This is a genomic window from Nitrospirota bacterium (assembly GCA_040754395.1).
GTDB lineage: Bacteria > Nitrospirota > Thermodesulfovibrionia > Thermodesulfovibrionales > SM23-35 > JBFMCL01.
On sequence record JBFMCL010000020.1, the window covers coordinates 1 to 57,671 of the forward strand.

Annotated in this window: 47 protein-coding genes (1 of these 47 running past the window's edge); 18 read left to right on the forward strand and 29 right to left on the reverse strand. The window is 46.8% G+C overall.

Translation table 11 applies throughout. The features are described 5' to 3' along the window. Nucleotides 1–197: 197 nt before the first annotated feature. The 6 genes from rplU to AB1552_10520 all read left to right on the forward strand — a co-directional run bounded on the left by rplU (nt 198) and on the right by AB1552_10520 (nt 5,726). On the forward strand, nt 198–515 hold the full coding sequence (rplU, locus tag AB1552_10495; protein MEW6054196.1) for a 50S ribosomal protein L21: 318 nt from the start codon (nt 198–200) through the stop codon (nt 513–515). Between the two features lie 2 nt (nt 516–517). After that, a complete protein-coding gene (gene rpmA, locus AB1552_10500; protein ID MEW6054197.1) occupies nt 518–778 on the forward strand; it encodes a 50S ribosomal protein L27 in 261 nt (86 codons plus the stop codon). A gap of 258 nt (nt 779–1,036) precedes the next feature. Further along, nucleotides 1,037–2,065 carry a GTPase ObgE gene (obgE, locus tag AB1552_10505; GenBank protein ID MEW6054198.1) on the forward strand — a complete coding sequence of 343 codons (1,029 nt, stop codon included), beginning with the start codon at nt 1,037–1,039 and terminating at the stop codon, nt 2,063–2,065. Between the two features lie 61 nt (nt 2,066–2,126). Further along, nucleotides 2,127–4,274, forward strand: coding sequence for a HEAT repeat domain-containing protein (locus AB1552_10510; protein MEW6054199.1), 2,148 nt, complete (start codon nt 2,127–2,129; stop codon nt 4,272–4,274). Between the two features lie 2 nt (nt 4,275–4,276). After that, the gene (locus AB1552_10515; GenBank protein ID MEW6054200.1) at nt 4,277–5,383 is read left to right on the forward strand and encodes an HD domain-containing phosphohydrolase; all 1,107 of its coding nucleotides are present in this window, start codon (nt 4,277–4,279) and stop codon (nt 5,381–5,383) included. A gap of 4 nt (nt 5,384–5,387) precedes the next feature. Then, complete coding sequence (locus tag AB1552_10520; protein ID MEW6054201.1) at nt 5,388–5,726, forward strand: transcriptional regulator; 339 nt, start codon at nt 5,388–5,390, stop codon at nt 5,724–5,726. Between the two features lie 44 nt (nt 5,727–5,770). Here the strand turns inward: AB1552_10520 and AB1552_10525 are convergent, their stop codons facing one another. The 3 genes from AB1552_10525 to AB1552_10535 form a co-directional block, all read right to left on the reverse strand. Next, nucleotides 5,771–7,405: a phosphomannomutase gene (locus AB1552_10525; protein ID MEW6054202.1), complete on the reverse strand. Its 1,635-nt coding sequence runs from the start codon at nt 7,403–7,405 to the stop codon at nt 5,771–5,773. A gap of 66 nt (nt 7,406–7,471) precedes the next feature. Further along, a complete protein-coding gene (locus tag AB1552_10530; protein ID MEW6054203.1) occupies nt 7,472–8,689 on the reverse strand; it encodes a class I tRNA ligase family protein in 1,218 nt (405 codons plus the stop codon). 19 nt (nt 8,690–8,708) lie between these two features. Beyond that, the gene (locus AB1552_10535) at nt 8,709–10,028 is read right to left on the reverse strand and encodes an MATE family efflux transporter (GenBank protein MEW6054204.1); all 1,320 of its coding nucleotides are present in this window, start codon (nt 10,026–10,028) and stop codon (nt 8,709–8,711) included. Between the two features lie 278 nt (nt 10,029–10,306). Between AB1552_10535 and trxC the strand changes: the two genes are divergently transcribed. After that, nucleotides 10,307–10,753: a thioredoxin TrxC gene (trxC, locus tag AB1552_10540; protein ID MEW6054205.1), complete on the forward strand. Its 447-nt coding sequence runs from the start codon at nt 10,307–10,309 to the stop codon at nt 10,751–10,753. Between the two features lie 14 nt (nt 10,754–10,767). On the opposite strand, the gene AB1552_10545 is transcribed toward trxC, so the two are convergent. Together AB1552_10545 and ribD are read right to left on the reverse strand one after the other, a co-directional pair. Further along, on the reverse strand, nt 10,768–12,141 hold the full coding sequence (locus AB1552_10545; protein ID MEW6054206.1) for a response regulator: 1,374 nt from the start codon (nt 12,139–12,141) through the stop codon (nt 10,768–10,770). A gap of 137 nt (nt 12,142–12,278) precedes the next feature. Then, a complete protein-coding gene (gene ribD, locus AB1552_10550; protein MEW6054207.1) occupies nt 12,279–13,349 on the reverse strand; it encodes a bifunctional diaminohydroxyphosphoribosylaminopyrimidine deaminase/5-amino-6-(5-phosphoribosylamino)uracil reductase RibD in 1,071 nt (356 codons plus the stop codon). A 422-nt stretch (nt 13,350–13,771) separates the two neighbouring features. Between ribD and AB1552_10555 the strand changes: the two genes are divergently transcribed. From AB1552_10555 to AB1552_10605, 11 genes are all read left to right on the forward strand, one after another. Continuing rightward, complete coding sequence (locus AB1552_10555; GenBank protein ID MEW6054208.1) at nt 13,772–14,164, forward strand: DUF948 domain-containing protein; 393 nt, start codon at nt 13,772–13,774, stop codon at nt 14,162–14,164. After that, the gene (locus AB1552_10560) at nt 14,164–14,484 is read left to right on the forward strand and encodes a YtxH domain-containing protein (GenBank protein ID MEW6054209.1); all 321 of its coding nucleotides are present in this window, start codon (nt 14,164–14,166) and stop codon (nt 14,482–14,484) included. Before AB1552_10555 ends, AB1552_10560 begins: the two co-directional genes overlap by 1 nt. Next, a complete protein-coding gene (gene hypA / locus AB1552_10565) occupies nt 14,477–14,821 on the forward strand; it encodes a hydrogenase maturation nickel metallochaperone HypA (GenBank protein MEW6054210.1) in 345 nt (114 codons plus the stop codon). The genes AB1552_10560 and hypA overlap by 8 nt, the downstream gene beginning before the upstream one ends. Continuing rightward, nucleotides 14,821–15,465: a hydrogenase nickel incorporation protein HypB gene (gene hypB, locus AB1552_10570; protein MEW6054211.1), complete on the forward strand. Its 645-nt coding sequence runs from the start codon at nt 14,821–14,823 to the stop codon at nt 15,463–15,465. Before hypA ends, hypB begins: the two co-directional genes overlap by 1 nt. 199 nt (nt 15,466–15,664) lie before the next feature. Continuing rightward, a complete protein-coding gene (locus tag AB1552_10575) occupies nt 15,665–18,091 on the forward strand; it encodes a carbamoyltransferase HypF (protein MEW6054212.1) in 2,427 nt (808 codons plus the stop codon). Nucleotides 18,092–18,317: 226 nt separating this feature from the next. Beyond that, complete coding sequence (gene hypD, locus AB1552_10580; protein MEW6054213.1) at nt 18,318–19,385, forward strand: hydrogenase formation protein HypD; 1,068 nt, start codon at nt 18,318–18,320, stop codon at nt 19,383–19,385. A 67-nt stretch (nt 19,386–19,452) separates the two neighbouring features. Continuing rightward, nucleotides 19,453–20,010 (forward strand): (Fe-S)-binding protein, encoded by a 558-nt coding sequence (locus AB1552_10585; protein MEW6054214.1) that lies wholly within the window; start codon nt 19,453–19,455, stop codon nt 20,008–20,010. Between the two features lie 113 nt (nt 20,011–20,123). Further along, nucleotides 20,124–21,122 carry a hydrogenase expression/formation protein HypE gene (gene hypE / locus AB1552_10590; protein MEW6054215.1) on the forward strand — a complete coding sequence of 333 codons (999 nt, stop codon included), beginning with the start codon at nt 20,124–20,126 and terminating at the stop codon, nt 21,120–21,122. A gap of 9 nt (nt 21,123–21,131) precedes the next feature. Then, nucleotides 21,132–21,857, forward strand: a complete 726-nt coding sequence (locus tag AB1552_10595; GenBank protein ID MEW6054216.1) for a pyridoxine 5'-phosphate synthase — start codon at nt 21,132–21,134, stop codon at nt 21,855–21,857. A gap of 1 nt (nt 21,858) precedes the next feature. After that, nucleotides 21,859–22,314 (forward strand): hydrogenase maturation protease, encoded by a 456-nt coding sequence (locus AB1552_10600; protein MEW6054217.1) that lies wholly within the window; start codon nt 21,859–21,861, stop codon nt 22,312–22,314. Nucleotides 22,315–22,757: 443 nt separating this feature from the next. Then, nucleotides 22,758–23,861 (forward strand): tetratricopeptide repeat protein, encoded by a 1,104-nt coding sequence (locus tag AB1552_10605; GenBank protein MEW6054218.1) that lies wholly within the window; start codon nt 22,758–22,760, stop codon nt 23,859–23,861. Between the two features lie 162 nt (nt 23,862–24,023). Here the strand turns inward: AB1552_10605 and AB1552_10610 are convergent, their stop codons facing one another. From AB1552_10610 to AB1552_10725, 24 genes are all read right to left on the reverse strand, one after another. Then, on the reverse strand, nt 24,024–24,392 hold the full coding sequence (locus AB1552_10610; protein ID MEW6054219.1) for a hypothetical protein: 369 nt from the start codon (nt 24,390–24,392) through the stop codon (nt 24,024–24,026). A gap of 32 nt (nt 24,393–24,424) precedes the next feature. Continuing rightward, entirely contained in the window at nt 24,425–25,522 is a 1,098-nt protein-coding gene (locus tag AB1552_10615) for a cytochrome c3 family protein (GenBank protein ID MEW6054220.1), read from the reverse strand. A gap of 69 nt (nt 25,523–25,591) precedes the next feature. Next, a complete protein-coding gene (locus tag AB1552_10620; GenBank protein ID MEW6054221.1) occupies nt 25,592–26,011 on the reverse strand; it encodes a cytochrome c3 family protein in 420 nt (139 codons plus the stop codon). A gap of 355 nt (nt 26,012–26,366) precedes the next feature. Continuing rightward, entirely contained in the window at nt 26,367–27,257 is an 891-nt protein-coding gene (locus tag AB1552_10625; GenBank protein ID MEW6054222.1) for a 6-bladed beta-propeller, read from the reverse strand. A gap of 317 nt (nt 27,258–27,574) precedes the next feature. Further along, entirely contained in the window at nt 27,575–29,437 is a 1,863-nt protein-coding gene (locus AB1552_10630; GenBank protein ID MEW6054223.1) for a hypothetical protein, read from the reverse strand. A gap of 204 nt (nt 29,438–29,641) precedes the next feature. Then, on the reverse strand, nt 29,642–30,673 hold the full coding sequence (locus tag AB1552_10635) for a 6-bladed beta-propeller (GenBank protein MEW6054224.1): 1,032 nt from the start codon (nt 30,671–30,673) through the stop codon (nt 29,642–29,644). A gap of 28 nt (nt 30,674–30,701) precedes the next feature. Beyond that, nucleotides 30,702–31,631 carry a cytochrome c3 family protein gene (locus AB1552_10640; GenBank protein MEW6054225.1) on the reverse strand — a complete coding sequence of 310 codons (930 nt, stop codon included), beginning with the start codon at nt 31,629–31,631 and terminating at the stop codon, nt 30,702–30,704. Nucleotides 31,632–32,408: 777 nt separating this feature from the next. Then, the gene (locus AB1552_10645) at nt 32,409–33,329 is read right to left on the reverse strand and encodes a cytochrome C (protein ID MEW6054226.1); all 921 of its coding nucleotides are present in this window, start codon (nt 33,327–33,329) and stop codon (nt 32,409–32,411) included. Beyond that, on the reverse strand, nt 33,329–34,165 hold the full coding sequence (locus tag AB1552_10650; protein MEW6054227.1) for a cytochrome C: 837 nt from the start codon (nt 34,163–34,165) through the stop codon (nt 33,329–33,331). The genes AB1552_10645 and AB1552_10650 overlap by 1 nt, the downstream gene beginning before the upstream one ends. Before the next feature lie 853 nt (nt 34,166–35,018). Then, the gene (locus AB1552_10655; GenBank protein MEW6054228.1) at nt 35,019–36,902 is read right to left on the reverse strand and encodes a hypothetical protein; all 1,884 of its coding nucleotides are present in this window, start codon (nt 36,900–36,902) and stop codon (nt 35,019–35,021) included. 840 nt (nt 36,903–37,742) lie between these two features. Continuing rightward, the gene (locus AB1552_10660; GenBank protein MEW6054229.1) at nt 37,743–38,255 is read right to left on the reverse strand and encodes a HyaD/HybD family hydrogenase maturation endopeptidase; all 513 of its coding nucleotides are present in this window, start codon (nt 38,253–38,255) and stop codon (nt 37,743–37,745) included. Between the two features lie 575 nt (nt 38,256–38,830). Further along, nucleotides 38,831–39,118, reverse strand: coding sequence for a GIY-YIG nuclease family protein (locus tag AB1552_10665; protein ID MEW6054230.1), 288 nt, complete (start codon nt 39,116–39,118; stop codon nt 38,831–38,833). Nucleotides 39,119–39,579: 461 nt separating this feature from the next. Further along, entirely contained in the window at nt 39,580–41,085 is a 1,506-nt protein-coding gene (locus AB1552_10670; protein MEW6054231.1) for a nickel-dependent hydrogenase large subunit, read from the reverse strand. 99 nt (nt 41,086–41,184) lie between these two features. Next, nucleotides 41,185–41,364 (reverse strand): hypothetical protein, encoded by a 180-nt coding sequence (locus AB1552_10675; protein MEW6054232.1) that lies wholly within the window; start codon nt 41,362–41,364, stop codon nt 41,185–41,187. A 20-nt stretch (nt 41,365–41,384) separates the two neighbouring features. Continuing rightward, nucleotides 41,385–42,749 (reverse strand): twin-arginine translocation signal domain-containing protein, encoded by a 1,365-nt coding sequence (locus tag AB1552_10680; protein ID MEW6054233.1) that lies wholly within the window; start codon nt 42,747–42,749, stop codon nt 41,385–41,387. Nucleotides 42,750–42,754: 5 nt separating this feature from the next. Further along, the gene (locus AB1552_10685) at nt 42,755–42,970 is read right to left on the reverse strand and encodes a hypothetical protein (protein ID MEW6054234.1); all 216 of its coding nucleotides are present in this window, start codon (nt 42,968–42,970) and stop codon (nt 42,755–42,757) included. 3 nt (nt 42,971–42,973) lie between these two features. Further along, nucleotides 42,974–43,729, reverse strand: coding sequence for a hypothetical protein (locus AB1552_10690; GenBank protein ID MEW6054235.1), 756 nt, complete (start codon nt 43,727–43,729; stop codon nt 42,974–42,976). A gap of 115 nt (nt 43,730–43,844) precedes the next feature. Next, complete coding sequence (locus tag AB1552_10695; protein MEW6054236.1) at nt 43,845–43,991, reverse strand: hypothetical protein; 147 nt, start codon at nt 43,989–43,991, stop codon at nt 43,845–43,847. 198 nt (nt 43,992–44,189) lie between these two features. After that, nucleotides 44,190–44,843 carry a response regulator transcription factor gene (locus tag AB1552_10700; GenBank protein ID MEW6054237.1) on the reverse strand — a complete coding sequence of 218 codons (654 nt, stop codon included), beginning with the start codon at nt 44,841–44,843 and terminating at the stop codon, nt 44,190–44,192. Nucleotides 44,844–45,199: 356 nt separating this feature from the next. Next, complete coding sequence (locus AB1552_10705) at nt 45,200–52,345, reverse strand: glycosyltransferase (GenBank protein ID MEW6054238.1); 7,146 nt, start codon at nt 52,343–52,345, stop codon at nt 45,200–45,202. Nucleotides 52,346–52,685: 340 nt separating this feature from the next. Next, nucleotides 52,686–55,208 carry a glycosyltransferase gene (locus AB1552_10710; protein MEW6054239.1) on the reverse strand — a complete coding sequence of 841 codons (2,523 nt, stop codon included), beginning with the start codon at nt 55,206–55,208 and terminating at the stop codon, nt 52,686–52,688. Nucleotides 55,209–55,227: 19 nt separating this feature from the next. Further along, complete coding sequence (glf, locus tag AB1552_10715) at nt 55,228–56,322, reverse strand: UDP-galactopyranose mutase (protein ID MEW6054240.1); 1,095 nt, start codon at nt 56,320–56,322, stop codon at nt 55,228–55,230. After that, complete coding sequence (locus AB1552_10720) at nt 56,315–57,118, reverse strand: hypothetical protein (GenBank protein ID MEW6054241.1); 804 nt, start codon at nt 57,116–57,118, stop codon at nt 56,315–56,317. Before AB1552_10720 ends, glf begins: the two co-directional genes overlap by 8 nt. Before the next feature lie 361 nt (nt 57,119–57,479). Beyond that, on the reverse strand, nt 57,480–57,671 hold the final stretch of the coding sequence (locus tag AB1552_10725; protein MEW6054242.1) for an alpha-1,2-fucosyltransferase. 624 nt of this gene lie beyond the right edge of the window; 192 of the gene's 816 nt are visible here — the last part of the coding sequence; its start codon lies beyond the right edge, outside the window; it ends in the stop codon at nt 57,480–57,482.

The window sequence follows — 57,671 nt, forward strand, 5'->3', positions numbered from 1 at the left end:
TCCCTTTTGGCGTTTGAACTCATAATGCAGTCCCTTTCTATGCATGTTTTTTCGGTAACATGCATTATGAGTCAACGATGTCTCCCTAGTCTTTACTTCGGTAACATTTTTTGTGATGCAATTCGCGAAGATTTATAAGGTTGTTTTCCTGAAATATTTTATGATAATATACAAATTTTACGGGAGGTAAGAAAGAAATGTATGCGATAGTTGAAAGCGGAGGAAAACAATACAAGGTCTCGCCCGGACAGCTTATCAAAGTCGAAAGCCTCGGGAAAGAGACAGGCGCCGATGTGACGATTGAACGGGTCCTGATGATACACCGGGATGACAAAGGGGTTTATGGGGCCCCGTATATCGACGGTGCGAAGGTGATCGCATCGGTCGAGGGCAATGACAAGGCCCGCAAGGTCATTATCTTCAAGCAGAGACCGAGAAAAGTGTACAGGAAACTGAACGGGCACCGTCAGCAGTTCACCGCACTCAGGATCAAAGAAATAGTTTATGGAGGATAACCATGGCACATAAAAAGGGAGTAGGAAGTTCAAGAAACGGACGTGACAGCGAGTCAAAACGGTTGGGGATTAAACGCTTCGGGGGTCAGTTTGTCCGGGCAGGCAGCATACTCGTCAGACAAAGGGGAACGAAGTTTCATCCCGGAACAAACGTGGGAAAAGGATCAGATGATACGCTCTTTGCAAAAACTGACGGAATCGTCAATTTCGAACGCAAGGACAGAACGCGGCTGCAGATAAGCGTGTATCCGCAGACTCAGTAGAAAAAGCTGATTGCGCAGTAATCACGAGGCGGGCAGGAAAGCCCGCCTTTTTTATTGATATCAGCGTTAACAGGTATAAAAAAGCATAAATACAGTATACAATTGAATGAATAATATCAGGAATGCATATGAGAAATCCCCTGCGCAAGAGGGACGTGCGCCGGGCCGTTGCTTTTTTCGGTGTTTTTCTGTTTCTGCGGTTTTTCGCTCTTCTTGCGGAGAAAGGTGATGCATGAATAATCGTGATGAGGAAATAGCATGCAGTTTGTAGATTATGTAAAGGTGCATGTGAAGGCCGGTGACGGGGGAAAAGGATGTGTAAGCTTCCGGAGGGAAAAATATGTGCCGAGAGGGGGCCCTGACGGCGGCGACGGCGGCAGGGGAGGCCATATCATATTCAGGGCATCCGACGAATTGAACACGCTTCTTGACCAGCGATACCGGCGGGAATACAGGGCAAAAAAAGGTCACCACGGGATGGGAAAAAAAATGCACGGAAAAAATGGCGAGGATCTTGTAATTCCTGTCCCCGTGGGTACGATCGTCAGGGATGCAGAGACTGGGGAGTTGATCATTGACCTTAATGAGCACGGCAAGGAATCGGTTATTGCCACGGGGGGAAGAGGGGGGCTGGGAAACTCACATTTCGCCACTCCTGTGAGACAGGCCCCGAGGTTCGCGCAGCCTGGTGAACCGGGCGATGAGAAATGGCTGGTGCTCGAACTCAAACTCCTTGCTGATACAGGCCTGATTGGGCTCCCCAACGCCGGGAAATCCACTCTCCTGTCCGTAATTTCTTCTGCAAAACCGAAAATTGCCGACTATCCGTTTACGACCCTCACCCCAATGCTCGGTGTCGTGAAGCTCGAAGATTTCAGGAGCTTTGTGGTTGCGGATATCCCGGGACTGATTGAGGGAGCACACAGGGGTATTGGCCTTGGTTTCCAGTTCCTCAGGCATATTGAACGCACTTCCATGCTTCTTCACCTTGTTGATGTATCTGACATGAACCCGGGTGATCCGGTTGAGGACTTTGAAAAGGTGCAGGAAGAAATCGCACTTTACAGCAGCGAACTCCTGAAAAAGCCGATTGCAGCCGTTGGAACAAAACTTGATATCGCGGTGCAGAAAGAAAGGCTTGCGAAATTGGAAAAATACTGTAAAATGAAGAAAATAGAGTTCTTTCCGGTGTCTGCAGTGAACGGTACCGGAATAAAGAAGCTCTTGTACTATATTGCAGAGAAGCTCGAGGCGTCGAGAAAAGCCCGCAGTGCCTCACAGGAGTAATTGCGAGGGGTGAAAAAGAAGGGTGTAATGCTTGGAAAAAAACTCTGAACTGAATTAGCCCATGCAGGAAGAGCAGGAAAAAATTCCGCTGGATGCCCGATTACTCAGCGATGTCATCATCGAATTAAATATCTCACGCCGCAACGTTTCTATTTACCCGAAAGATCACCCTTCCGTAGAGAAATCCTTGCGGCGCGCCTATGAACTCCTTCAGAAACTCTTTGAATTGAGGCCGGAAGTCACACTTGCCGTCGCCAAAGACACGCTTATCATTGATGATTATTACCTTGACAGGAAGAATCCTGTGTACAGAGAGTTTGCCCTCCACCTGAACAAAATGAATATGGCATATGTCACATTCATTATTGGCCTGTCACAGGACGAACTTTATGAATTTCACCGCATCATATCGCAGAACATAAAAGAAATCCTTCCTGAGACATTCCGGGCTATGTTTCATGATCTCAACCTGATCCATATTAAAGCCGGATTTATTGATTATGGTGCATTTGCCTTTGAAGAGGGAAAGACACTGAAAGAGACTTCCGGCACACAGCTCTGGGAGCGCTATGTATATGGTTTGCTGGAGGGTACGCTGCAGAGTGACGATGCGGGGGAGGGACTTAGTGGAATCCCGCCGGAGTTGCTCGCAGGGCTGTTAAACAGGAAAGCAGCGGATGACATCAGGGAAGAGGCATATGACAAAGTAATCAGCTCGTATATCAGAAGGTCTTCAGAATCCACATTTTCAGGCAGGGACCTGAAGAGAATCATGGATTTCATCAACGAACTGAAGCCCGAACTGAAGAAGCAGTTTCTCTCCTCTGCGGTAAGAACTGTCTCCAGAGATATGGACTCCGCGTATAAAGCGCTCGGAGGGATATCGGCAGACGAAATCATTGAATTGCTCGGGACGATCAATGAGCAGAGGCTCGTAATTCCGGAAGCCCTGAAAAATCTCCTTGACAGACTGTCAAAGCTGCCTCATGAAGGTACAGAACAGCTTTCGCTCCACGGGAATCTCATAGTGGATGATATATTTATCTCACCGGATATCGTGAATCTCTTCAGCGGCAATTTTGAATCATTTGTCTCAGCCACCTACAGCAGGGAAATCCAGAAGCTGTTGGATTTCAGTCCCGCACGGATTACTATCACAGAGCCGGGTGGACTGGGGCGGGCGTTCAGCGATGATTATATCGAGAGTGATTTCAACCATACAATCCTTGAACTCATGTCATCCGATATCCTTACTGAAAGGGATGAATACGCATTATTTATGCGAGTCCTGAAAGAACAGACTGAACAGTTTCTCTGGACTGCTAGATACACGCAGGTGCTCAAAACACTGAAAGTGTTACGGGCAAACAGGGAAAACGGCAGATTTGCCGATGTGACCGCAGAGATACTGGAGTTTTATCATTCTGAGGAATTTATCTCAAAGCTTGTTGATTCTCTGAGACTGCTGGGAAGACAGATGCGGGAAGAGGCACAGCTTCTCTGCGAGCATTACGGGGAGGAGATCATCTCACCGCTGATGGACGCATTGACTGTAGAAGCCTCGCAGACGGTCAGGAGGTTCCTTATGGGACTGCTCCGGCAGTTTGGAGACAAGGTGATCCCCGAAACCGTAAAACGGCTGGGTGACAAACGGTGGTTTGTGAAAAGAAATATGCTGTATCTCCTCGGTGAATGTGAAAGCAAGGAAGTGCTTCCGCATGTCAGGCCGTATTGCAGGCATGAAAACCGCAAGGTAGGTTTTGAAGCGATCAAATGCCTGCTGAATGCGGGAGATGAGTATGGCATTTCGGCAGTGAAGGATTATCTTCATTCCGACTCCCGGGAAGATGTTGAACTGGCCATTGCCATGTCCGGCTCATTCAGGATAAAAGAGGTTGTTCCCGATCTTATCCGGATGCTCAGGAAGAGGGGGATAAGCGGAGCAGACTTCTATGACAAGATCCCGGTTGTGAAGGCTCTGGGTGAGATTGGCGACCCCCGCGCGGTCGAGACATTGAAGGATTTGCTTGGGGGAAAGAGCTTCCTTTACAAGGGAGCCTCTGAGAGGCTCAAGGAAGAGCTCTACAAATCACTGAAGAATTACCCCTGCCGGGATATCGAAGAGATCATCAGGGCAGGACTGAAATCCAGAAATGACGTAATAAGGCAGGAATCACGCCGGTTAAAAGAACAGATATCGGATCAATGAACATGATAGTCAGATTTATTTCCACATTAATGTCTGCGGTCTCGAACTGTGCGCTCTACTCGAAAGAGCACTCTTCTGTTGATGATCTTGCAAAAAAGGCTCATGCAGTACTGAGTGAAATTTTTCAGGAATCTGACAGCCTGGAAATCATGATTGTTGATAATGATCTGGTCGTAAATAAAAGCCCGGTCAGGGAGGCCGGCGTGCAGGCGATCAACTTCATGAAGCGCCTTAAAAGAAAAGGTCTTTCCCGGGTCGACTTCCTGAAGGGCATCCCCTTTTCTGAGATGAAACAGTTTGCGGTAGACATGTCTTTGCCTGATAAGGACCCCGGGGTTTACCCGCATATCAGGACCGGCGTGGTTGATGTGAAATCCGGCGGACTGAAACTGGATACGGATCTGAATCTCGATAACCTTTCCGGGTTTACTCTTGATCAGATCGACAAGGTAAAGGAGGTGTACCATACGATATCACCTTACAAAAAACTGAATGTAACCGGGCTTGAGGAAATCGTTGTGAACTTCATCATTACATTCAGGAGAGAGGTGAATATTCTCAGACTGATAAGCCCGGTGAAATCCTACAGTGAATACACCTATACCCATGCCACGAATGTTGCGGTGCTTTCGATGTTGCAGGCAGAGTCTCTGGGGCTGAAGGATGACCTCATGCGCGATATCGGCATAGCAGCCCTTTTGCATGATGTAGGGAAGTTATTCATATCAAATGAAGTGCTTGAAAAGAAAGGTGCGCTTGATGAAAAGGAATGGAGCGAGATAAGAAGTCATCCTTTGTTCGGCGCGAGGTACCTTGCAACGATGGACGGAATTTCCCGCCTTGCACCCGTCGTGGCGATGGAACATCACCTCAGGTTTGACGGTAAGGGGTATCCGAAGCAGGCGGTGGACGGGAAGAAGCAGCATTTTTGCAGCCAGATCGTTGCGATTGCGGATTACTATGACGCGCTGAGGAGCAGAAGGCCGTACCGGAGAGAGCTCGAAATCAGGGAAGTGCTATCGGTCATGAAGAAAGAAGGACCGGGAGTCTTTAACATCACGCTGCTCGATAATTTTTTGCGGATAATGCATACGGCAATGTCGGAGTAGCAATTTGAAAAAAAGATTCAGAGAACCTGCTGTGCCTGTCGAACGCAAGGAGACTGTCCGGCAGCGGATACTGTCCCTGCTTGAGGGGGATACCCTGACTGCAAAGGATTTGTCAGCAGAAATCAGCGTTTCCGAGAGGGAGATATACGGGCATCTCGAGCATATCCAGAAGACGGTCAGCAAGTCCCGCCATAATTTCTCCATTGTCCCTGCAGCATGCAAAAAGTGCGGCTTTGTCTTCAGAAAAAGAGACAGGCTGACAAAACCGGGCAAGTGTCCTGTATGCAGAAGTGAATCGATACAGGAACCGCTGTTTTCGATAAAGAGCAGGGGTGAGGGATAAATCCCCGGAATGCGCTGTCTGCCATTCCTTTCAAAGGGTTGGGCTTATCTTGCATTCCCGAGCGCTTCTCTCGTGATCTTTTCAGCGGTCTCGAACACGGCCTTCTTCCCTTCTTCAGTTCTTGATTCGATATAGAATCTTACCTTGGGTTCTGTGCCGGATGGCCTTATCATCAGCCATGAACCGTCGTCGAACACAAGTTTGATCCCGTCAACGGTGATCACATGTGCGACGGTTCTTTCCGCTCCGTGTATTGTCACGGTGGTGCCTTCCTTGTACTGTTCTCTGATACCCGAGAGTCTTTTCAGCAGCGGCTCGCCGACAAGGTCAGGATCTACGGATATCCCTGAACGGTCCGGATAATAATACCCGTATTCATCCATAACCGAGATGAGGTATTCGCGCAGATTCATGCGCGTAACCGCCATCATTTCTATGGCAAGAAGCAGACCGAAGATGGCGTCCTTTTCGAGCGTGTGATTATAGGCCGAAATGCCGTCAGACTCCTCGAATGCGACTATTGCACGTTCATCGGAATCCTTCAGCATATATGGTCTGAAATTCTTGAACCCGACCATCGTCTCTTTCACAGGGATACCGTGTTGTGCAGCGATGGCATTGACGAGATTGCTCGTGCCAACAGATTTTGCGACCACTCCGGATATCTTCCTGTAGACATGGAGGTAGTGCAATGCCATTGCACCAAAATAGTTCATCGGGATCTGCATATGGCCATCTGTGTGCCTGATCCGGTCTCCGTCAGGGTCCATGATGACCCCAAGCCTGTAGCGGGAGCTGCTCTCCCCCAGGCACTTTTCGACCTGAATCATATTTTTCTCGGAAGGTTCGGGGGCAACACCACCGAAAAGGTAATTGTCCTCTGTTCTCAAGTACCGTATCCTGTCACTTGTTCCCAGGATCCTCTCGAGCCGGCCCCGTGTAGAGCCATGCACGTGGTCGATACAGATGATACAATCCTCCCTGCTGATGAAATCCCTGATTTTCTGAATATCCAGTGTCTTTCTCTCTGCAACGAACTTCATGTACAGGTCTGTCAGATCGATTTTTTCGATCTTTTCGGGTTTTGTCCCGGCAGGGACAGCCCTTTCCTTCATCAGCCTGTTGGCTATCGCTTCGATTCTTGTGGTTATCTCGGTGCCTGCGGGACCTCCGTCAGAAGGATTGAACTTGAACCCGGCGTAGTTGGCGGGATTGTGAGAGGGCGTAAGATTCACCGAACAGGCGGCATTCATCATCTCTATCCCTGCGGAGAACTCGGGTGTCGGCGCTTCGCCTGCATACCATGCCCTGATCCCTGCTTCCTGGAGGAGCCCGATAACCTCCATGGAAAATTCTGGACCGAGAAACCTGTTATCATGTCCGACTATCATGCCTCTTTTCTGTATCTCCTGAAAGTCCGATACGCCGATCGCATCCATGACAGTGCGGTCATTGCTTCTGCACATCTCTATGATCGCTGAAGTGACAATGCGGACATTGTGAAAGGTAAACCCGGTCCCGATTTCTCCCCTCCAGCCTGATGTGCCGAACACGATATCTGACGGTTCTGTATTCTCGCGTGCGAATTTCTCGATTTCTGCAAGGAATTGCCGGTTTTTCGAGACATCCGACAGAATCGCCTTCCAGCAGGCAGAGGCATTCTCAAATTGCTGTGCCATTACGTCCTCCCATGAATATGATGTTGTATAAAATGCCGTGCAAGGTTTGCTGCATAAAAGAACTATTCAAAAGAGGCACTGAAAAACCTCATCCGTTTTCCTGAGTTCCCGAATTATGCCGGACGCCTCGGACGGATTCAGATTGCGGGCATTTGCTGAGGAAAGTATCCTGAACAAACCGTCAAACGCACCCTTCACATCCAGGTCATTATCCATATGTTCAATAAAGGTTTTCTTCAGATCCCGGGAGATTCCGGAGACTTTGCCGGTTCCCCTGTACGCGTTATTCCGGATATTTTTTACGATTCCCCGGAAGCTTTTCAAGTGCTCTGCTGTTTTTTTCATTCGCGCACCGGAGTAATTTAGCTTTAGGCGGTAGTGCCCGTAGATCAGGAAGAAACGGATTTCTGCCATGGCATATCCCTGTTTTTTCAGCATATCCGTATACAGGATGTTTCCCCTGCTTTTTGACATTTTCCTGCCTTTGACATGAAGATGATGGCAGTGGAGCCAGAACTTTGCCATGGGATACGGCCTCACCGATTCAAGAATTGCACAGGTGTAATCATGATGACGGAAAAGGTTGTCAATCCCTCCGCAGTACACCGACAGCGTTTTATCGAAATGCCTGCTGATCATTCCCGGATCCTGGATATTCCATGCGGGCCGTCCTTTTCCGATAACGGTATCCCAGCAATATCTGTCTCCCTTATTGCAGCCGTGCCAGAGGATGAAATCTCCCTTATTCCACCGGGTTCCGGGATAGGTATCCTTGTGGAATCTCCTCTTTTTCGGTGGCCATGCAGATGTGTCAAGACCGTAGATTTTTCCGAACCCGGGGAATTTCAGGGCGTCAAAATAGACGTTTCCTCCGTGACGGTACGCGATTCCGCGATCAAGCAGTACTTCCAGTATTGCCACTGTTTCACTAATGCTCTCTGAAGCCTTCGGAAGGAAATCCGGAGGCTTCATCCTCAGCGCCTTCATCTCCCTTTTGAACTCTTTGATGACCTGCCCGGTGAGTCTGTTTACCGAAATCTTCTTCTTTTCGGCTTCGATGATCGCCTTGTCTTCAATATCGGTGATGTTCATGCCCCTTTTTACCCTGAACCCGGAATATTCCAGATACCGGGCGAGAATATCTTCGAAGAGGAATGTCCTGAAATTGCCGATGTGTGCCCTCTGATAAACGGAAGGGCCGCAGGTGAAAATCGTGACCACATTCCTGTCAGCCGCATGAAAAACTTCCGTTTTTTTTCCGAGTGAATTGAAAAGGCTTAACATGCAATATCCCTCCGGACTGCTATTCCCATTGTAATGTTTTCCAGTGCCCTTTGTGAAATCTCCAGATCATTAGCATCCCCTGCATGTTCATGGAGATTACCATGGCTATCCATGCACCGGTTGCCCCGTAATGCAGGATGATCGAGAAAAAATATGCAAGAGGAAGACGGATAACCCACATCGCGATGATGATGATCCACATCGTGCCCTTGGTGTCGCCTGCTCCCTGAAGGCCACCTGCCAGGATCACACTGAATGCCATAAAAGGCTCCGACAGCATGTTTATCCTGAGATAACGCACTGTTTCCTCATGAACCGCCGGGTCTTTTGTCAGGAACGACGAGAATTCCCGCGCCCAGATAAATATGACAAGCGCTATCAGGCTTATGAGCATGACTCCTGTCAGAGCGATTTTCCATCCGAGCCTTTCCGCCCTGTCAGGGTCCTTTGCCCCAAGGTTCTGGCCGATGAGTACGGACGCAGCCATATTTAGGGCAAAAGCGGGAAGAAATATGATCGCTTCGATTCTAAGGCCGTTTGTGATGGATGCAAGTGCGGTGATGCGTTCCTCCCCGAGCCTTCCGAGAATATTGTACAGCACAATGCTTCCTGCGTTCCATGCGATCTGGAGAAGCACGGAAGGCCATCCGATGCTGAGAATCCTGCGCAGAGTCGATTTCACTATTGTAAAAGGGCCTTCATACATCGGCCTCCATCGGCCGGAGAGAAAAAAAAGGGAGTTCATGACCATTCCTGCGGAAACCGAAATCGCCGTGGAGATGGCTATGCCGATATACCCTAATCCGGGCATGCCGGACATTCCGAACACGAGAATGAAATCGCCCAGGATATTGAGCACGCTGACGACAGCCATGGTCATGAGCGGCTTCCGGACTTCGCCGCTTGCCCGGAAGACCGCATTGGAAACTATCAGAATATAATTGGGACCGAGCGCCAGAGCGAAGACCTTCAGGAATTCTTCCGAGATTTCTTGTATTTCACCGGGGAAGCCGGACAGGGAGAGTATTTCCCTGCTGAACAAAAGCCCTGTAATGGTCAGGACTATTGCCGCCAAAACACTGAATAGCAAAGACTGCCTTGAAACTTCTATAGCTTCCTGGTCTCTTCCTGATCCGCTTGCCCTTGAGACCATGGCCAGGGTGCCGATACTGATTGCATTTGCGATGATAATCACCAGGAAGTATATCTGGCTTATAAAGCCTACGGCTGCCTGGACTTCAGGGCTTATAAAGCCCGCAACATAAATATCGGTCAGGCCGACAAGGAAATTGAATATCATAATAAGCATCATCGGCCATGACATCTGCCATATATTCATCCAGATATTTCCTGATGTCAGGGCTGGCGCCGGGGATTTGTGTGAGACAGACATTGTCTGATAATTCTATCATAAAAAAGAGATCTGTCAGATGATTCTTTCTCTGTCCATAACGGGAATAAAGCATTCCGGCATGGCGTTGCATTTTCAGGGTCTTTTCAGTAGAGTTATTATGAGGAAACCCGAAACGGGTGAACAGTCAGACGTATTGTGACTGGTCATCGCGAGCGACCAGCGGGAGCGCGGCAATCTCATTGTGTACCCCTTAAGAGGTGAATATGTCAGAACATCAGGCGCTGCTGAGATGTCCGGCATGCGGAGCAGTGAACCGTGTGTCTGCTGACAGACTGAGGGATCAACCGAAATGCGGGAAATGCAGTAATCTGCTCGAGGTTACTGGAAAGCCTGTTGATGTCTCTGCCACGGGCTTTGAGCGGGAGGTTCTGCAATGGCCCGGGGCGGTATTGGTGGAATTCTGGGCACAGTGGTGCGGGTATTGCCGGATGATCGCTCCGGCAATTGATGCGCTGGCGCGTGCGAAAGCAGGTCTTGTGAAGGTGGTCAGGGTCAATGTCGATAAAGCTCCTGAACTCGCGCAGAGGTTTGGTATCCGCGCAACTCCGACGTTTCTGCTTTACCGGAATGGCAATAAGGTCAATGAGATTGGGGGCGCCCTTCCAGGGGATCAGCTTGAGATCTGGATAGAATCCTCCTTAAAGAGCTGAAGGCCCTGCGCCGGCTATTGTCCTGAAGCCGGCTGATGATACACGAGTGTCTCTGTCTTCTCTTTTGTACGGATTCTCTCAGCCATCGTGACAGCCTCTTTCCTGTTCGGAAAACTGCCGATCAGCACCCTGAATACCACACTGTTATTTTTTGTCCTGCTTTCATGGATTCGGGGAGCATATCCCTTCGCCTGAAATGCCTTCATGACAGACAACGCGTTCTGCTTATTCCGGAAGACTCCGATCTGTACCGCGTAGCCGGCTTTCTGCGGTGATTCGGCTACCGCAGGTTTTGGTGTGGAGACCGGTCTGGATGCCGGCCTGATTGTCTCAGTTTTCTGCATGGTTGTTTTCCTGATATGCTGCGGTGTTTCTTTTGACTTCTTTTCCGCAGGAACCTGAGGTTTTACCATGGATGGCTGCGGGACAGATGTGGTCTGCACAGGAGGGGCAGGGGGAACCGGCAGCTGGATTTCTGCACCCGGTTTTTCGGATGGCATCGAAGGCTTTTCTGCAATGGGGGGGAGGGGTTTCTGCATCTGCAGGTCATCTTTGAAGAGGAAAAAGCCTGCAGCTCCAAGCATCACGATTGCGACAAGAATAACGGGAAGGTACATTTTTATTTTGCTCTTCGGCTCAGCTATCCCCCGGAATGCAGCAGATTCGCGCTCGTTCCCGTGCATGGCATAGGCCCGGATATCCTCTTCAGCCTGTACGTCAGCAGACGGTTCAGTCTTTTCAGATTCTTTCTCCTGTTCCTGCTCTGCAGGCTTCATGCCTGACCAGTCATCCGTATCCGGACCCGCATCCGGCGATGTCTGCGCATCTTCCTTGCCCATTTGCGCAGGTGCCTTATCCGGCGGTTTTTCCTCTGTCTGAGCAGTTTCTGTCAGCACTTCTCCGAATTGTACTGCGGTGTCTTCCTCAGGAATGTGTGCTGTCACCTGCTCTTCAGGAATATCTGCTTCATGGGGATGCTCCGGGACATTTTCCTGTTCCCTGTCATCAGGCAGGGCCGAACCGGAGAGGATATCCTCTGTTTTCCTGATAAGTTCTTCGCGACTGAAAGAGGTTTTCAGAAAATCAACAATTCCGTAAATTGAGGTATACCGTGATTCGACTCTTCCTCCATGAGGGGTAAGGATGACGATAGGGATATCCCTGAGGGCCTCATCATCATGGATTGTCTTGCTTATGTCCAGTCCGCTTGCGCCGGCCATCCCGATATTAATGAATATCAGTGAGGGATTGACTTTCCTTGCAACATTTATACTGTCGTTCTTGTTTAACGCGCTGAATACAAGATAGTCCGCTGATTCGAGTGTTGAGATCATTTGCTGGATCATCTCCCTGTCGGTATCGATTATGAGTATCGTTTTCCCGCTCATAGCGTTTCTCCTTTAAATAGAATCAATTTACCAGTATATTGTGAAAAATTCAACCGGCATCATCCGGCTTTCCATTGTACAAAGCCCATTCAGCATGCTGACCTCCGGAAGCCTCCGAATGGCACCCGGGGGTGTGTCTACCGAAGATATCCTTCGATCAGGAAATCCTCCCCGAGGCGTTTCATTACAGTGACGGTTATCCTGAAAGCCTCTTCAAGTGTCTGAAAGGATTTTCCGCCTACCGCGGGAAAGGACTCCTTCCCGCCGATAATTTTCGGGGCAATGAAAAAGATCACCTTGTCAACAATCCGGTCCTCCAGAGCATGTGCATTCAATGACGAGCCGCCCTCAATGAGCACTGAAGTGAAGTGCATTTCGCCGAGCTTCCGTATCAGCCAGTTCAGGTCCAGTTTTCCCTCATAATTGAGGATTTGTATGCCCTTTTTTTCAAGAGAGTCCGTCCGTGAATCATTTGCCTGTGTGACAATGACCGTCCCGGGCGGCGTAGTGAGTATTCTTGCGCCAGCGGGAATCTCGAGTTGGGGATCAATAACAATCCGGAGAGGATTTTTCCCTCCCCTGATCCTCGCCGTAAGCCGGGGATCATCCGCCTTTACCGTCCCTATCGCGGTAATTACCGCATCTGCGCTGCTCCTCAGGCGATGCACTGCCTTTCGTGCCTTTTCGCCGGTTATCCATTTCGACTGTCCTTCCGGGGTGGCGATTTTTCCATCAAGAGTCATGGCTATTTTCAGCGTCACAAAGGGTATTCCTGTGGTAATGAATTTTATATACGCCTCATTCAGTCTTTTTGCCTTGTCCTCAAGCACGCCTGATACGACCTCAACCCCGGCCTGCTGGAGTTCGAGAAAGCCCATGCCGGAAACCTTCGGGTTGGGATCCCTCATGCCTGCGACTACTTTTGCAATTCCGGCATCGATAATCGATTTTGTACAGGGAGGGGTTCTTTTCCCGGTATGGCAGCAGGGTTCGAGGTTGACGTAAAGAACCGAGCCCCTTGCCCTATCTCCGGCTTTTCGTATTACGAGTGCCTCAGCGTGGGGTGTGCCCGGTTTTCTGTGGAAATCTTCTGCGAGTATTTCACCGTATTTTACGATAACCGCACCGACCATAGGGTTCGGACTCGTCATACCTCGTGCCTTCTCCGCAAGTCTGATGGTGCGTTTTATAAAAAACCCGTCATCCATTAAACAATTACTATATCATAAGAAATGCCCCAGTGGAATACCGTGGTCCCGTATTTGCACATCCGGCGATAAGGATTGTCATTGCGGAGAGTCCTTTGCGTGTCATTGCGATGCCTCCTTCCCTGTCATTGCGAGGAACAGAGTGACGAAGCAATCTGTCGTTGAATCCCAGCGGCGAGATCGCCACGGACTCATTGCATTCGGCCTCGCGATGACAAAACCTGGAGAGTCATTGCAGGGAGCGAATTGACAAAGCTGTCTTGTCGCTGGCTCCCTTTACCGTCATTGCGAGGAGTGTAACGACGAAGCAATCCCGTCTTTTTCATACGCGTGGGTTGAATTCAGTATGAAAAACCCTGTCTGTGCAGCAAAAAAGCGCTTTTTGTTTTTAACTCGCTGATTAATCTGCTATAATACAGAAAATGGATCAGATCTGGCTCATAATCCTTGCAGTTGCGGTTGCAGTAACAGCCGGGTATGTCATCTCGCTGATTATTGAACTCAAGAAGACTATCCGTACGCTGAATGAACTTATGAAGACGACGGAGGAATCGCTGAAACCCACACTTGCCGAACTCCAGGAAACCCTTAAAAGCCTCAGGAACGTTACGGATGATATTAATGAAGTGACGACCGACGTAAAGACATTGTCCGGATCGGTGAGGGATGTCGGCCTGAATATCCGGCATGTCAGCGAGATGATTGATGAAGTCACGACATCGACCGCGATTAGGGCATCAGGGTTGAAGGCCGGGATCAAAACGGGATTAATGGTTTTATTGAGCAATATTTTTTCAAAAAAGGGAGGAGAATAATGAGAGAAGAAGGCGGATACAGCATGGGAAGCGTGTTCATGTCGTTTTTACTCGGTGGTCTGGTGGGTGCGGGTTTTGCCTTGCTCTTAGCCCCCCAGTCAGGACGTGAAACAAGGCAGAAGATCAGAGAGCTTACCGATGACGTGAAGGAAAAGGCGGTTGAATATGCCGGTGACGTGAAAGAGAGAATAACGAGCGGTATCGATAAAAGCAAGGACGTATATGAGGACAAGAAGAGCATGATCTCGAGCGCCATCGATGCAGGCAAAGCAGCGTATGAACATGAGAAAGAGAGGTTGTCAAAAGAGCCGAATGCATGAGGTGTCGATTGCGCAGGGAATGCTCGATATCGCTATCGACAACTGTAAGAAGCAGGGGTATGGAAGTATTGAATCCATAAAGGTCAAAATAGGAAGGGCATCCGGTGTCGTGCCTGATTCACTCCATTTTGCCTTCGAAGCATTAAAACCCGGAACAATTGCGGAGAAGGCTGTGCTCACCATAATTGAAGTGCCTGTCAGTGGCTTCTGCAAGGGATGCGGAAAACATTTCACTGTCGAAGAAAAATACGTTATTGAGTGTCCCTTGTGCGGAGATCCGTCATTCCAGGTTGAGACCGGCCGGGAGCTGAATATCGATGAGATGGAGGTTGTCTGATGAAAGTGAAGGTTGTCACTAATATTCTTGAGGCGAATGACAGGATTGCCGCGGAAAACAGGAAGCTGTTCAGCGATGCAGGCGTCTTTGTAATGAATATCATGAGCGGGCCGGGTGCAGGAAAGACCTCACTCCTGGAGAGGACGATTCAGGCACTGGCCGGTATACTACGGATCGGCGTCATAGAAGGCGACATCGCCGGATCGGACGATGCGGAGAGGATAGAAAAGCACGGGGTCCCGGTTGTCCAGATAAATACCGGCGGCGGCTGCCATCTTGATGCGAATATGATACGTGAGGTTCTTGATGAATTCCCGCTGAAAGAGCTTGATCTGCTGATCATAGAGAATGTCGGGAATCTTGTGTGCCCGGCTGAATTCAATCTGGGCGAGAACATGAAGGTGATGCTGCTCAGTATTGCGGAAGGACATGACAAGCCGCTCAAATATCCTCTGATGTTTCAGGAGTCCTCTGCACTGGTTTTGAACAAGATCGACCTTGCCCCCTATACTGATGCGGACCTCGGAAAGATCAAAAAGGATTCGCTTTCCCTCAACCCGAACCTGAAGATATTCGAGGTGTCATGCAAGACCGGGGACGGCATCGGTGAATGGACAGCCTGGCTTCAGACTCTGGTGAAGTAATCCTGCATGCAGTCCGGGAACTGATACGCAAACAATGTGATATTGAAAGATGATTCGCTGTTGAGGAGAACTCTCCTCACCCCTTCTCAACATTACCTCGGCGAATCCGCCTGAGGCCGGGAGAGAGGTCTTGCTGCATCCCAATGACATATCAGGTTGCATACACACTGGGATGGAATTACGGGACTTGAGAAACTGAATGGAACCTGTCAGAACAAAGATACTCGTGAAAGGCATAGTCCAGGGAGTCGGTTTCAGGCCATTCGTCTACAACCTCGCGACATCGCTTGACCTCAGGGGCTATGTAATCAATTCTTCACGGGGCGTCACGATCGAGATCGAAGGGGAAAACAGTCCCGTCTTTGTCGACAGGCTTGCCAGGGACGCACCTCCCCTATCGCAGATCATGAGCGTTGACATCATTCCTCTGCCATATCACGGATATGAAGATTTTCAGATCATGGAGAGTGAGGACGAGGGGAGTTTCACCCTCATTTCCGCCGACGTCTCGGTCTGTGAGGACTGCTTCCGGGAACTTCTGGACGCGGGGGACAGGAGATATCTGTATCCGTTTATCAACTGTACCAATTGCGGACCAAGGTACTCGATCACGAAATCAATACCCTATGACAGGCCGAACACCACCATGGCAGTCTTCAGGATGTGCCCTGACTGCGACGGGGAATATCATAATCCGTCGGACAGGAGATTTCATGCCCAGCCAAACGCCTGTCCCGTGTGCGGGCCACAGGTGAGCCTGGTAATGGGCAGAAAGAAAGCTGCAAAAGCGAAAAATCCTGTGCAGGAAGCAATTCGGCTTCTTAAGGAAGGAAAGATCGTCGCCATTAAGGGATTGGGAGGATTCCATATCGCCTGTGACGCTACGAATAAAGCAGCGGTAAAGCGTCTGAGACTGGAAAAAAGGAAAAGCAACAAGCCTTTTGCCCTGATGTCCCCGGACATACAGACAATAAAAAAATACTGCAACGTCTCCGAAGAGGAAGAGAAGATTCTCCTGTCCAACAGAAGGCCTATTGTCCTTTTGCAAAAACTGCCGAATAATCTGCCGGAAGAGGTTTCGCCAAAGAATCCCTGCATTGGATTCATGCTGCCCTATACGCCGTTGCACTACCTGCTGTTCTCTCATCCTGTGAAAGAAAAAAAGCACCTGAAAAACAGACATGCGCTCTCCTCTTCCTCACCGGGTGATGGGGGAGCAGGGGAGAGTAAGCCCAATTTCGAGGCGCTGGTCATGACGAGCGGAAACATTTCAGAGGAGCCGATTGTGGTGGACAATGAAGAAGCGGTCTCGAAGCTCTCGGGGATTGCCGATGCGTTTCTTGTCCATAACCGGGACATCTTCATGAGGGTCGACGATTCGGTCATGAAGGTGTTTAACCGCAGGTCTCTGCTCGGGACTCAGGAAAAGAGTTCTTCGTCGTCCGGTTCCGTGCCTTTCACCTATTTTTTCCGCCGGTCAAGGGGATATGTCCCCGACCCCGTACTGCTGCATGACGAGGGGCCGGAAGTCCTCGGATGCGGAGCGGATATCAAGAATATATTTACCCTGACAAAGGGCAGTTATGCGATTCCGAGTCAGCATATCGGCGATATGGAAAACTACGAAACGCTCCTTTTCTACGAAGAAAGCCTCCGGAATCTGAAGGAGGTATACCGTGTGGATCCCGTGGCGCTCGCATATGACCTGCATCCCATGTATCTGTCGACACAATGGGCCTTGCGGCAGGAGGGAATACACAAAATTGCCGTCCAGCACCACTATGCACACGTCGCATCTGTCATGGCGGAAAAGGGGCTGAAGGACAAGGTAATCGGCGTCTCTTTTGACGGGACCGGCTACGGCACCGACGGGACACTCTGGGGAGGAGAATTCTTAATCGCTGACCTCCAGGGGTTCAGAAGGGCGGGGCATCTGAAATGCATTCCCCTCCCGGGAGGCGAAGGGGCGATAAAGGAACCGTGGAGAATAGCAGTCAGCCACATTAAGGATATCGCGGGGAAAGACACGCTCCCGTATCTCAAATCCATAGGATTTATTGACCGGTATGGAGAGGAAAGGATCGGGGCCATCCTTCAGGTTCTCGATAACAGGCAGTTTGCTCCTCTTTCATCCGGCGCGGGAAGGGTTTTTGATGCGGTCTCAGCCATCATGGGCGTGTGTGATACCAATACCTTTGAAGGAGAAGCGGCGATTGCCCTTGAAGCGATCGCGCTCCCTAACGTGCAGGATGATTACCCGGTGAATATCATATTCAGGGAGAAGATGGAAATAGACTTTGCCCATACAATTTTAGGTATTACCGGAGATCTTGCGAAAGGGGTAGACAGGGGCATTATTTCATCCAGATTCCATAATACCGTTATTACGGCCATTGCAAGGGTAGTGGAGAAACTGTCGTCCCTCCATCTGATCGATGATATCGTCTTATGCGGCGGGGTTTTTCAGAACGTCTATCTCCTGGAACGAACCATCCAGCGGCTCCGGTCTCTTGGTCTGGAGGTCCATATACATGAGAAAGTGCCGACCAATGATGCCGGGATTTCCCTCGGCCAGGCATATATCGTGAGGGAGCGAATGAAATCGGTCAGCGGGTCTCAGACCTGAAATACTTTTGGACAGTGACCAGCCGGGATATTTATACTCAAAACCAGCGATACGCATAGTCATTGCGAGTGTAGCGAAGCAATCTCGTCGTATCAGCTGAGATTGCCACGTCCCGAATTCGTTCGGGACTCGCAATGACTGTTTGCTACACGTTTGAGTTATTTATTGCTGGATCTGGGTTATAATTAGGGAAACAGCACTATTACTCAGGATAAGGAGCCACATAATGAAAAATGTCATTGAAAGAATAAGAAAGCTTATGGACGAGATAGGAAGGCCGATCAAGCTTATGGAGGTGTGCGGCACACATACGGTTGCCATATTCAGGCATGGCATCAGGGATGTTATTCCGAAGGCCATAAGCCTCCTGAGCGGCCCTGGCTGCCCTGTCTGCGTGACGCCGATAAGGGACGTGGATATCGCGATAGCGGTTTCAAGGCTCGACAACTGCATCCTCTCGACCTTCGGCGATATGATGCGGGTGCCGGGACATAAACAGTCGCTCTTTCACGCGCAGGCTGAAGGAGCGCATATCAGCATAGTCTATTCCCCGATGGATGCCCTTAAACTGGCAACCGAGAACAGGGACAAAAATGTGATTTTCTTTGCAACAGGGTTCGAGACCACATCCCCTTCTGTGGCCGGGACACTTTCCGAGGCCGAACGGCTGGGCATAGAGAATTTTTTCATTTACTCCGCGCACAAGATCGTCCCTCCCGCCCTCAGGGCGCTTCTTGATTCTCCTGACCTGAAGATCGACGGGCTTATCCTGCCCGGACATGTCAGCACCATCATCGGCACCGGCCCGTATGAATTCATCGCTTCTGACTACAGAATCCCTTCTGTTGTCACAGGGTTTGAGGCTGACGATATCCTCAGCGCCATTTTGATGCTCCTTGAGCAAACCGCATCCGGAAGGGCCGAGGTCGAGATTCAGTACACGCGCGTCGTGAAAAAAGAAGGCAACCAGAAGGCAATGGCCCTCATCGAAAAGTATTTTGAGCCGTGTGATGCGAACTGGAGGGGCATCGGGGTGATTCCCATGAGCGGATTGAAACTGCGGGATACTGTCAGCAACTGGGATGTCAGCCGCATACTGACCGTTGAAGTTCCGGACGCCCAGGAACCCAAAGGATGCCAGTGCGGCAGCGTGCTCAGGGGCATTAAGATACCGACGGACTGCCGCCTCTTCGGCAAGGGATGCACGCCGGAACACCCTGTCGGTGCCTGCATGGTGAGCACAGAGGGAAGCTGTGCAGCCTATTACAAATATTCCGGGGTGATAAAGACGTAATGTGTCTTCGGCAGATTTATATTTAGACAGAATCGATTTCCGGAGATACCTTTCCCCTGACGAGTGTATGCAATGCGGGTTTCCTTCCTGTGAAGAATTCATTGCTGCGGTCCGAACCGGAACAAAAAACCCCCGGGACTGTTCTTTCATCAGCAGAAACAGGGCCTATGCGTTTGAGGCGGTTCAGAAAATGGGCGAATTGTGGCCCGAGGTGCCGCTTCTGTTCCATCCGAGGCCGGGCTTTACCGGGCTTCTTGCGCTGAATAATCCGGATGATACGTCCATGGTTATCGTTACCGGGAACAATGAATATACCGAACAGGTACTCATGACTGTCTTCAGCACCACCGAATGCCCGTTTTTTCTTCTCTTTATCGATACCGGGGGAAACACGGTGGACATGTCGATGGTGTATCAGACCTTAACTGCCGAGAGGATTTCCAATGGACTGGAACACGCAGGAATAATGAAAAGAAAATCCACGGGAACATTAATCATCCCGGGCCTTGCAGCCTCACTCGGGCCCGATGTCGAAAAACTGACCGGATGGCGCATAAATGTGGGGCCGGTATGCGCTGCTGAACTGCCCCTGTTTCTTTCTGATATCTGGATTCCCCCGTTGTAATCATCGGTTCTGCGTTAATTACAAGGTTAAGACCCGTAATCTGCAATGAACGCTGCCTATCTTATCACAGCAGGCATATGGTAAAATATTCAGGAATAAAGGAGGGTTAGGGCATGGAAAGGATACTTCTCGGTCATGGCAGCGGCGGAAGGCTGATGTATCAGCTGATTAAAGAGCATTTTGTACCGGAGTTCCACCTGAAGGTACTGAACGACTCAGCGGTGCTGGGAGTGGCCAAACAGGGGAAAATCGCCTTTTCGACAGATTCATATGTCGTGTCCCCCATCTTTTTCCCCGGGGGAGATATCGGCGAGCTTGCAGTGTACGGCACAGTGAACGACCTTTCCATGGTGGGAGCAAAACCTCTGTATATGACCGCAGGTCTGATTCTGGAAGAGGGTTTCCCTCTTGATGACCTGAAAAAGATCCTCGGTTCCATGGCGGATGCAGCCAAAAAGGCAGGAATAAAAATTGTCGGCGGAGACACGAAGGTTGTCAATAAAGGCAAGGCAGACGGCATATTTATCAATACCTCGGGGGTCGGGGTGATAGGAAAAGGTGTGAATATCTCACCCCTGAAGGTACGGCCAAAAGATAAGGTCATTGTGAGCGGGCCGATCGGCAATCACGGGATATCTGTTATTGCCAAGAGAAACGGGCTGACATTCAATCCACCCGTTCTCAGCGATACCGCACCCCTCAACGGACTTGTGAGCGAAATGCTCAGAAAGACCAAGAAGATACATGCCATGCGGGACCCTACAAGGGGAGGTCTGGCGACAACACTCAAGGAGATAGCCGTGGATTCAGGGTACTGCATTGTGCTGGAAGAGCGCGCTATCCCTGTTCCGCCGGGAGTGAAAGGCGCTTGCGAACTGCTCGGACTTGATCCGCTCTATGTGGCAAATGAAGGGATACTGATCGCAATCGTAGACCATTCGGTTGCAGATTCCCTCGTCCAGACCATGAAAAAACATCCGGTCGGCAAAGGGACCCGCATCATCGGAGAAGTGCAGAAATCTCCCACGGGCATGGTATTGCTGAAAACTGCAATCGGCGGGACGAGGATTGTCGAGATGCTTTCAGGCGACCAGCTTCCGAGAATCTGCTGATAAGAGATTATTATGATATTGGGCGTGAACGTTGACCATGTGGCAACCCTGAGGCAGGCAAGGGGGGGTATTGAACCTGACCCGGTCATGGCGGTAACCCTCGCAATTCTCGGTGGCGCAGACGGGATTACGGTGCATCTCCGGGAAGACAGGCGTCATATACAGGACAGGGACCTCAGGCTGCTGAAAGAGTTTGTGCCTGTTGAACTGAACCTTGAAATGGCCGCAACAAAGGAGATGATCAACATAGCGGTGAAAACAAAACCCGGGATGGTTACGCTTGTACCTGAAAAAAGACAGGAACTGACCACAGAAGGCGGCCTTGACATGAAGTCGCAGAAAAACCATATCAGGGCAGCGGTCAAAAAGATTCAGGGAGCGGGCATTCCGGTCAGCCTGTTCATCAACCCGGATGCCGGCGATATCGAGCTCTCGAGACAGACAGGCGCTGACATGGTCGAGATTCATACCGGGATGTATGCAAATGCACAAGGGAAAAAGCAGGAAAAGGAACTGGCGCGTGTCATGAATGCGGTTCAGCATGGATTGAACGCCGGTCTTCAGGTCAATGCAGGCCACGGCCTGAATTATTTCAACGTGGGGAATATTGCTGCCATTCACGGACTCAGGGGGCTGTATATCGGGCACAGCATTGTATCACGGGCGATGCTTGTGGGAATGGAGAGCGCGGTAAGAGAAATGAAAGAACTGATAAAGGAGGCTTCAAGGAGCTGATATGACAAAGAAAATTCTTATCCTCTGTTGCGGATATATGTATGGATGCGATAATGCGTTTGGATATCATGTCTTTAAAGTTTTGGAAAAGATGCCCTTGCCTCAGAACGTGGATTTGATGGAAGTCGGTTTGTCAGCATGTATGATCCCGCATGTCATGGTAGAGAAGGATAAACTGGTCATAGTTGATGTCTTTGATCATAGTAAAGAGGCCCCGGGAACCATTATGCGCCTGAAAACGGAAGAGTTGCCGCTGAAATTCGATCTCAAGAAAGATCCCGCGAAGGTACATCTTGTTGAAACTCTGGAACACATGCAGTTAACCGGATACTGTCCCGAGACTGTCTTTATCGGTGTTGTCCCTAAAAATATGCAAATTGAATCTGAACAGTTGACCCATGAAATTCAGAGTAAAATCCCTGAAGTTATCGATTTGATCTTAAAGGAAATCGATTAACATGAACGGCTTTATTATAAGCCAAAGCCAGCGATAAGAATGGTTCGATTCCAGTTGCGAGACAAACTGAAGCAACCCCGTCCTTCTGCCCTATTCCGTCATTGCGAGGAACGCAGTGACGAAGCAATCTTGTCGTTCGGAACAACAATGAGATCGCCACGCTTCGCTCGCGATGACAACCAATGAAAAAAAGCGTCACAGCCTCATTTCCATTCAACGTCGCGATGAAAAAAGGACAGATTGCCGTGCTCCCGCTGGTTGCTCGCAATGACCGGTTTGCCAAACGTGTGAGTTATTTCTTGTTGGATCAAGGTATAAATTAATTCTGGTTAATCTCTGTCTTGGTCCTGGGCGCACACAGACCAAGGTATATCAGAGTGCCCAGGAGAGGATTATATTTAAAACGTTATCCGGGTCAGAACTGACATGATTCTTATAGATACATGGATACTGATAAATTAATACAACTATCATTTCAGTATTATCACGCAGGGAATTTTGAAGAAGCTCAACAGACCTGCCTGGAAATACTGAAAGATCAACCAGACAATGAACAAATAATATATCTTCTTGGAATTATATACGTTCAGCTTGAAGAATATGATTTGGCAGAGCAGTATTTCGAGAAGCTGCTTCAGGTTGATAAAGATAATGCTGACGCCTATCTCGCATTGGGAGCGATTTATCACAAACAAAGGCTTTTTGACAAAGCTGTTAGTTGCTACAGAAAGGTAATCGAGAGTGATGCTGAATGTGCTGAAGTACATGAAAACCTAGGTGATATCTTCAGGGAGACACAGTATTTTGATGAAGCTATCAACTATTACAAGAAAGCTCTTCACCTGAACCCCAACGCTCCTGAAGTATGGTGCAGTCTGGGGGATATTTATAAAGCGAGGAAACAGTTTGATCTCGCGACTTTTCATTACCGGTCTGCGTTAAGATATAAATCTGATTATGCCGAAGTTTATAGCAATCTTGGAAGCATTTTTCATGAGCAAAGACGATTGGATGAAGCGATACGTTATTATCAGAAGGCCCTGGAAATTAATTCAAACCATATTGATGCCGGTATAAATCTCCAAAATGCTTCTCTTGAGAAAAAAGAGCTTGAAGAGACACTGCGATTTTATCAATATTGGTTAGACGTTGCTATGACGCTGGGATTCTTGAAAGTTGAAATGCTGATTAATGCCTTTATCAACAAATTCTATTTCAAGATATTACACGTGCAATACTATCCTGATCTTTTCTGCTATGACAAATCTCCTTTTAGCTTAAAACGCCGAATATTAGAAAGTATCCTCAAAGACAATGAGAAGATTCGTGATGTTGACAATTTATTAGGAGACTTAGATCGGCTCTCCACGATCAGAGAATATCATGAAAAAAACACGGTTACTCTTATATCCCAATACCATAAAAATAGCGCAAACACTAGTTATAGAATATCTCATGCAATAAATGCCTTTGAAAAAATGCACCGTGAATTTATGATAATTGCATCAAGAATTGAAAATGAGCTTGTAAATGCCTTAAATTCTTAGTCGGATTCAAAAGACGAAGTAACACATGAAAAATCTTCCTAAATCCAGCGTCAAGAATGGCCATTGCGCATGTAGTTGCGAGGCAGAGCCGAAGCAACCCCATTCTTCCGAACTACCCCCAGTTGTTGTGCAACGCATAATTAGAGTATTCGACGCCACTGACTATCCCCCGAAAACTATGCCACTTTTAGGTTTAGTGTTTTTCCCTGTTGACCTCCCTATTCCGTCATTGCGAGGAACGCAGTGACGAAGCAATCTTGTCGTTCGGAACAACAATGAGATCGCCACGCTTCGCTCGCGATGACAACCAATGAAAGAAAGCGCCACAGCCTCATTTCCATTCAACCTCGCGATGAAAAAAGACAGATTGCCGCGCTCCCGCTGGTCGCTCGCAGTGACTTCCATCGCGATGACTTCCATGGTTGTCATTGCGAGGTGCGAAGCGACGAAGCAATCCCCTTTATTAAAGCAAAATAACAACGTTTTGTATGCTCCTTGCAGATGCTCGAAACCGACCTGTTTAGCGATCATTTGAGTTCCTTATCGCTGGATTTAGATAATGACTAATCTATTCGAGTTGGTTGCTGACTTGCCGGATAAGATGATGGGTTGTGGTCTCTTCCATGACAGGTAAGATAACACTCGCCAGCCTTGCTGCCCAAATCGATAAATTCGAGCCTGCCCCCGCTTGACTGTGTGATTGAAATATTATCAAAATCCATAAGATGGGTATATACAGTGCTGCCATGAGGTGTATGGCATGTCCTGCAGGAAGTTCCAACTGTTGCAATATGAATATTATGATAAATAAAGCTTTCATTCCCGAGAATGCTCTCCCGTCTGTGGCAACTGTAGCAAAGTTCGTATTGAAAAGGGCCCTCAGTTCCGTCTGAAGTAGTAAAATTTTTGGATAATATCATGCTGTAGATGGAAGCATGAGGACCTTGTGGCCCCAGGGGATCATCATTGTTATGGCATGCTGAACATTTAATCATGTCAGATGTGGTTAAAGGCGGAATCAGGCTTGGCACGTCCATATTTTTCCCCTGGGAGATGACAGGGTGATAGGAGGGATTCGCCACTGAAAATATTTCTGCAAGGTTTCTCTGATTGCCCGGAAGATTCGCACTGTACGAATGGCATTTGAAGCAGAGCTCGTATTCGAACGTAATCTGGTCGATAATGAGCCCTTGAGCATTCACTCCTTTAATCCCTGCAGTTTTATTTTCAGTCTGGACATAATGATGGTGATGACAATCCCCGCATTCTGAATGCCTCTGCGCAGAGGGATCATTTTCGGGCATGATCTCACCGTATTTATGAATGCCTTTATTTTCAACCGGATGACGGTAGGATTTCAGGAATTCCCTCTGGAGATTTGCTGCTTTGGTATTCTGGGCAAGGTCTCCTTCGTTCCTGGTAGCTTCGACATTAGCGCTTTCCCCATGGCAGCGGAAGCAGAACAAATCCCTTTCAACAGAGAGCATAGGAGTATTCAATATGCCGTGTCCTTTATGGCAGCTGTTGCATCCCTTGGGCAGTTTGCTTCTGTCACCATGAGGACTTGTGGTTAAGGATTCTGAACGAAGAAAAGTTGGTACTGTTACCAGAATGAGGCACACAACAATAATTATTCCGAGATATTTTTGAGTCCTTTTCATATCTTATGTATCGAATATCCAGATAAAATATTCAAATTCAAAAAGGAGGTATACAACGGACGCCGGTCATTATGGCATATGACAGACCAGGCATACCTCATCATATGTTGTTTTGCGCCAGAAAGGCGGTGCATCGGGATTGCCCTTTCCTCCGTGAGGATCATGGCATGAAGTGCACTGCACACCGAAATCACCCTGAGTGGGGTACAGCCTGACATCAGGATCTGTGCCGCTGCTTTGATCTCTACCCCTTCTTATCGGCCAGTTCAGATGAAGGAGATCTGTTTCCCTGTTTCGTTCATTTACCAACGCCAGATCATAAACAATTGAAACAGGATGTCCGCCCGACAGATCTGTGCCAAGATAGCCTGCGTCTCCTTCTGTAATAAAATCCGGCGTAGTTTCTATCTGGTCTTCCTTGCTTATGACTGATCCTATGGCAACTGTTCCATCATGGCAGCTGAGGCATAATTTTGAGAACCCATCCACAGGCGGGGCCTCTTCACGTGAAGAATATGATCTCAGGGTCGGACTCCAGTAGTTGATATAATTCTGAACCTCCGTTAATGAATGATTCCACAGGGGCGAAGCAGGACTTGCATTGTGAGGAGTATGACAGAAAATGCATATGCGGGTTTCTGAGCCGGCAGATGCCGGACCGGGCCCTGTGACAGACAGATTATGTTTGGTATTGCTGATACCCGCAGTTGCATGCAGTGGACATAGCAATGTTGTAAAAATTCCCCAGAATATCAGAAAAAGATGAAAGCAATTGTGTTTGATCATACAAACTTTTTAGTGCAATTTCCGCTGTATTTGTGCATATGTTATTATAGCATTCATATCAATTCTTTTCTTTCAGATATTGAAATATCTGCACTCTTCTGTTATAGGAATCCGCGACATAAATCCTGTCCCGAGTGTCGATATACACACCGGCAGGAAGGGACATCTCTCCTTTCCTCCTGCCTGATTTGCCTACCACCAGGAGGAGTCTGCCGGTGCGATCAAAAATCTGCACATTGTCAAAGTGTGCATCAGACACGTAAATATGTCCTTCAGAATCAACCGCGACTCCCTTGGGTTTTGACAGATCACCTGTACCGTCCCCAAGCTTTCCGAACGACGATACAAAAGAGCCATTTCTATCAAAAATCTGAATGCGGAAATTGAGAGAATCGGTGACATAGATGAATCCGTCCCGCCCGGCAAAGATATGTGTTGGATAATGGAACTCACCTTTGGCGGTGCCATTTTTTCCGAACTGGAACAGGAATCTCGCATCTTTCACAGAAAATACGAGAACTTTGTGGCCGTGAGTATCGACTATGTATATTCTCTCGTCATCAATCGCGATGCCGGCAGGTCTTGCGAAATATTCGGGTGACCCTATCTCGTACAGATACTTCCCCTCCCTGTCACAGATTATGACTCTCCTGAGGAGAGAATCGCTGATGTATATATTCCCGGTTTTGTCTGCTGCGATTCCTATCGGAGAGATGAACCTGTCTTTTTGAAATGAGGCAATCTGCATAACCTGTCTGTTCAGTAGGTCAAAAACGTGAACTGAAGAACTCCCGGGGTCGGTTACATACACTCTGTTAAGGTCAGCATAGACACCATGAGGTCTCAGCATCTCCTGTGCATCTTCCTTTCCGAGAAGACTGTCAAGGGCTTTCATGAGCCAGGATTTGCTCGCACCCATATCTCTTGAGCCTGATAAGGTTTTTACCATCTGAATCCGTGGTTGCTGCGGAGGAGATGGCCAGAACAGACTTGAAGCTTGATAGTTTTTATTGATATTTTTAGTACTGTTCTCAGTGCCTGCACAGGAAACGCACAGCAAAAGAGAACAAAGCAGAACATACAGATAGCTTTTCGAACGTAATATTAAACCAGTAACTAAATACCTTGATGTCATTCCCGCAAGTGAAGCCCGTCGGAAACAATTTAGAATACATCTGCGTTTATTCAAGATCCGCAGAAGAATGCCGGACAAGCCGGAATAGCAGTATTGTATATCTTTCATCTATTCTATTTTCTCATGTTGCATCAAATTATTCTTCTAAGCTTCAGAAACAGTCTTCTTTGGTAACTTTCTCTTTTTCCATAATCTGTTTTCATAAGACGGCTCTCAAGGGTAAAGATTAATTTTCCTATCCTGTATTCTGTGTTCAATTCAATTTGATCAGTTCTCTTTGTGGGATTATTCTCAATCTTATCCCATGTTTCCTTAAATTTTATTAAAATAATAAGATTTCTGAAGAGAGGATATTGTATAGTCTCCTCGAAGAAGAATCTCCTGAGGCTTCTGGAATTTGTTTCTCCAGCAAAGAAACCGGAATGTGCTGTGATAGTTGCCCAACCAACAGGATAGGAAATGGTACCGGTAACGCTGTAACGGGTTGTTTCTAATGTTATCTTTTCTTTTTTGGGTAATTCCGGGTCAAATTCATCATCAAAAGCAGATATTCTTCTGTCTCTCTCAATGTCTGCTTTCGAAAATAACAGTTCACCCTCTATAGTCCATTGTGCTCTTGATAATCTTCTTCCTATTCCCCTTCCCCGTATGCCGGTCCTCAGCGAATGGGAAATCCTGTCTATTTTTGTCTCCCTTTTCTCCAAAGTCTCCTCATCACCGAAAAAATCTCCTTCCAGTGACGTAAAATATATTTGTTTCTCGTTAATAAGCAAAAATGAATAATTTGTGTACCATACACCGAATTTCAGTTTTCTTGTAGTTAGAATAAGTTCTACCGCATTTTGCAAGGAGTATCCGCTATCTTCATCGTCTTTATATCGTATATTGTATCTTGGTGAGAAATCGAAACCCCAAAAGGGCCTTCCATAACTCAGACTGGCAGATATCCCGTAAAAATTCGCTTTTCGGTTATTTTCCTTTCTCAGTCCGTAATTCAGTGAAAGACTGCTCCGCAGTCTATTGGTAAATCTGTAGCCCCATGTGCCGTTTACCGTGTGAATATCCTTTTTAATGTCCGTTGCAGTGACACCCTGGAGTTTTAGTCCGGGGAAGTTATATTTATATTGAGTGTAGGAATATGTATAGTACTGATCGAATATTTTTCGTTCTCTAATAAAAAGATTTGATGTGAAAGATAGAAGGCTCAGATAATCAATGTCTGTATAGCTAAAGAAATTATAAAAATCGAACCTTTTAATGATACTGGTTCTCGTATTTATACGGACATATCTTCCTTTGTAACTGGTTGCTGGGCTGGAGAAGTCTGTATACTGTGCAAAGATTTGATAACTAGTATTGAGAAACTCGAGCGAGCCTCTTACGTCAAGTGTATACGTCTCCGATTCTATTTTGCCGGATGCTCTTTCAAATTGCAGCAAATCCTGATAGAGGTGGTTATATTCAAGTCTTATTAATGGGAAATTCCGAAATCGTGAGATCCTTAGACGGGCTCCGTAATTGTACTCTGTCCAGTGAAAATCCCTATCCGCTGTTACTATCACTCCGGCGGGATCAAGGGTGTGATTTAGTTTCCTTCCAAAGATATCCAGCGAGATCGGTCTGTAGGGAAGAAAAGTGAGAGAGAAATCATACCCGATAAAATGGGATTTCCAGGTATCATCACTATAGCCAGCTAATTGGCGAAAATCATTATAAAGAACTGTAGCAGTAAAAACTGCAAGCCTTGGGTGATAAATATATCCTCCGCCATCAAGCCTGTAGTTCTGCTCAAAGTAGGATAAAGTGGATTTGAATTCTTTATCGCCTGTTGTATAAGAAGTAAAAAAATCCTTGTAAGAGAGTTCAATGAGGCCTTTGAGATAGAATCTTTTTGGATAAAGGATTGTCATCTGGGCTGAAGCTTCTGAAGGTAGTAGGAGAGAGAAATAAATACTTGACAAAAAAATAAGTATAAAGAACCTCTGATGGTTCAAAATAATCTTTTCTCCATAAATCTTTTTCCTCAGATTGTTTAAATCCCAATCACGTACTCATATTATAAAATTCGTATATAGCAATAAATAATAATATGTAAGGCAGTATCAGAAAAAAGAAGAAAAAAATTTCTTAACTAGTTCTGTTATGTAACTAGTTCTGTTATGAATACAATATAGTCACTTGATCGATACAATGCATTATTATTGCGGTTGTTTTCCGCTCACATACTGAAAAACCTGCACCCGACGGTTAAATGTATCTGTGATATATATCCTGTCTTTATTATCGATAAACAAGCCTGTGGGTAAATAGAATTCACCTGGCTTCTTGCCCGGGTTCCCCACCCACAAAAGAAGCTTTCCTTCCTCGTCGAATATCTGAAAGTTATTGAATGCGGTATCAACGACGTATATATGCCCCTCGGAATCAATGCCAATTCCCTGGGGTCTTGTAAAATACCCTGATGAATCGCCTAACCTGCCGAATTCTTTTATGTATTTCCCATCGGGATCGAATATCTGTACCCTAAAGTTGAATGAATCGACCACAAAGAGGCGGCCAGATTGGTCAAGTGCCAGATAGCTTGGAAAATTGAATTCACCTTTTTCACTGCCTCTTTCCCCGATTGTAGACATAAGACGACCATCGTTGTTAAAAACCTTTATCATGTGATTCTGTGTGTCAGCTACATAAAGTTTTTCTCTCTGTTCATCATACGCGAGACCCGCCGGATTCTTAAACTCTCCCGGGGAACCGATCGACAGCAAAAGATCCCCTGTTACTTTATTGAATGCAAAAACCTTATCGAGCCGTGAATCTGAAACAAACAGAATATTTCGCTTATTGTCTGTCGCGAGTCCTACAGGTCCGGCAATCGTTCCCATGCCCAGAAATCTGAGAGATGTCTTTTGTACGTCAAAAACAAAAATTGTGCGGATTTCCGGATCGGCTACATAAATGTTTCCTGCATTATCTACAACAACTCCGCTCGGCCTTCTTAATTTTTCGACTCTTTCCTTTCCGATTAGAAACTCCATTACCTGACTCGGTTTGCCAAAATCATACCTGTCAGACCATTGCTTCACCCATTTGATTTTTGGAGATGCGGGAGGCGGGGGCCAGACATACTCTCCGGAAGGTTTTTGTATTGAGTCAGGAACTGGAGCATTGGCAGCACATCCGAAGAGAACGGCTAAAGACAGCAATAGAAAAAAAAGATAGATTTTACGCATTATGCATTCCTCTTCCTTATTAAAGAAATTAATAGTATTTATGGCATCTTGTGCAAATGTTTGGTTGTGTAAAGAGCTTCTTGTTGTCTGAACTGTGGGGATCATGGCAGGTAACGCAGTCAAAATCCTTGCCAGGATTATCGGGGTCTATGATTTCAATTTCTTTCCCTGGATTCTTTGGATCAGGCACGCGTATTATCTTGATGGTTGATGGGTCTTTGCCCTTTACTGGGTGAATTCTTCTGCCGGGAATATTCACGATATGTTTTCCATCTGACTTGCCCACATGGCAGGTCAGACAAAGCTCTTCTATACTGCTGTTTATGAGGAGGGAAGGGTTATTGTTTGCATGCGGAGTATGACAAGAGCTGCAGCCACCTGCAGGAATAATCCCATGAACATTTTTTTTGTTGAATTGAGCCTTCTCATGACAGCTAAAACAGAGATTCGGCTGCGTTGTTTTCAGTATCCTGTCAGATTCTGAGCTATGCGGATTGTGACAGCCTGTGCACATTCCTAAATTTGTATGGCCTGACTTGCCTTTAAATTTCGATTCATCATGGCAGTTGTAACAGAGTCCCGGAACATCTTTCAAAAGAATCTTGGGATAATTTGACTGATGCGCATCATGGCATCCGGTGCACATGCCAGCCGGTATTGGCTGATGTACAGATTTCCCCTTGAATTTCGATTCATCATGGCAGCTGTAACAGAGTCCCGGCATGCTCTGGGTGAGCACGATACTGCCTTTTTGTCCTGGATGCGTCTTGCCTTCTACGGGTTTATGGCATGCTGAACAGCCGAGGGCAATCGCTGCATGCACACTTTTTGCCGGTTTCTGTAATTTTGCATGGCAGGTGATGCATGGGTTGGCCTCTGCAGCATCGGCCTGAGAGGATATGAAAGCAATAGCTGCGCACATCGCCAGATAGCAAAAGATTATCTTTATAAATCTCATCGTTTCCTCTCCATATGTAAGTTTTAACTATAATAGTTTAATCATAATACGAGAAGCTTGTCAACGTTGCTAAAGGTTATAAATGTTTTGCAACTTAAGTTGTAAAATACCGACAGAAAAGGGGAGCGCTCTGCAAAAAAACACGTTTAAAGGATGGATTGCTCTGTCACAGGTTTCTCGCAATAACGGGGATAGGTGGCAGCACAGAGACTTCCTTGGTTGTCATCGCGAAGCCGAATGTAATGAGGCTGTGGCGATCTTGCCGTTGGCATAGAAAGACGAGATTGCTTCGTCACTCCGTTCCTCGCAATGACAGAAATTAAGCCTTTGAGGATAGATTCTTTCGCACCTATGCTCCTCTCAATGATGGGGAGTCCAATGGCGGCAAAGGTTTTTTATTGCATGACCTTGGTGCCTTGTCATTGCGAGCGACCATCGGGAGCGCGGCAATCTGTCTCTATTGGCTGTCATGGCGAACGAAGCGTGGCGATCTCGCTGTTGTCATTGTACAACGAGATTGCTTCGTCGCGCTGCTCCTCGCAATGACTGGAATGGGAGGCATCACAATGGAGTCCAACTGATAGATTACTTCGTTCCTCGCAATGACAAAAGTTAGTCTTCTTGCAATGACCAGGAATAGGAGGTATCGCAATGATACGCAAAGGGGTTTTTCGGACAGGGACGGAAAGTCACATATTAGTCAGCAAAATCGTGAAGTCTTCAGAAAAGCCTTCCCCGGGGGTACGCGTTACCCCCGAGGAAGATTATGGAAAAATCTTATTTCTTAGAGCCTTTTGAAGGCAGGTCATGTACGTCGACATGGCACTGCAGGCAGTTCGGAAATTTCTTGAGGACCACTTCGCCATGCGGCTTTCCGTGGCATTCCTCACACTTTGGAATGTACTTGTGCGAGGTATGGCATTTTGCACATGCGACCTGGCCGTGCTTGCTTGCGGTTGTCTTGATCTTGTCGTTGACCGCGCTGTGGCATCCGCCGCAGACGTTGTTTGCCGTGGTGTCAGGATATTTGATGATCAGAGGTGTATGAACCGGATGGCATACCAGGCAATCCTTTACCTGCTGTTCAGGTGTGTGAGGCTTGTGGCATTCCATGCAGGAAGGGATATAGCCGTGTTTCTGGTGGTGACACTGGGCGCACTGGACTTTTGTGTGCTTGCTCGGATTCTTCTGAAGCTGCTGGCCGACCTTCGCGTGGCAGTCGCCGCACACCTTCGCGAAATCCGCGCTCATTGCCATTTGCGTCTTCGGTGCATGGGGATTGGAATGACATGATGCGCAGGCCGCAAATTTGTCTCCGTGTATCAGGCCGTGGCATGTCTTGCATTTCGGCATAATCTCATCCCAGTTCTGTTTCTTGGGATTATATGCGTGAAACTTCGTGTGACAGCTTACGCAATCGATTTTGTGCTTGCCACCTTCCTTTTTGATCTCGTTGAACACGGATGAATGGCAGCGGGCGCATTCGGCAGGAGTTAACGGCTTGACTTCCATGTCGTAAAAACTTGCCGGTTTTGCCTCTTCCTTTGGCGGGGGAGGGGCAGCTTCGGCCTTCTGCACCGGAGCAGGTTCCGGTTTTTCCGCTACAGGAGCAACTTGCTGTGATGCACATGCCATGATGGCAAACAGCAGCAGTATGCACCCTGTAATGAGTATAGTAGCTCTTTTTTTGCTCTCCATTACTTCTTCGCCTCCTTTCCTAAACTATGTGCACTTATGTGACACATGTTGCATTTCGGAAATTTCTTGATCATGCCCGGCGGATGCGGGGACCCGTGACAGGTTTCGCAGGCAGGGACATTCTTGTGTTTTTCTTTATGGCAGAACACACATGTCAGCTTTGAATGCTTCGTATCGGTGCCGTCCAGTGTGTGGGAGATGCTCTTGTGGCATGCAGCGCAGTTCTTGTTCGGCATATCAGCGCCGTAGGTGATCGTGAGCGGCTGATGCGCAGGATGACAGACCAGGCAGTCCTTGTTGACCATTTCAGGGGCATGGGCCCGGTGGCATTTCAGGCATTCAGGGACATCTCTGTGCCCCTTATGGCAGGTAGTGCAGAAAAGTTTTGAATGCCGTGTCTGATGGTCTTTCATTTCCTTCCCCTGAGTGCCGTGGCAGGAAAGACAGGGTGCGGTAAGGTTTGCAGCCAGTTTCATATCGAGCGGTGCATGGGGATTGGAGTGGCAGGTATTGCAGCCGCCGATCTCATAATGGGGTTTCCCGGCATGGCATTCGGCGCAGGCAGGGATGATTTTTTCCTTTGCGACCATCGGAGGGTGTCCCTTATGGCAGCCCAGGCAGGTGATCGCTGTCTTGTGCTTTGCTCCCTTGCTGTCCACTATCCCCTGCACGCCTGAATGGCATTTCACACAATCAGCATTTGAGAGCTGGGCTTTTTCCTGTGCAAAAACCTGATCCTGGAAGATGCCGGCAAGGCAGATCACGGTGAGCACTGCAAAGAAGAGAAGCAACAGAGAATCAGACCTTTTCTTCGTCAACAACTGCGCTAATCTCATATCTTACCCCCTTGTGTATTTTGACCAATTTGATGGAATTATCCTCTGATTACAATCAGTAACAATATATTACTGTCTAATGTGAAAATATTTAATCAGCATACACTTATATCATCTTTTTGATTTTTCTGTCAAGGGAAAAATGACAGCCAAATCAGACCGAAAGCTATGCGGAGGTGCCTTTATTCGATGCTGATTTCTCATATTCCACAGGCCTGCATGACGGGATTGCTTCGGACTATGCCCTCGCAATGACAAAAGTGCTTGCATGACGAGATTGCTTCGTCACTCCATTCCTCGCAATGACAAAAGTGCTTGCATGACGGGATTGCTTCGGACTATGCCCTCGCAATGACAAAAGTGCTTGAACGACGAGATTGCTTCGTCACTCCATTCCTCGCAATGACCTTTTTGTGTCGTCATCGCGAGCGAAGCGTGGCGATCTCGCTGTTGGCGTTGAACGGCGAGATTGCTTCGGGCTATGCCTTCGCAATGACGGGAATAGGAGGTATCGCAATAATGCGCAACGTGTTTTCCAGCATAGCTTTTTTGTTTGTCATTGCGAGCGACCAGCGGGAGCGCGGCAATCTGTCTTTTTTGGGCTGTCATCGCGAGCTGGAGGCGTGGCGATCCCGTTGTTAGCTTTGGACGATGAGATTGCTTCGTCGCTCTGCTCCTCGCAATGACGGAAGGGCTTGAACGGAGAGATTGCTTCGTCGCTCTGCTCCTCGCAATGACGGAAAGGGTCATTGAAGTGAATTCCATAGTCGTCATCGCGAGCTGGAAGCGTGGCGATCTCGCTGTATCAATAACTATGTTGACAGTGTAAAGTGTAATCGTTGCCTGAGACACATCAATAGCCGTAAGAATGCAGGAGATCCAGTCGTTTCCGGGCAATGTCGTTTCCCGGGTCTATTTCCAGCGCTTTTACAAAAGCCTGTTTTGCATTCGGATAATTGCGGCTTGCCAGCAGCGCCTCGCCCATCGTGAGATGATAATTTACATTCCATCCGTAATCCTGTGCTTTCAGGCCTGCTTCCACAGCCACTTCGTTCCAGAGCCATTCCTTCGGCATGCCGAACCGCTGTATCAGCTCTTCATTTGCAGGCGCCTGTTTTACGAATATCAGGGAGATGTTGTCCATGAATACGAGATGCCATTCCGGATCATTCAGGAGCGCAGGAATAAGGGGGACAAGCCGTCCGGTGAAATTCCCTACAGAGAAGGTCAGAATGAAATCGACATTATACGCATTCAGCATGGCCTTCCATTCCGGGATTCCCTCGAACTTTTTCGGGGATGCCTCCAGAATCCTGACTTCCTGGAAAAACACCTCTCCTATTAATCCCCTTCCGTCCAGAAAGACCCTGTAATCCGGATAGAGTTCCCATATCAGGTATCCTCCCCAGACATACGGGTTGAACATATTCCCCGATATCCTGTGTGCCTTGAGAAATTTTGCCGCCCCTTCCGGGTATTTGTTGGCCCTTATGCCATTCTTGAAGAGGTCGGCATTATTAATCAGGATAACAAGCGCGACCGAAAGGATGATGGTAGCGGGCAGGGCAGCTTTTTCCCCTATAGCCCTCATTTTCACGGATATTTCATTTTGCAGGGGGCGCCTGAGAATGCCCGGCGCATACCGGGCGGTCAGAAGGAGAGCCAGGGGCACAAAAAAGGGGATCAGCCGTGATGCGTACAGGCTCATGAAGGCAAAGCCGGTGAATAGCGCGGCAACAGTGAGGTCAAATTTGTTCAGGTGCAGCAGCAGAAGCAGGAAACCCAGTGCCAGCAGGAAAAAATAGATCATGAACTGAGGTTCATAAAAACCTGCGCGTATCAGGGAAACAGGCGACATTGCTTCGATAATCATGCCTTTATATGCTCCGCTCTCAAGCTCAAAGAGAAACGGGACGACCTTGTACGTATTCGGGTTAATGAGCGAGGCGAGAATAGCGGTTACGCCAGTCACTATAAAAAATTTGTATGCCCGTGCAGGAAGGGAAGGGCCGAGTTTTTTTGAAAACAGCTTGAGACTTTCGGACGAGAGGTATGCCAGCAGGATCACGATCCCAAGGATAAACCCGCCGTGCATATTTGCCCACATGAGCATGATAAAGGGGATGGGGGCGAGATAAAAAAGGACGGAGATGCGGAAGTGCCGGCAGAAAAACGAGACTCGTTGAGACCCGTTGAGATTCAGGGGTTCCCGGGATTGCGCGGGACCGGTTGAGACCGCTGTTACCCTGCGGAAGCCTTCGAGCAGGAATATGAGGAGAAAAGAGAAAAGAAAGGAAAAGAGCTGGGGCCTCTCCCCCATGAACGTACGGAACAGCATCACTGCCGGAACAAGAAAGACAAGGGAGAGCGCAACGCCAATCCCTTCCCTCCTGATGGCCCGGTATATCAGGAACATCAGCAGGGTGAGGATGGCAGCCCTAAGGTAAATGATCCCCTGGAAACTGAAAAGCGCATATGTCTGGGAGAAGAGAATCTGTGCAAGCCAGTACTGGGTGAGAATAAACCTGATCCTTTCCGATTCCGGATTCACAGGGTCCTTCTGCAGCGATGTGTAGGCAAACGGGTCTGTTTCGGGCAGAGCCCCTTTCTGGTAAATATATTCACCTGTTTTCAGATGCCACCAGAAGTCCGGGTCCCGTATCTCGGCAGAGAAAAGACCGAAGATGAGAATGAAGAGGAGGGTAAGAAATATATACCGGGTGATTCTGCGCATCATGCGAATTGCCACTCCCTGGGACTGATTGAGATACATAAAGATACACAGATAGAGAGAGAGACACTTGGAGATACATGGAGACACACGGAATCACATGGAGATTTATGGAAACACACAGAGATGCATGGAGATACACGGAGATTCATAGAGCTTTTCTTAGATTCCTTGTGGAATTAATTACCCAAATCCAGTGATACGTATAATCATTGCGAGTGCAGTTGCAAGGGCACAGCACGACACAATATAGAGCTAATGAGGCGTTTCCTGTCCCTGCGAGGAGCCCCTTTTCTGTCATTGCGATGCCCCCTGTTCTATCATTGCGAGGGCGCAGCCTGAAGCAATCTTGTCGTTCCATGCCAAAAACGAGATCGCCACGCTCCGCTCGCGATGACAGCCCTAAAAAAGCAATTGCGGAAAACACGGTGCGTATCGTTGCGAGTCCCTCTTTTCCTGTCATTGCGAGGAACAGAGTGACGAAGCAATCTCTTCGTTCAAGCCCTTCTGTCATTGCGATGCCCCCTGTTCTATCATTGCGAGGGCACAGCCTGAAGCAATCTCTTCGTTTTGCCCTAATCCGTCATTGCGAGGAACAGAGTAACGAAGCAATCCCGTCCCATGCCAACAGCCAGATTGCCACGCACCTTTTATGTGCTCGCAATGCCCCGTATGCCAAACTCGTGAATTGGTTATCGCTGGATCTGGGAACTATATTTTTCAACTTAACAAACAATTCCTGAATATCCTGAAGCACATTATCTATATTATCACTTCTCTTCATTCTCCATCTATCTCAATAAATCTCAACGTATCTCAAGGCATCTCTATCATCTCTATCAGTTGTCAGGGCTCTTCAGTTGAATCCTTGGCTCCTTTGCCCCTTGAATCCTCGGTTTTTTCCAGTTCTTTCATCACCAGATTGATCAGTACGGGGATATTCTTCTCCATCAGCGGCGAAAGTTCCATGCTGGCGTTAAGGCTTTCCGGCTCAATGCCATAGAAAATGATTTCCGGGGGTTTGGTGCCCAAAAAGGAGGTAATCTGCACCACATCAGTGAAATCAATGCCGTGGGCTGAGCGCATTACCCCCTTTTTCCCGGCAAGGTCTTTATCGGTAAAACGGAACAGGGTTCCCGGTGGCGCATCTGCCTTTACCGCATCTACCACAATGACCTTTTTCCTTCCCTCGATACAGTATACGAGGTCAAGACCGCCAGTGCCACCGTCAATCACTTCGACATCAGGAGGCAGAGACATTTGCTTCATTTTTTCGGCCACACGGACGCCGATTCCTTCATCGGTGAGAAGGATGTTGCCGATGCCGAGGACGAGAATTGGTTTCAAAGGTTGTTCCATAGCATGGTTATACCTTTCTGTCTTTAATATTGAGACAACGGGATTGCTTCGTCATTTCATTCCTCGCAATGACGGAACAGGTGGCATCGCAATGACTCCCATAGTCGTCATCGCGAGCCGGAGGCGTGGCGATCTCGCTGTTGTTCTGAAGTATGAGATTGCTTCGTCACTTTGTTCCTCGCAATGACGGAATAGGTGGCATCGCAATGACTCCCATAGTCGTCATCGCGAGCCGGAGGCGTGGCGATCTCGTTGTTGGCGTTGAACGACGGGATTGCTTCGTCATTTCATTCCTCGCAATGACGGAACAGGTGGCATCGCAATGACTCCCATAGTCGTCATCGCGAGCGAAGCGTGGCGATCTCGCTGTTGTTCTGAAGTATGAGATTGCTTCGTCACTTTGTTCCTCGCAATGACGGAATAGGCGAATGCAAAGATGGCACAAGGTTGTTATTGCATGACCTTGGTGCCTTGTCATTGCGAGCGACCAGCGGGAGCACGGCAATCTGTTTTTTTTAGGGTTGTCATCGCGAGCGGAGCGTGGCGATCTCATCAACAGTGAATGCCTGTAATCCTCATAATTCATCATATAAATCCTTCCATCCAGGATTTACCGAATTCACCAATTCAAATTTCTTCTTTCTCGATCCACCCTTGATTTGCTTTTCGCGCTGAATCGCATTGAGAGAATCCATGAACACTTCATAATACACAAGTTTTGTAACATTGTAGTTTCTTGTAAACCCTTTGATCACCTTTTCCCTGTGCTCGAAGACTCTTTTCTTCAGGTTGTTTGTCATGCCTGTATAAAGGACACTGTTGTTTTTGTTCGACATTATGTACACGTAAAAATAAGTGTCCATATGACATTATGTCATCAATGAGAGACGTGAAGCAACCCAAAACGACGAGATTGCTTCGGGCTATGCCCTCGCAATGACGGTATAGGTGGCATCGCAATGACTCCCATAGTCGTCATCGCGAGCGGAGCGTGGCGATCTCGTTGTTGGCGTTAAAGTATGAGATTGCTTCGTCATTCCATTCCTCGCAATGACGGGTATAGGGGGACTCGCAATGACGGGTATAGGGGGACTCGCAATGACGGGTATAGGGGGACTCGCAGTGACGGGTATAGGGGGACTCGCAGTGCAGGGAAATGGCGTATGTAAACCGTGAAATGGCGAGTGTAATGACAAAATTGCGGTTCTTTTATGTGCTTTCGGTAGTGCATGGGCGTAATGTCCGGTATCCCTTCAATGCACATATCCACTCGCCAAAAAAAAGGGGAGGTCATCCCTCCCCTTTAAAAGGCCTTAGCCTTAGCCTACTCGACTTTTTCGATATTTGCCGGCCTTCCGTCAGGACCGATAGCAAATTTCAGCTTCTCTTTGCCGTCAGGACCCACGACGTGTACTGCGCAGGCGATACAGCAGTCAAACGGATGAACGAGCCTGAGAATATTCAGGACCTTTTCTTCATCAGTTGTGCCGATGTAGGAGCCAACTAGTGACTGTTCCACAGGACCAGAAGTGCCGTTGTTGTCCTTCGGAGAGAAGTTCCATGTGGAAGGAACGACACACTGATATTTCGCGACCTTGCGGCCTTCGATCTTGATCCAGTGGCCCAATGCACCTCTCGGCGCCTCGCAGAGGCCAACGCCTGTGCTGATCATCTTCGAGATCTTCTTGTAGGTGAATGCTTGGCCGTTATCGACGAGCGCGCCGTTCCAGACAGCGCAGGCATCAGCAAGCAGTTTTGCCTCCAATGCCCGTGCAGCGTGCCTTCCGAGAGTGCTGATAAGGTCACTTACTGGTCTGTTTAGACCACCTCCAGTTCCTCCCATAACAGCGTTAATCAGTGTCCGAACGCTGTAAGGACTTCCGCCCGAAATACCGAAGTTTGTCATGAAGGTATTTGTGACCGTTTGTCCAGTATCACTCGAGAGGTAGGATACAAACATGCGGGCCAGTGGACCGACTTCAAGGACCTGTGCGGCTGTACCATATCTCGGAGCCTTGAGCCAGCTGTACTGTGCATCTGCAGAAGACTTCATGTTCGGGACGGTCACACCGTCAAACGGATGGCGTCCATTGGTCTTAAGCACCGCATCCAGCGCGGGATAATCGTACCAGGAATTACCGACATGCTCCACAATATTGGCCTGATCAAACGCACCTACGCTTGTACTTGCTGATGTCGCAATGCCTCTCTTGATGAGCAGGACATTACCAGTAGCGTTCATCGGGAAATCGCCATAGGAGAGGAAATTCCCGCAACCAAACCCCTGAGTCCAGAAAGAAACAAAGTTCGGAGTGGTTGATGTTGCGACCGTCACCACATTCGGTATGTAGGTGTTGTCGATAAAGTCCCTGATCTGGTTCAGAATGTTAGTGAATTTAGTCTTTGTTTCTGTCAGATTGAACGGACCCCATGCATCGTAATCAGTCCCTACCTGATAAGGATTCGGATACGTTGTAGAGGTAAGGGTTGATACGCCACCGGGAATGATCGCGTTCTGGATCGGATGTCTGCCGCTGAATAAAGCACTTGCCGTATGCGCCAGTCTCCTCATTTTGAGTGCCGTTACATAATTCACAATGAGCGCCTGTCCAAGAACAGAGCTGCCTGCAATGAGATCTGAAGTGGTATAGGACGGAGTCCATGGTGACATGTTCACAAGACCTGTCGAGAAGTTGATGAAGTCCGGTGCAGACAGATGGTAGAAGTGGGTAATGTGGGACATGACCGTATCCATTCCATGAATGATGTTCCTGATCAATCTTCCATTCGTTGGGATAAGATACGTATTGTACGGAGCCGTATTGTCAATATCTCCATCTGAAGTATTTTTTCCGGAATCAGTAACATACCCTAATGCATTGTCTAAGCTTCTAACTGAAGCTAACCCATGTGCGGTGGGTCAAACCGCTCATATACGCTGGGCAATGACGGGTGCATCCCTCGGATCCCTCCTGTTCATGATGAGTTCGAAGCCCCTGAACAGATTGCCTGTACATTTTGCACTGGTAATAGTGCCGGCAGTCTCTGAAACAACCACTTTCAAATGTCCTTCAATCCGGCTTACAGGATCAATCGTAATTGTTGCCATATTTCTTTACACCTCCTTCCTTAGATAAATGTATAGAATTTTCCGACTTTGTCGGGGAACGTAGGCTCAGTGCAGCCATGGCAGTTGCCTCTGCTTCCTACGCACCAGTTAACACCATACTGTTCGGCTGTATCTGTATTCCATCTTCTGCGGGAACAGTCAGCCTTCGTCTTCCTTCCCTTGCAACCGAGAATTCCGAGACATCCGAGGGCATCAGACTTCCATTTCTCCCTTCCGAGTCTCTTGCTGTCGCCGGTTGGCCACCTGTAACTGTAGTCCGCATCGCCGGTGTAATTAATGTTCGGCGGGTAGGTGCCAGGAGGACCACCTACGCCAGGTGTAGTCCAGTAAGCTGGATCAGTATTTGGTGGAATTGGTGTGCCGGTCCATGGAGTGGTATACGGATCGGTATTGAGCGCCTTTTTCGGAATATTGTTATACCTCCATGGGCATGGCCCAGCGTTACACTGGTATTCACGATACCCATAATCCAACGGACGGCGATAGTTGGTCAGTGTTGGAATCGCAGCCGCAAGCCTTGCTTTAACACCATCTATGTCGCCATTATTGATTAAGTCTATCACTGGCTGTAATCCGCCGAGGGTACTTACGATATGGGCGATGGTGCCGACGATCCAGTCCGCATGTGGAGGACAGCCCGGAATGTTGATCGTTGCCTGTTCAATGGGCATTCCCAGAATGTTTGTCACCGGAGCAGCATCTACGCCAAGACTATTGTCGAGCAGCGCACCAGCTCCGTATGTGGCTCCCTTATACAGCGCACCCCTTGCATCTGTGGCATTTCCCCTTGCTCCCGGAATTCCTCCGAAGGACGCACAGGTGCCTACCGCAAGGACCGCGAGGGCATGTCTTGCAAGACGGCGTGCATTATAGAGCATGGTCTCATTGCTACCTCCGGTCAAATCGCCGACATGGCAAAAATCTCCGCGTGCTCTTCCGGTACCTTCAGGCGACGCGCACTGGATAGCACCCTCAAGCACAAGGACATACGGCAAATTGACTGATGCGGGATTAGCACCAGGAACCAATGCGTTATACAAAGACTCAACATAGGCTACTGATGATTTGGGTCCTGCGACTGTGCCAATCTCTGAACCGGCAGCGGTCATGATGGTCTTGTGGTATTTGAGGTCGAGGGTGTTGATCAGCAGATCGTCCGCCGTGGTGTAGAAAACGGAATTCAGCAAGCTCACGGAACAGCCGGTACATGCTGCGCCATCGAGCCAGATAACGGGTATACCGCCGCTCAGATAATCCTTCGCAAGCGCTTCATCGAGCTTCATTAATGTTGATGCCGAGAGCCCGAGCGCGCCTGCTGCAACGGAGCAGTATTTCAAAAACTCTCTACGAGTAATACGAAGCATATTTCTTATCCCTCCTTTCCATTCTTATTCACGTGATGCGAATTTAGTCTCTGCACTTTTTCAAAGAGACTTTTTTGGTTCGGTTTCATGTCTTTCTTTTTCTCTCCGGAGAGTGGCTGGGTAAAACTGTACCAGGCACCTGCTACCTGCCTGAACGTGTCCTTCGACACCATCTCTCTGAAAAGCTCTCTTCGTGTTAATAATTTTTTGCCAGATTCCATCAACTATAACCTGTTCACATGGCAATCTGCGCACATCTTCGATCCGGAGTTATCGGATCTCAGGAAAAACACCTGCGAACCGACTGATTTGCCTCCAACCATCTGCTTGCCGGGATATGCCACGGTATCATGGACAGCATGGCATGTTGAGCACTCAAACTGATCAGTTGCTGCAGTGGTATCTGCACCGTATAACGGATACTTAGCACCGTTTGCTCCGAGAATCCAGTACCTCCATGGTGCTGTAGGACACTGGGTCGCGATAGGAAAACCGTTGTTGTCCTGAAGGTTATCCCTGCTCGGATCATACGTGAAGCTGATCGGATGCTCATTGCTGAGGTCCATGTCAAGCATTGCCCAGAAAGTCGGGTTCATCTCGTAATCGTAATTCTCATTTGAGTGAGAGCCCGGCCCGGGATAGTTCACAAGTGAACTGAATACGCCGTTATGGCATACCAGACAAAGTGATGAGGGTTCCGCAGGACCTGATTGCGCATCCACGGCCATATCGAAGGACGGGCTTCTGTACATGGTGTATGACTGAGGGCCCTGATCCCTGTTCCAGAGCGGATACTGTCCTGTACCTGAGTGCGGTGAATGACACATTGCGCAGGGCTCAAGACCGGCCTCACCGGTGATCACCTGCACATCATGCGGAGTTCCATAGATTCCGGGGGTTCCACCTTCTCTTGCCCAGAGGAATGTGACAAGACCCAAAATCAGTGTAAGTGCAGTTACGAGCACTAAGGTTTTCTTCATTGTTTTTTCACCTCCATCTTTTTAAAATATTGTTTTACAGCCAACTGCTGATACTTCAAACCGAAGTCCCTTGCGCTCTGTGAAATATACGAGAGCGCCAATTTGCTCTTTATCCTCACCTCCTTTCGCTGAAGATGCCGGAAAGCCTGATGATGCTAATGATGATCGGTTCCGCATGAGGAGCCTGGTGACGGATGCAACGCATAGTGGAAAAGACGGTTGTCGTTGGCGATAACAGGCTTTCGGATCTGGTTTTTCTCAAAGCTCCCTCCCTCCTCTGGAGTACCTGAGCTTTATGCCCATAAATTTGCTGCCCTGATGTCCTGTAATTATTCTGAGGCTGGTTTTTCTGCTCTGACTAAATTTTATACCCATACATAATATCATTGCAATGACAAAAAGGTTTGAATTCGCAAGTCTAAAGGTTGTAATTCTAATTAATACTAAAGTTTACAAAGCACTAAACTTTAGTATTATATTCAGAGATTTTATGCGAATAAAGGGCAAGCTGGAGCCTGTCTGAAACCCCGATTTTTTTATAAATCCTGTTACAGTGGGACTTCACCGTCTGTTCACTGATATGGAGTTTCTGGGCAATCTCCTTGTTTCTGTACCCCTGGCAGACGAGAAGGACGATTTCTTTCTCTCTTTTGGCCAATGTCGTCTTTTTCTCCTGATTTCTCATGGAATTGATGATTTTCATGAGGGCATTCCGGTCGAGCCAGAGTTCTCCTGACTTGACCGCCTTCAGCGCTTTTTTCAGTAGAACCGAATCGGCGCTCGGGGGGAGAATTCCCACAACCCCCCTGAGAATCAGGTCTTTCAGATGCTTATTGGTCATGTGGCGTATCATCCGGTCGCCGATAAGAAGAATTTTCAGGCGGGATAATGTTGTATAGTCGTCCGGAAGATTCCAGAGGACGTCAAGATCAGAATTGTAGTCGGCGAGTATCACATCAGGCTTCATTTGAGAAAGCCAGTCAGTGTCTTTCCTTGTATCGGGGCTGACAGGAAACACCCCGATTATTTCAATATCGCGCTCATCTTCGAGAAGTTTTTTGAGGCCCTCGCCGAAAATTGTATTGCTGCACCCTATGAAAAGTCTCAACGCCATTAAATGTAATTATACCTGATTATCCCCAATCGGGCAAAAAGAATTGCAAATATTTACTATTCTCAAATCCAGCGACAGAAATAGTCATTGCAAGCGACAGAAGGAAGGGATTGCTTCGTCACTTTGCTCCTCGCAATGACCTTTTTGTGTCGTCATTGCGAGCGACCAGCGGGAGCGCGGCAATCTGTCTTTGGTCGTCATCGCGAGCCGGAGGCGTGGCGATCTCGCTGTTGGCATGGAACGACGGGATTGCTTCGTCGCCCTGCTCCTCGCAATGACAGAATAGAGCAGAACCAGCGGGATTGCTTCGTCACGGCGTTCCTCGCAATGACGGAATAGGGGCGGAAGAAGGGTTTTTATGTCCCATCGGCCTTATTTGGGTTGCCCCCTTTGCCCTTTGCATCCCTATCCCCCGATGCTTTCATCTTCTTTCTGCACTCCACAAGGAGCTTCTGCGTATCCGCAGTGAAGTTGCCTGTTTCAATTGCTGCTTCCAGTAACGATGCCGCGTACTTATATAAATGAGTGTCGATAAATTGCCTGGCAAAAAATGAAAAATAGGTTGCAGGGCTGAAATTCATCTCTCTCAATGCATTGATATATGCGAACCCCTTTTCTTTTTGCCCTGTACAGATAAGTACCATTGCAAGGGCAGTCATCGCTTTCGGATATCCGGGCTCTTTTTGCAGCAATGCTTCAAGACGGGCAATGGCGTTTTCTACGGCACCGGTAAAAACTTCACAGGTTGCATAATGGACAACTGTATCTCTCGACACAGGTGAAATCTGCATTGCCCGGTTATATGCCGAAATCGCTTCTGCATAGCGGCCAAGATTATAATTAACATTTCCCATGCTTTCAAGGGCATTCGAGAAATCGGGCTTTTTCGAGACAGCTTTCTCCAGGTATTCCAGTGCCTCCGGATATTTTCCGATTCCGGATGCCTGGACAGCAAGATCAAAGAGAGCCTTTGCATCATCGCCGCCTTTTTGGACAAGTCTTTCCTTTCCCAGCATGAAGTAGTACTCGTGCTTGGCTGCCATTTTTTCTTCATCAAGCAGTCCGTAATGGTGAACGGGTATTTCACTGCGCTGCACAGAAATCCCCAGTGTAGTGAGCGATGGTTCGATCCGCTCATGCACAGGGTCCTCAAAACGAATGCGAGGATCATTCGGAAATAACCGTACCTTCTCGCCGTGGAACCATCCTGTGCCCGCTTCCTCTGACGCGTATGCCCCATCATTTTTAATCCATCCTGAAGTATTCACTGGTACGACATAATTACGGCTGACGAGTGTATAGGCGACAGCGGCAGGATTTAATGATTCCGGAGATTCAGGGTCTGCATGCTCTTCAGAGTCATCGTGGGCCGGAGGCGTGGCGATCTCTCTGTTGGCGTTGACCGACGAGATTGCTTCGTCGCTTCGTTCCTCGCAATGACCTTTTTGTGTCGTCATCGCGGGTGACCGGAGGGGGTGAGGCAACCTGTCTTTTGTCGTCATCGCGGGCGGAGCGTGGCGATCTCGCTGTTCTGAGTGAGATTGCTTCGTCACTGCATTCCTCGCAATGACGGGGGAAGAGGTCCTCCTCGCAATGACTGTCTGTTGAAGTTTACCCAAATCCTTGAATCCTCGACCCCTCGACCCCTCTGTAATGAGTTCTCTGAGCCTTCCATAGTCAGAGGAAGAAATAGCTTCATCCGCGTCCAGAATCAGTATCCATTTGCCGGTAGCCTTCGAGAGCGAAAAATTCCTCGCATCAGAGAAGCTGTCAGTCCACGCAAAATCATATACCTTAGCGCCGAGGGCTGTTGCAATATCTTTTGTCCTGTCTGTTGAGCCTGTGTCAACAACGATCATCTCATCTGCAAGGCCTTTTACGCTCATTAGGGCGCGGGCAATGTTATCCTGCTCATTCTTTGCGATCATGCATAAAGAGACAGAGAGTGATGGAGCCTCATTGAGATTGGGGGATTGTGAATCAGAGATCGTTTGAGACCGGCGGAGATCTGAGACAGTGTGAGATTCGTTGGAAGAGGAGCGAAACGGTCTGTCTTCTTCCTCTTGTAAGTCATCGCGGATGGAGCGTGGCGATTGCGGTGTTGTTCCGAACGATGAGATTGCTTCGTCGCGTTGCTCCTCGCAATGACTCCCATAGTCCTCATCGCTGGCGACCGGAGGGGGCGAGGCAACCTGTCTTTTGTCGTCATCGCGAGCCGGAGGCGTGGCGATCTCTCTGTTGGTGTTGAACGACGGGATTGCTTCGTCACTGCGTTCCTCGCAATGACTCCCATAGTCCTCATCGCGAGCCGGAGGCGTGGCGATCTCTCTGTTGGCGTTGAACGATGAGATTGCTTCGTCACTGCGTTCCTCGCAATGACGGGGGAAAAGGTGCTCCTTGCAATGATCTTTTTGTGTCGTCATTGCGGGTGACCGGAGGGGGTGAGGCAACCTGTCTTTTGTCGTCATCGCGGGCGGAGCGTGGCGATCCCGCTGTCGGCATTCCGCGAGCAGACGGCGCGTTTTTTCAGTCGCAAGACCCAGCATCACTGTTGCCTCAAGCAGCCGGGAGGCATAATCAAACCGTTTCAATGAGATTAACTGTTCCGCCATATTTGTAAAATATGGTCCCGGATTGAACATGGAGTCCTGTGACTTTTTGGCATATTCAAATCCCTCATCTTTTCTGTCAGAGCAGAAATATGATACTGCGAGCAATTGCACTACCAGCGGATTATCAGATTCTATTGCATGGATATTTTTGAGAGCACGGATAGCTGCATCAGGATTGCCGGCATAGAGTTCACAGGTTGCATACATAAAACTTGCATCTATGGAATCAGGGGATAGCTGGAGAGCCTTTTTGTAAGACGAGAGGGCTTCCTCATACCTCCCGAGGCTGTAGTATGATGTCCCTAACCCATAGTAGGCTTTTCCAATATCAGGCCTGATAGCAATAAGTTGTTGCCAGTATTCCAGAGCTTCATCAAATTTCTCGAGTTCTGAAGCCTGTACCGCTAATTCATACAGAGCAACCGGATCTTTTTCACCCTGCTTGGAGAGTTTTTTTCTTCCCATTTGATAATACAGCTCACCTTTTGCAAGCACATGGTGCTTCATTAATTTCCCATAATGGTGGATGGGTATTTCTGTTGGCTTGATATCTATGCCGATTTTTTTCAGAGAATTTTCAACCATTTCGTGAACGGGATTTTCGAACCGGATGCGGGAGTCATTCGGGAACAGCCTCACTTTTCTGCTCGGGAACCATCCTGAGCCGGCCTCTTCCCGGTATTTCCCGTCGTTGGGATACCAGTTTACGCAGACTTCACCGACATAGTTCCTCGAGACGAATGAATAGGCTACGGAAGGTTTGGAGGTTCCCTTTTTGTCATCGCGGGTGAACGGAGGCGTGGCGATCTCTCTGTTGGCGTTGAACGGCGGGATTGCTTCGTCACCGTGTTCCTCGCAATGACGGAATGGGTTGGAGGACGGAATTGTATCGTCGCGCTGCTCTTCGCAATGACCTTTTTGTGTCGTCATCGCGAGCGGAGCGTGGCGATCTCGCTGTTCCAAGTGAGATTGCGTTGTCGCTTCGCTCCTCGCAATGACGGGGGAAGAGGTGCTCCTCGCAATGACTGTCTGTTGAAGTTTGTCCAAATCCTTGAATCCTCGACCCCTCGACCCCTCTGTAATGAGTTCTCTGAGCCTTTCATAATCCGAAGCAGCGATCACCTCATCGGCATCAAGAAGCAGTATCCAATCTCCTGTTGCCTTTGAGATAGAGAAATTACGCGCGTCGGAAAAGTTGTCTGTCCACGGGAAATCATGTACGGTTGCGCCAAACACCCGTGCAATCTTCTTTGTCCTGTCTGTGGAACCTGTATCTACCACTATCATTTCGTCAATAACAGGTTGAACACTCTGAAGCGCGTGCATGATATTTTGCTCTTCGTTTTTTGCGATCATGCATAAAGAGATAGTGCCCTCTTTTTTGACGTTGCGATCCGCCTCAGACGGAGTGGCAATCTCTTCCGTTTCGATGTCACTATGAGATTGCTTCGTCGTCCTGTCCCGACGCATGTCGGGATCGGCATTCCTCGCAATGTCAGCATTTTCTCCCTCAATTGACCCCATTTCCCCTTGCATCCTATTAAATGAACCCCTTGACGACCTTATCTCCATCACTCCCACCTTCTGCCTCAGCTTCAGCGCAAGATTGAGTGTATCGTCATCGATCCCGAAGGCAATCAACGCCTTTTGTATCTCGTCCATTGCCTGTCGGAAGAGCCCCTGCTGAAGGAGGTTGTCGATAAGGATAAACTGCAGTTTTCTGCAGAATGGATAAAGCCCAATTGCCTCACGGAAGCGTTTTTCTGCTTCAGGCAATTTCCCGAGATCTACCGCAGCAGAATAGTAGTTGATCACTATGTCTTCAGACGTAGAGGAGAGAACAAATGCCTTTTCGAACAGGGTGAATGCATCCTCTTTTTTCCCGTGACTCCATTTAAGCGCACCAAGATTTGAATAGGATTCACCATATCCCATGTCGGCATCCAGCGCCTTTTGAAAAAATCTCTCCGCGTCAGGATACAGGAGTTTCGCAAAAGCGAGAGTTCCCTTGAGATTCAGGGCTCCGGCAGAGGTGCGCATATTCAGGACTTCATCGGCATACTGCTCAGCTTCAGTCAGCTGACGCAACCCTTCCTTACAGTAGCCCATAAGCTCAAGCGCCATTACGTCATTCTTTATTCCCTCCGGCAAGTGTTCCAGGACATTAAGGGCCTCTTTGAATTTGCCGTCATCGATCAGTAATTCTGCGAGGGCGAAGTAGAGTCTTTTGTCATCAGGATATGCGTCGATCCCCTGCCTGAGCGTAACGACTGCGTTCCCTTTTTCTCCCTTTTGCCTCAATTCATCCGCAAGAAAAAGGCTGTCCATGCTGAACCGTTTCCTTGCGTCGGCTTCAGGACCGCCCTGATGTATCCATTGCTCGATAAAGACTCGTCTGTCTTTATTGAGGAGAGAGGCAATGTCTGCAGTCCGGCTGTCAGGTCTGTGATGGCCATGGAAATGCACAAATACATCACCGGCGATCATATTCCTGTACCCTTCCTCTGAAGCTCTGAAACAATAATCCTTATCCGCATATTTAGGCATGTCATACCGCTCATCGAAGAGACCGATCTTCTCCGCCATCTCGTGACTGAAGAGCATGCAGAAACTGTCCACGTTTTTTACATACACACGACGGTATCTGTTCCTGTCCCTGAATTCCTTTGCAAACGCTTCAAGGGCTGTTCCGTCCGCGTTTCGTTCCTCACAATGCCCCGTCTTTTTGTCATTGCGAGCCGAAGGCGAAGAAATCTCGTTGTTGAGCTTGATGCGGGAGATTGCTTCGTCGTCCGTCTTGGCGGACTCCTCGTAATGACGAGAAGAAAAGGTGTCATTGCGAGCAGATTCTTTTTTTGTCATTGCGAGCCCGGAGGGCGTGGCAATCTTAACTCCCTGCCGTCCTTCCATGTTTACCGTCATGGGCCCGACTATCCCGATATCGTCAGCACTGCTGTGGCATTCAAGCAGACCCGTAAGCCAGTCTTTCGTGACTTCAACCGCATCATTCAGAAGAACGATGTGCTCACCCGATGATTCAGCCATCCCCAGGTTGCAGGCTTGGGAAAAACCCAAAGGCTGTGATGAAAGATTCAGGGATTCGAGGGTTCGAGGATTCGAGTCCATTGACCCCTTGACTCCTTGACTCCCTCCCCCCTCAATGTGAGAGGGTACTTTTATCAATCTGCAATTCCTGTTTTCCTTCAGAAGCCTCCGGAGCCATTTCGGCGGGGCAAACGAGGCAATAAGGGGAACAAATATCAGTTCATATGACTCTCTGGTATGTTTCAGAACGCTCTCCACGCACTTTCTTGAATACTGCCGCTGACCTGAGAGAAGGATAACGATGGAAACCAATCCTTCAGTCCTGAATTGATGCGGGGCAGGATCAGTTTCCTGTTCAACAGGGTGCATCATCTGCGTGTCACTTAATATATTCATGGGCTCTTTCAGTTCCGGCGCGGAACCAGTATATACTAAGTGTTTAATCTCCGAAGGTTCAGGAACGGGGATATAATGTTTTTTTGGATCAAAGGGCTGGGCCAGAATATCCGACAACATCTGTGGTGAATTATGATGTCCATATGGCAGGTCTTTGGGCAAATTCCACTTACTCTTGTATCTTTCCCATGCCTCCCACAATTGTCTGTTATACTGCATGTCGCCACGGCCCTGTGGTCCTCCCGTGTGATGGATAAAGACATCATTTGCGATATACGTCTTGAACCCGGCGATATTTGCCCGCCAGGTATAGTCATCGTCCTCAAACCCGAATTTTCCGAACGATGCATCAATGCTCCCGATCTTATCAATGACTTCTCTCCGGATGCACATGCAGAATCCGACAAGCCGGACAGAGGGCGTTAGTTGACCGTGATGCTGTTGCGTAAACAGTGACGCGAAATTTTCCAGTTCATCGATGTTCTGGTATGAAACATTTGGCACAATCTGCGCTCCAGAGACATAATTTGAGCGGGGACCCAGCACCCCAATGTAAGGATGAGACGTCATATGCGCGATGAATCTTGTCACCCATCCTTTTGTAACGATCGTGTCATTGTCCAGCAGGATAACGTAATTACCTTTTGCGAGCGACATCGCCTGGGCGCGGGCAGGCGGGCAGCCGACATTTGTCGGATTTTCAATCAGTATGATATCCGGCAACGAACGCAGGTACTCGAGCGAACCGTCTGTTGAAGCATTATCCACAACGATAATCTCATGCCTCTCAGGAGTATTTTTCCGTATTGATTCAAGGCAGGCTTTTATATTTTCAAGTCCATTGTAATTCAGAATGAGAATGGATACGAGTGGAGCCTCCTCGTGTATCACAGGAGAAGGAACAAATGGCTTCCCCGACGCGTCAATAAAGCTCAGCTCAACTTCCTGATGGCAGGCATTTGGGGTAAAATGCATGAATTGCCTGAGATCGATCCTGTATCCCTTCTCGAAGAGTTCAGTCAGTTTCTCAGGGCTGTATTCCCTCTTATTACTTGCCCTGTTTGTCCACGATTGCTGGACAATATTTGCCGGCGTGCAAAAAGCAGCAGACTGCTCAAAACACAGAAGGAAGGGTTTTTCTTTTTGAAATATGGATTTGTTGGCGTCAATGAATGCTTCAAGAGTATTTGGATTACGGAACGGAAATTGAGCGATAAAGGGCAGGATATCTTCTGTCCTATAAACAGAACTCGAGACCTCAAGTGGATAGCCAAAGTCACATTCACCCTTTGACCAATCGTACTTCAGAATGCCCTTGCCTACGGCTTCAAAATCGGGAAGTCGCTGATCCCTGTTCAGAGAATAGCAGTATTGGGTATTTCTTCCCAGACGAAGAGAGAATCCAAGAGCGTCAGTGTGACTTTCCAGACTTTGGAGAACCTCAAACATGCTGAAATCCCTTACAAATAAGCTGTTATCACGAAGAAATAGAACATGGTGAAAAGGAGCCAGTAGGGCACACATATCGCTTCGGAAATCCTGCTCACGAATAAACTGAATGGATGTATGCTGTCTGTACTCTTCAGCAAGTTTCTCATATTGTGTGGTATGCAAGGTAGCTGAAGTAGTATATAAAATGCGGATTTGAGTTGTTTCGATATCTCGACCATATAAGAGAAAGGAACGCAGTACTGCATCAAGCTTTAGAGCGCGGTCTTTACTGAATATCAGAACGATGCAAGAGAATTCCATAATTTTTTATAATAAATAATTCAGAACAACAATGTCACTAATGCAGTTTTTCCCATAGTGACTTTGCTGCAATATTCTGAGGTTCTAAGGTTAGAGCTGCAATAAGATAATTTTTTGCTTTTTTGAAGTTTGAACGATGTAGTTCGAATGATGCAAGTCCTGTCAGCGCTTCGACATTACGGAAATCGCTTTGAAGTAAGTTGAGAAGCTTTTCCTCCTCGGGAGTCGGTCCTTTTATTATTGTAGCCATTTTTTTGATAAAAATTTTCCCAATATCTTCTTCCATTTTGTTTTCTTGATTTTTTATAAATTTTCTGTATCCGTCAAAGTCCATAATTTTCACATCATAATTATCAATACATTCCTTAATTTTAGAACAAATACTATTGATGTTACTGAAATCAAATTTATATTCTTCAGGTATAGGCATATCGTTATAATAATTAGCTGCTCCTATTTTACCCACAATCACACAGCATCCATTTGATGCTGTTTCTCGAGGGATTCTATCCATGCCTGGATGATTACCAAAGTCAATATAAACCTTACTCATGTTATAAAGATGTACTAATTGACTAGTATTGAATCCCTTGAGAGGTATAAATTCTATTGAATTATTTTTGCAGTTATTTATAATTTGAACAGTTGTTTCCAAACCTTTGGCAGGATTGAATAAAACAATATTTTTCCTATGAGCTACTCTGATATTTCTATCTAAAAATAAATGATTCAAATATTCGCCAAGATAAAAATTTCTACCTCCATTATTTTCAACATAATTTTGGGCAAAATTAGACTGGCAAAGATGATAGATATTTGAATCACTCCAATTGCTAAACTTTCCCTCAGAAGATCGTAAATTATTATCAACACTCAACCACCAAATGCATTTTCTAATTTTTGAAAATTTATCCAATAGCTGTGTCCAGACCTCAGGGACTATTAAAATATTATCCTTTTGATCTTCTATATGAACAGTTTCTCTGGTAATATATTGATCATATATGCGAGAGGAAGGTTTCCCATTACATAAAATATCGCCAAAAGCGCTTTCTTTGTAAGCAACGTAACAATTATAGCCTAATATATTAAATTTATGAGAAAGTTGATGTAATGCTTCAGGTCCGCCTGTTTCGCTTTTAAAGGGGATTACTATATATATTTTGCTATTGTGCTGTAAAATTATATGTTGATACTTCTCCTTAACATAATTATGCTCCTTTTGTCTTAACTCTTCGTTTACGATTTTACTGAGCTGATAGTCCCATGTTCTATTTACCACATTGATTTTGTTCAACATCAAAGGTTCACCATACTTATCATGCAATCTCTTGTAATAATCGCAATCCATCAACCAAATTAGATTCTCATCAAATAGCAGAATATTCTTATTACGAATTGTAAGTACACTGGGTGAACTAATTGTATTATTTCCTAAGTAGATGTTTCTATTATATTGGGGATAAAATGGACGATAAAATCTAATGCTATCATTGCTGTGTTCACATGCAGTAACTAACCAAGAGGCCTGAGGGTTTTGAGAAAATGCCTCAACAATTTCTTTTATGCTGTTATCAGAAAAGAGAAAATCATCTTGGAATAAAATCTTGATTAAATGACCTGTACAATTGATCAAGGCGTTATTTAAATTTGCTGAAGAATTGCCTCGTTTATTCTCATTTCTCAGATATTTTAAATTAAGAAAGCTTTCCCATTTTTTATATAGATTATAAATGTTATCATCCGTGCTATGGTCAGAAATTACTACTTCAATATTTTTATATGTCTGTTCATAAATTTTGTTCAAACTGAAATCCAAAAACTCCACTCCATACCCATGCATTTCATAGCAAGGAATTGCTATAGAAACTAAAAGGTGATTATCTTTTTTTCTCCCAAAATACTCGATATGTATATCTCTATAAAAAATATCTATTTCTTTGAACCCAGCATAATTCATCATCTCACGCACTATATATAAATCAAAAACATGATAGTGAGTATAAATTTGGGGATTTGATAAATAGTTCTTATGCCAAATATCAAAATTATTAAAACAAAAATCTTTTGTTATATCGAAATTCATTAAGAATTCTTCTGTATGTGATTTATCATCAACCCCGACGTTATTATTTAGGTCCTCTATTAAATGGCTTAGCGTTGTAACACATCTTTTATGATCGAAAGTCTTTTGATAGTGTGGAATACATGCATATATAATTCCATCTTCTTTTAATATTCTTTTCCATTCTAAAAGAGCTTTTAAAGGATTAGTCAAATGTTCGATTGTGTGAGAAGATATTACCAAATCAATACTACTATCAGAAAGCATAGGCAGAGAATGAGCGTCAGCTTGGATGTCAAGTCTATATTCAGTATTGATATAACTTGAACTAATATCAACACTAATAATCTTATTATTTTCTACTATTTTTTCAATTATTGAATTTACTGCACCACCAATTCTTAAAATAACTTTGTCTTTATTCCATTCATTTTTATGAAACAAAGCCTGGCAATTAAAAATAAAACGTTGCTGGTTATAGTCGTTACACATCATAGATTGATCAGGTTATCAATCAAGCGCTTAATTTATTTTCAAATAAATTAAGCGCTTGGGCTATACATTGATCCATATTTAAATATTGGTATGTTCCAAGCCGTCCACAAAAATAAACATTTTGCAGCTTGTCAGCTGTCTGCTGATACAATTTATATCTGGCTCTATTTTCATATGATGGTACAGGATAGTATGGCTCATCATCGTTCCAGCAAGGATACTCTTTACTGATAGTAGTGTTCGAAATCTCTTGTTTATAAAGATATTTATATTCAACAATGCGTGTAAATTCATAATTGTTTGGATAATTGATAACGCCGGTATGCTGATGATATTCTTTGGCATATCTTTCAAATTGGAAGTTTAAACTTCGGTAAGGAAGTTGACCGAAGTAATAATTAAAAAAGGAGTCAATGGTACCCGTATACACAAGTTTATCAAAAACTACTTCGTTAACGATATTCCTAAAGTCTGTATTTAGCAAAATATGAATGTTGTGATGATCAAGCATCCTTTGAAATATTTTGGTAAAGCCTTCTTTCGGTAAGCCTTGCCATTTGTCTGTGAAATACCTCTTGTCATTGTTCATTCTGATTGGCAAGCGAAGAGTTACAGAAGCATCTAACTGTATAGGATCTATCCCCCATTGTTTCTTAGTATAATTTTTATAGAATGCGTTATATAAATCCCATCCAACTTTACTAACAATTGCTTCTTCTGAATTTTGGGGATTGACAATTGGTTCTCTAATCTTATTCAGAAATTTCGGTAGTTCCTTTGAAGATAACTTTTTTTTAAAAAAATCATTTATTGTATTTATATTAAGCGGTAATGCATAAAATTTTCCCTCGACAAAGGCATCTACGTAATGAACATAGTCGTTGAACTCTGTAAATTGTGATATATAATTCCAAACACTTTTATTATTAGTATGAAAAATATGCGGGCCATATTTACTAATAAGAACTCCATTATTATCATAGTGATCATAAGCATTTCCACCTATGTGATTTCGCTTGTCAATAATTAATACCTTTTTATCCAGCTGACTTGCTATTCTCTCAGCTAATGTAGAGCCAGAAAAACCACAACCGACAATCAGAAAATCATACATTTTTCAAAAATGGGAAAAAATGCTCGTTTATTACTTCTTTTAGTCGTATAGCTATCTCAATACAATATTTTAAACATATATTATAGTTAAACTCAATACTAGCAACCCTATGATGATAATATGCTGGATTTAATGTGTTACAAATATCGATTATTGCTTGAACGCTTTCAGCAAATATCATTCCATATGGATCAAAATAATTAGAAATATTGGGACATCCCCAATAAATAGGGATGGTTTTCGTAATAAAACAATCTAGAAGCTTTTCAGTGAACCAATTATTAACCTTTGCATTTTCTATTGCAATGTGGAACTGAGAACTCATCATTAATAGTTTGCTGGAAGGAGAAATCGGTAATATGGGGTTATTGTCGATACTTTCAACTGGGAGCGCACCGCTGATCCAGAAGGACTTTGGCATTTTAATTTCTTTTTGGCGGAACCAGATTTTTTGTCTAAGCAAATGGCCTTCCGTAAATTTTTTAGCACCACATATGAATGAAACATCAAATGTTTTTTTCGTAGGCTCTATTTGTTGAGCATCTGACGGGTCTATCCATGACGTGCCAAATACAAAAAGGCGCGAATTGCTGCAAGCGGTCAGAATTTCTTCATCATGAGCGAGAATGAGATCAAACAAATCCCTATTTCGAATTACTTCAGCATTCGGAATACGAAAAGGTTGCACTTCGGAAAAAACGGTTAATATTCTGAGAACATTAGAAGGCGGTTCAAAAGGAAGAATATTGTTATAGATTACCACCGGTTGGGGGAAAACTAATTTCCTTTTATCCATCCAGTCACAGTTAATAATGTCAGCTTGATACATTTTTGCTAAAGAAATAAATTCTGTAGTCCGTTATGTTCCCGGTATATCTAAATCTAACATTCTGTTTCTTATCTCAAAACGTAATATCCCGCAAATAGAGTTTTTCTCGATACATATATCTGAAATCCAGCGATAACGACAGAGAATACTTGATTTATCAGTCATTACAAGCACCTACAGGGAGCGCGGCAATCTCCTCAAAATAGGCGAGATTGCTTCGTTGTTACTCGCAAAGCCATTCTTATCACTGGATTTTGATATATAATAACACTTATTTCTCCTGAAGTTATGGAATAAATGTTCAGAGACAGTGCATCTGGCAAGAAACTTAAAGTCTTTGCCACGATTCGGGAATAAGATCCTTCGGATCTAATTCTTGCGATGCAAACCATTTTTTCGGAGAAATAACGATTTTTTCAGGATTAGCAGACAACCATGCCCCCCACCAACTGAAAGTACTGTTGGCGGTAATATGATGCTTGCATAAACTCATAAGCCACAAATCTTCATAATTTCTGTC

What these genes read in the sequence shown, in the direction of transcription:
- AB1552_10585 (MEW6054214.1), top strand. Translation starts at nt 19,453, where the DNA reads ATGCAATGCGGGTTTCCTTCCTGTGAAGAATTCATTGCTGCGGTCCGA.
- AB1552_10510 (MEW6054199.1), top strand. Translation starts at nt 2,127, where the DNA reads ATGCAGGAAGAGCAGGAAAAAATTCCGCTGGATGCCCGATTACTCAGC.
- AB1552_10710 (MEW6054239.1), bottom strand. Translation starts at nt 55,208, where the DNA reads ATGATGTGTAACGACTATAACCAGCAACGTTTTATTTTTAATTGCCAG.
- AB1552_10655 (MEW6054228.1), bottom strand. Translation starts at nt 36,902, where the DNA reads ATGATGCGCAGAATCACCCGGTATATATTTCTTACCCTCCTCTTCATT.
- AB1552_10700 (MEW6054237.1), bottom strand. Translation starts at nt 44,843, where the DNA reads ATGGCGTTGAGACTTTTCATAGGGTGCAGCAATACAATTTTCGGCGAG.
- AB1552_10665 (MEW6054230.1), bottom strand. Translation starts at nt 39,118, where the DNA reads ATGGACACTTATTTTTACGTGTACATAATGTCGAACAAAAACAACAGT.
- AB1552_10555 (MEW6054208.1), top strand. Translation starts at nt 13,772, where the DNA reads ATGGATCAGATCTGGCTCATAATCCTTGCAGTTGCGGTTGCAGTAACA.
- AB1552_10690 (MEW6054235.1), bottom strand. Translation starts at nt 43,729, where the DNA reads ATGAAGAAAACCTTAGTGCTCGTAACTGCACTTACACTGATTTTGGGT.
- rplU (MEW6054196.1), top strand. Translation starts at nt 198, where the DNA reads ATGTATGCGATAGTTGAAAGCGGAGGAAAACAATACAAGGTCTCGCCC.
- hypA (MEW6054210.1), top strand. Translation starts at nt 14,477, where the DNA reads ATGCATGAGGTGTCGATTGCGCAGGGAATGCTCGATATCGCTATCGAC.
- hypB (MEW6054211.1), top strand. Translation starts at nt 14,821, where the DNA reads ATGAAAGTGAAGGTTGTCACTAATATTCTTGAGGCGAATGACAGGATT.
- AB1552_10685 (MEW6054234.1), bottom strand. Translation starts at nt 42,970, where the DNA reads ATGGAATCTGGCAAAAAATTATTAACACGAAGAGAGCTTTTCAGAGAG.
- AB1552_10660 (MEW6054229.1), bottom strand. Translation starts at nt 38,255, where the DNA reads ATGGAACAACCTTTGAAACCAATTCTCGTCCTCGGCATCGGCAACATC.
- AB1552_10635 (MEW6054224.1), bottom strand. Translation starts at nt 30,673, where the DNA reads ATGCGTAAAATCTATCTTTTTTTTCTATTGCTGTCTTTAGCCGTTCTC.
- AB1552_10525 (MEW6054202.1), bottom strand. Translation starts at nt 7,405, where the DNA reads ATGGCACAGCAATTTGAGAATGCCTCTGCCTGCTGGAAGGCGATTCTG.
- AB1552_10535 (MEW6054204.1), bottom strand. Translation starts at nt 10,028, where the DNA reads ATGAATATATGGCAGATGTCATGGCCGATGATGCTTATTATGATATTC.
- AB1552_10680 (MEW6054233.1), bottom strand. Translation starts at nt 42,749, where the DNA reads ATGCTTCGTATTACTCGTAGAGAGTTTTTGAAATACTGCTCCGTTGCA.
- AB1552_10605 (MEW6054218.1), top strand. Translation starts at nt 22,758, where the DNA reads ATGGATACTGATAAATTAATACAACTATCATTTCAGTATTATCACGCA.
- AB1552_10640 (MEW6054225.1), bottom strand. Translation starts at nt 31,631, where the DNA reads ATGAGATTTATAAAGATAATCTTTTGCTATCTGGCGATGTGCGCAGCT.
- hypD (MEW6054213.1), top strand. Translation starts at nt 18,318, where the DNA reads ATGAAAAATGTCATTGAAAGAATAAGAAAGCTTATGGACGAGATAGGA.
- AB1552_10610 (MEW6054219.1), bottom strand. Translation starts at nt 24,392, where the DNA reads ATGATCGCTAAACAGGTCGGTTTCGAGCATCTGCAAGGAGCATACAAA.
- AB1552_10650 (MEW6054227.1), bottom strand. Translation starts at nt 34,165, where the DNA reads ATGAGATTAGCGCAGTTGTTGACGAAGAAAAGGTCTGATTCTCTGTTG.
- AB1552_10600 (MEW6054217.1), top strand. Translation starts at nt 21,859, where the DNA reads ATGACAAAGAAAATTCTTATCCTCTGTTGCGGATATATGTATGGATGC.
- AB1552_10515 (MEW6054200.1), top strand. Translation starts at nt 4,277, where the DNA reads ATGATAGTCAGATTTATTTCCACATTAATGTCTGCGGTCTCGAACTGT.
- AB1552_10720 (MEW6054241.1), bottom strand. Translation starts at nt 57,118, where the DNA reads ATGGATAAAAGGAAATTAGTTTTCCCCCAACCGGTGGTAATCTATAAC.
- AB1552_10705 (MEW6054238.1), bottom strand. Translation starts at nt 52,345, where the DNA reads ATGTTTGAGGTTCTCCAAAGTCTGGAAAGTCACACTGACGCTCTTGGA.
- AB1552_10545 (MEW6054206.1), bottom strand. Translation starts at nt 12,141, where the DNA reads ATGAGCGGGAAAACGATACTCATAATCGATACCGACAGGGAGATGATC.
- rpmA (MEW6054197.1), top strand. Translation starts at nt 518, where the DNA reads ATGGCACATAAAAAGGGAGTAGGAAGTTCAAGAAACGGACGTGACAGC.
- AB1552_10560 (MEW6054209.1), top strand. Translation starts at nt 14,164, where the DNA reads ATGAGAGAAGAAGGCGGATACAGCATGGGAAGCGTGTTCATGTCGTTT.
- AB1552_10575 (MEW6054212.1), top strand. Translation starts at nt 15,665, where the DNA reads ATGGAACCTGTCAGAACAAAGATACTCGTGAAAGGCATAGTCCAGGGA.
- AB1552_10645 (MEW6054226.1), bottom strand. Translation starts at nt 33,329, where the DNA reads ATGGAGAGCAAAAAAAGAGCTACTATACTCATTACAGGGTGCATACTG.
- obgE (MEW6054198.1), top strand. Translation starts at nt 1,037, where the DNA reads ATGCAGTTTGTAGATTATGTAAAGGTGCATGTGAAGGCCGGTGACGGG.
- AB1552_10675 (MEW6054232.1), bottom strand. Translation starts at nt 41,364, where the DNA reads ATGGCAACAATTACGATTGATCCTGTAAGCCGGATTGAAGGACATTTG.
- AB1552_10530 (MEW6054203.1), bottom strand. Translation starts at nt 8,689, where the DNA reads ATGTTAAGCCTTTTCAATTCACTCGGAAAAAAAACGGAAGTTTTTCAT.
- hypE (MEW6054215.1), top strand. Translation starts at nt 20,124, where the DNA reads ATGGAAAGGATACTTCTCGGTCATGGCAGCGGCGGAAGGCTGATGTAT.
- AB1552_10615 (MEW6054220.1), bottom strand. Translation starts at nt 25,522, where the DNA reads ATGAAAAGGACTCAAAAATATCTCGGAATAATTATTGTTGTGTGCCTC.
- glf (MEW6054240.1), bottom strand. Translation starts at nt 56,322, where the DNA reads ATGTATGATTTTCTGATTGTCGGTTGTGGTTTTTCTGGCTCTACATTA.
- AB1552_10625 (MEW6054222.1), bottom strand. Translation starts at nt 27,257, where the DNA reads ATGGTAAAAACCTTATCAGGCTCAAGAGATATGGGTGCGAGCAAATCC.
- ribD (MEW6054207.1), bottom strand. Translation starts at nt 13,349, where the DNA reads ATGGATGACGGGTTTTTTATAAAACGCACCATCAGACTTGCGGAGAAG.
- trxC (MEW6054205.1), top strand. Translation starts at nt 10,307, where the DNA reads ATGTCAGAACATCAGGCGCTGCTGAGATGTCCGGCATGCGGAGCAGTG.